Annotated in this window: 44 protein-coding genes and 1 tRNA gene (1 of these 45 running past the window's edge); 25 read left to right on the forward strand and 20 right to left on the reverse strand. The window is 44.8% G+C overall.

Features of this window, described 5'->3' with window-relative positions; genetic code table 11:
- Nucleotides 1–160: 160 nt before the first annotated feature.
- From CLV42_RS32660 to CLV42_RS32690, 7 genes are all read left to right on the forward strand, one after another.
- Entirely contained in the window at nt 161–619 is a 459-nt protein-coding gene (locus CLV42_RS32660) for a DUF4265 domain-containing protein (protein ID WP_106606153.1), read from the forward strand.
- 432 nt (nt 620–1051) lie between these two features.
- Complete coding sequence (locus CLV42_RS32665) at nt 1052–2062, forward strand: SMI1/KNR4 family protein (RefSeq protein WP_106606154.1); 1011 nt, start codon at nt 1052–1054, stop codon at nt 2060–2062.
- 243 nt (nt 2063–2305) lie between these two features.
- Entirely contained in the window at nt 2306–2875 is a 570-nt protein-coding gene (locus tag CLV42_RS32670; RefSeq protein WP_170117738.1) for an SMI1/KNR4 family protein, read from the forward strand.
- Between the two features lie 309 nt (nt 2876–3184).
- Nucleotides 3185–3634: an SMI1/KNR4 family protein gene (locus CLV42_RS32675; protein ID WP_106606156.1), complete on the forward strand. Its 450-nt coding sequence runs from the start codon at nt 3185–3187 to the stop codon at nt 3632–3634.
- A gap of 645 nt (nt 3635–4279) precedes the next feature.
- Complete coding sequence (locus tag CLV42_RS32680; RefSeq protein WP_106606157.1) at nt 4280–4753, forward strand: hypothetical protein; 474 nt, start codon at nt 4280–4282, stop codon at nt 4751–4753.
- Nucleotides 4754–5175: 422 nt separating this feature from the next.
- A complete protein-coding gene (locus CLV42_RS32685; protein WP_106606158.1) occupies nt 5176–5655 on the forward strand; it encodes a hypothetical protein in 480 nt (159 codons plus the stop codon).
- 244 nt (nt 5656–5899) lie between these two features.
- Entirely contained in the window at nt 5900–6610 is a 711-nt protein-coding gene (locus tag CLV42_RS32690) for a hypothetical protein (protein WP_106606159.1), read from the forward strand.
- Nucleotides 6611–6952: 342 nt separating this feature from the next.
- Here CLV42_RS32690 and CLV42_RS32695 read toward each other — a convergent pair whose 3' ends face one another.
- Together CLV42_RS32695 and CLV42_RS32710 are read right to left on the reverse strand one after the other, a co-directional pair.
- Nucleotides 6953–7636 (reverse strand): hypothetical protein, encoded by a 684-nt coding sequence (locus CLV42_RS32695; RefSeq protein WP_146154545.1) that lies wholly within the window; start codon nt 7634–7636, stop codon nt 6953–6955.
- 1169 nt (nt 7637–8805) lie between these two features.
- A complete protein-coding gene (locus CLV42_RS32710) occupies nt 8806–9531 on the reverse strand; it encodes an RHS repeat domain-containing protein (protein ID WP_317048026.1) in 726 nt (241 codons plus the stop codon).
- A 1335-nt stretch (nt 9532–10866) separates the two neighbouring features.
- Between CLV42_RS32710 and CLV42_RS32730 the strand changes: the two genes are divergently transcribed.
- Nucleotides 10867–11094 (forward strand): hypothetical protein, encoded by a 228-nt coding sequence (locus tag CLV42_RS32730; RefSeq protein ID WP_146154546.1) that lies wholly within the window; start codon nt 10867–10869, stop codon nt 11092–11094.
- A 10-nt stretch (nt 11095–11104) separates the two neighbouring features.
- The gene (locus tag CLV42_RS33780) at nt 11105–11491 is read left to right on the forward strand and encodes a hypothetical protein (RefSeq protein ID WP_146154547.1); all 387 of its coding nucleotides are present in this window, start codon (nt 11105–11107) and stop codon (nt 11489–11491) included.
- A gap of 309 nt (nt 11492–11800) precedes the next feature.
- On the opposite strand, the gene CLV42_RS32745 is transcribed toward CLV42_RS33780, so the two are convergent.
- The 3 genes from CLV42_RS32745 to CLV42_RS32755 all read right to left on the reverse strand — a co-directional run bounded on the left by CLV42_RS32745 (nt 11801) and on the right by CLV42_RS32755 (nt 14561).
- Nucleotides 11801–13072 (reverse strand): site-specific integrase, encoded by a 1272-nt coding sequence (locus tag CLV42_RS32745; protein ID WP_106606170.1) that lies wholly within the window; start codon nt 13070–13072, stop codon nt 11801–11803.
- A 297-nt stretch (nt 13073–13369) separates the two neighbouring features.
- A tRNA-Pro gene (locus CLV42_RS32750) sits at nt 13370–13443 on the reverse strand.
- Between the two features lie 119 nt (nt 13444–13562).
- On the reverse strand, nt 13563–14561 hold the full coding sequence (locus CLV42_RS32755) for a DUF3592 domain-containing protein (RefSeq protein WP_106606171.1): 999 nt from the start codon (nt 14559–14561) through the stop codon (nt 13563–13565).
- A 304-nt stretch (nt 14562–14865) separates the two neighbouring features.
- Between CLV42_RS32755 and CLV42_RS32760 the strand changes: the two genes are divergently transcribed.
- Nucleotides 14866–17295, forward strand: coding sequence for a CshA/CshB family fibrillar adhesin-related protein (locus CLV42_RS32760; protein ID WP_106606172.1), 2430 nt, complete (start codon nt 14866–14868; stop codon nt 17293–17295).
- 62 nt (nt 17296–17357) lie between these two features.
- Here CLV42_RS32760 and CLV42_RS32765 read toward each other — a convergent pair whose 3' ends face one another.
- Nucleotides 17358–18728: a glycoside hydrolase family 47 protein gene (locus tag CLV42_RS32765; RefSeq protein WP_106606173.1), complete on the reverse strand. Its 1371-nt coding sequence runs from the start codon at nt 18726–18728 to the stop codon at nt 17358–17360.
- Between the two features lie 82 nt (nt 18729–18810).
- On the reverse strand, nt 18811–19650 hold the full coding sequence (locus CLV42_RS32770; RefSeq protein ID WP_106606174.1) for an AraC family transcriptional regulator: 840 nt from the start codon (nt 19648–19650) through the stop codon (nt 18811–18813).
- A 310-nt stretch (nt 19651–19960) separates the two neighbouring features.
- Between CLV42_RS32770 and CLV42_RS32775 the strand changes: the two genes are divergently transcribed.
- Nucleotides 19961–21403, forward strand: a complete 1443-nt coding sequence (locus CLV42_RS32775; RefSeq protein ID WP_106606175.1) for a glycoside hydrolase family 130 protein — start codon at nt 19961–19963, stop codon at nt 21401–21403.
- Here CLV42_RS32775 and CLV42_RS32780 read toward each other — a convergent pair whose 3' ends face one another.
- From CLV42_RS32780 to CLV42_RS32790, 3 genes are read right to left on the reverse strand one after another with little or no spacing between them, the layout of a single operon-like run.
- Nucleotides 21404–22414 (reverse strand): glycosyltransferase family 4 protein, encoded by a 1011-nt coding sequence (locus tag CLV42_RS32780; protein WP_106606176.1) that lies wholly within the window; start codon nt 22412–22414, stop codon nt 21404–21406.
- On the reverse strand, nt 22415–23488 hold the full coding sequence (locus CLV42_RS32785) for a glycosyltransferase (RefSeq protein ID WP_245901798.1): 1074 nt from the start codon (nt 23486–23488) through the stop codon (nt 22415–22417).
- A gap of 55 nt (nt 23489–23543) precedes the next feature.
- A complete protein-coding gene (locus CLV42_RS32790) occupies nt 23544–24740 on the reverse strand; it encodes a glycosyltransferase (RefSeq protein WP_106606178.1) in 1197 nt (398 codons plus the stop codon).
- A 223-nt stretch (nt 24741–24963) separates the two neighbouring features.
- On the opposite strand from CLV42_RS32790, the gene CLV42_RS32795 reads away from it, so the two are divergent.
- Together CLV42_RS32795 and CLV42_RS32800 are read left to right on the forward strand one after the other, a co-directional pair.
- Nucleotides 24964–25383 (forward strand): Dabb family protein, encoded by a 420-nt coding sequence (locus CLV42_RS32795; protein WP_106606179.1) that lies wholly within the window; start codon nt 24964–24966, stop codon nt 25381–25383.
- Between the two features lie 127 nt (nt 25384–25510).
- Nucleotides 25511–25912 carry a hypothetical protein gene (locus tag CLV42_RS32800; RefSeq protein WP_146154548.1) on the forward strand — a complete coding sequence of 134 codons (402 nt, stop codon included), beginning with the start codon at nt 25511–25513 and terminating at the stop codon, nt 25910–25912.
- Between the two features lie 90 nt (nt 25913–26002).
- Here CLV42_RS32800 and CLV42_RS32805 read toward each other — a convergent pair whose 3' ends face one another.
- The 3 genes from CLV42_RS32805 to CLV42_RS32815 form a co-directional block, all read right to left on the reverse strand.
- Complete coding sequence (locus tag CLV42_RS32805; protein WP_106606181.1) at nt 26003–28591, reverse strand: TonB-dependent receptor; 2589 nt, start codon at nt 28589–28591, stop codon at nt 26003–26005.
- Nucleotides 28592–28727: 136 nt separating this feature from the next.
- Nucleotides 28728–29441: a LytR/AlgR family response regulator transcription factor gene (locus tag CLV42_RS32810; RefSeq protein WP_106606182.1), complete on the reverse strand. Its 714-nt coding sequence runs from the start codon at nt 29439–29441 to the stop codon at nt 28728–28730.
- Between the two features lie 8 nt (nt 29442–29449).
- Nucleotides 29450–30508 carry a sensor histidine kinase gene (locus tag CLV42_RS32815; protein WP_106606183.1) on the reverse strand — a complete coding sequence of 353 codons (1059 nt, stop codon included), beginning with the start codon at nt 30506–30508 and terminating at the stop codon, nt 29450–29452.
- Between the two features lie 517 nt (nt 30509–31025).
- On the opposite strand from CLV42_RS32815, the gene CLV42_RS32820 reads away from it, so the two are divergent.
- The 5 genes from CLV42_RS32820 to CLV42_RS32840 all read left to right on the forward strand — a co-directional run bounded on the left by CLV42_RS32820 (nt 31026) and on the right by CLV42_RS32840 (nt 34494).
- Complete coding sequence (locus CLV42_RS32820) at nt 31026–31370, forward strand: ATP-binding protein (RefSeq protein ID WP_170117740.1); 345 nt, start codon at nt 31026–31028, stop codon at nt 31368–31370.
- Entirely contained in the window at nt 31363–31770 is a 408-nt protein-coding gene (locus tag CLV42_RS32825; RefSeq protein WP_106606185.1) for a response regulator, read from the forward strand. Before CLV42_RS32820 ends, CLV42_RS32825 begins: the two co-directional genes overlap by 8 nt.
- A gap of 137 nt (nt 31771–31907) precedes the next feature.
- Entirely contained in the window at nt 31908–33323 is a 1416-nt protein-coding gene (locus tag CLV42_RS32830) for an MBL fold metallo-hydrolase (RefSeq protein WP_106606186.1), read from the forward strand.
- A 49-nt stretch (nt 33324–33372) separates the two neighbouring features.
- Nucleotides 33373–33582 (forward strand): hypothetical protein, encoded by a 210-nt coding sequence (locus tag CLV42_RS32835; RefSeq protein ID WP_106606187.1) that lies wholly within the window; start codon nt 33373–33375, stop codon nt 33580–33582.
- A 45-nt stretch (nt 33583–33627) separates the two neighbouring features.
- A complete protein-coding gene (locus tag CLV42_RS32840; protein ID WP_106606188.1) occupies nt 33628–34494 on the forward strand; it encodes an aldose 1-epimerase family protein in 867 nt (288 codons plus the stop codon).
- 251 nt (nt 34495–34745) lie between these two features.
- Here CLV42_RS32840 and CLV42_RS32845 read toward each other — a convergent pair whose 3' ends face one another.
- Nucleotides 34746–35375, reverse strand: a complete 630-nt coding sequence (locus CLV42_RS32845; RefSeq protein ID WP_106606189.1) for a CGNR zinc finger domain-containing protein — start codon at nt 35373–35375, stop codon at nt 34746–34748.
- 113 nt (nt 35376–35488) lie between these two features.
- Here CLV42_RS32845 and CLV42_RS32850 point away from each other — a divergent pair, with 113 nt between their 5' ends.
- Together CLV42_RS32850 and CLV42_RS32855 are read left to right on the forward strand one after the other, a co-directional pair.
- Nucleotides 35489–36430 carry an EamA family transporter gene (locus tag CLV42_RS32850; RefSeq protein WP_106606190.1) on the forward strand — a complete coding sequence of 314 codons (942 nt, stop codon included), beginning with the start codon at nt 35489–35491 and terminating at the stop codon, nt 36428–36430.
- Nucleotides 36431–36500: 70 nt separating this feature from the next.
- Nucleotides 36501–37274, forward strand: a complete 774-nt coding sequence (locus tag CLV42_RS32855; RefSeq protein WP_106606191.1) for a phosphosulfolactate synthase — start codon at nt 36501–36503, stop codon at nt 37272–37274.
- A gap of 393 nt (nt 37275–37667) precedes the next feature.
- On the opposite strand, the gene mgrA is transcribed toward CLV42_RS32855, so the two are convergent.
- Entirely contained in the window at nt 37668–38663 is a 996-nt protein-coding gene (mgrA, locus tag CLV42_RS32860; protein WP_106606192.1) for an L-glyceraldehyde 3-phosphate reductase, read from the reverse strand.
- Between the two features lie 129 nt (nt 38664–38792).
- On the reverse strand, nt 38793–39668 hold the full coding sequence (locus tag CLV42_RS32865; RefSeq protein ID WP_106606193.1) for an AraC family transcriptional regulator: 876 nt from the start codon (nt 39666–39668) through the stop codon (nt 38793–38795).
- A gap of 334 nt (nt 39669–40002) precedes the next feature.
- Between CLV42_RS32865 and CLV42_RS32870 the strand changes: the two genes are divergently transcribed.
- The 3 genes from CLV42_RS32870 to CLV42_RS32880 are packed head-to-tail and all read left to right on the forward strand — an operon-like array spanning nt 40003 to nt 43809.
- A complete protein-coding gene (locus tag CLV42_RS32870) occupies nt 40003–40917 on the forward strand; it encodes a dihydrodipicolinate synthase family protein (RefSeq protein ID WP_106606194.1) in 915 nt (304 codons plus the stop codon).
- A 2-nt stretch (nt 40918–40919) separates the two neighbouring features.
- Nucleotides 40920–42386 (forward strand): aldehyde dehydrogenase (NADP(+)), encoded by a 1467-nt coding sequence (locus CLV42_RS32875; RefSeq protein ID WP_394337228.1) that lies wholly within the window; start codon nt 40920–40922, stop codon nt 42384–42386.
- 16 nt (nt 42387–42402) lie between these two features.
- On the forward strand, nt 42403–43809 hold the full coding sequence (locus CLV42_RS32880; protein ID WP_106606196.1) for an APC family permease: 1407 nt from the start codon (nt 42403–42405) through the stop codon (nt 43807–43809).
- Here the strand turns inward: CLV42_RS32880 and CLV42_RS32885 are convergent, their stop codons facing one another.
- The 4 genes from CLV42_RS32885 to CLV42_RS32900 form a co-directional block, all read right to left on the reverse strand.
- A complete protein-coding gene (locus CLV42_RS32885; RefSeq protein ID WP_106606197.1) occupies nt 43810–44736 on the reverse strand; it encodes a transglutaminase family protein in 927 nt (308 codons plus the stop codon).
- A gap of 8 nt (nt 44737–44744) precedes the next feature.
- Complete coding sequence (locus CLV42_RS32890; RefSeq protein ID WP_106606198.1) at nt 44745–45686, reverse strand: alpha-E domain-containing protein; 942 nt, start codon at nt 45684–45686, stop codon at nt 44745–44747.
- A gap of 27 nt (nt 45687–45713) precedes the next feature.
- Complete coding sequence (locus CLV42_RS32895) at nt 45714–47159, reverse strand: circularly permuted type 2 ATP-grasp protein (RefSeq protein WP_106606199.1); 1446 nt, start codon at nt 47157–47159, stop codon at nt 45714–45716.
- A 207-nt stretch (nt 47160–47366) separates the two neighbouring features.
- The gene (locus tag CLV42_RS32900) at nt 47367–48041 is read right to left on the reverse strand and encodes a response regulator transcription factor (protein WP_106606200.1); all 675 of its coding nucleotides are present in this window, start codon (nt 48039–48041) and stop codon (nt 47367–47369) included.
- Nucleotides 48042–48310: 269 nt separating this feature from the next.
- On the opposite strand from CLV42_RS32900, the gene CLV42_RS32905 reads away from it, so the two are divergent.
- Together CLV42_RS32905 and CLV42_RS32910 are read left to right on the forward strand one after the other, a co-directional pair.
- Entirely contained in the window at nt 48311–50692 is a 2382-nt protein-coding gene (locus CLV42_RS32905) for a TonB-dependent receptor (protein WP_106606201.1), read from the forward strand.
- 702 nt (nt 50693–51394) lie between these two features.
- Nucleotides 51395–57671: the 5' portion of a DUF5977 domain-containing protein gene (locus CLV42_RS32910; protein ID WP_106606202.1), read on the forward strand. The gene runs 296 nt beyond the window's last position; only the first 6277 of its 6573 coding nucleotides appear in the window; the start codon lies at nt 51395–51397; its stop codon lies beyond the right edge, outside the window.

The raw sequence follows: 57671 nt of genomic DNA on the forward strand, positions 1-57671 counted from the left end.
TACTGATAATGTTTTACCTCTTGCCATGACTTAATTTACTAAGAATCATGGTTCCAAGATATTTTTTCGTCCTTTTTTTTACTAAAAATAAAGAGGGTGCCTCAATTACTTTTGAGACACCCTCATCAAGAGTAAATTGTAGAACCATTAATATCTGATTATGAATAAGGATCTCATTAAAGTCAATTTTCTTCAGTCAACTGGAGAAGACGAATATATAACAGAAACAATGTGGTGTAGGAAAAGTGGCGACAGCTATATTCTTGATAATATTCCATGTGTCGCTAAAAACATATCGCTTGGAGATGCTATTAGTGTAGAATACGACGAGGGCGAAGAGAAGTTTTATTTTGAAGATTTTATAGCGTATTCGGGAAACAGTACTTTAAGATTAATCATAGAAGATGACCAATTTCGGAAGGAAGTAAGAAAAGTATTTGAAGATTCCTTCAAATGCGCTTGCGAGGTGCTAGCTCAAATGAATACTTTGGCAATTAACATACCGAAGGATCAGAATTATAGACTTATTAAGGAATACGTCAATGTCGGATCCTCTGATGGTAAATGGCAATATGTGGAATCTTGCCTGTCAGATGAGCACCGTACCCAGCTTGCATAAGTATTAGATTGGTTTGAAACAAGGCGCGCAATGTGGCGCGCCTTGTTTCGTGAATAATTTCGAATATGTAGGCTCATAAGGAATCACAGGATACTTTTGGAATCACACAAATTCGTCCTAAAAGAGCGTATTGGACAAAGCTGGAGGTGAGTGACTGATGCCTCAATGGATGCAAATGGTGCCCAGAATGGGACGCGATTTACATTTTATAGTATAAAAGCCCGGCAATCCTCTTCGATTATTTCTGGAACTACATGTTACTTTCTTCTTATTAGTGCAACAGAAGGGATGACGATGGCCCTAACATTAAAACGTTTACTCATTACCGGTAGCATGCCTGGCAGCATGAGGCATTGCGGCTCACGCACAACTGGAAGATATACTGATAGATAGGCTAAATTCCATACCTCGCGATAATTCAATACGTAAAAAATGGACAAAGAAATCGTTAATCTTACCAATAAGCTGGAAAAAAAAGGCCCACCAGCAAACCCCGAAACGTTTGAAACTATTGTAGACGCGTTGGACTGCAATTTTCTGCCAGATTATCTCGACTTCATGCTTGCCCATAACGGTGCGGAGGGCGAAATGGAAGAAAGCTGGCTCAAGCTTTGGCCAGTGGAAGAGATTGAGGAAGCAAATAAAGGTTATCATGGTAGTCCAGACAATCTGCCAGATGTGCTGCTCATCGGTACCAACGGTGGCGGTGAAGGGTTTGGCATCCGTAAGGCAACAGGGGTATTCATTCAAGTGTCGCTGATCGACATGGATGAGGAGAATTTGTCGGAAATAGGCCGCACGTTTAAAGAATTTCTGATTGCCTTGAACACTGACTTTTTTACCCGGATTCAAGGATATTTGAGCGTAACAGGAATGTTAAGGAAATTGGATCATTATTTAACGGCTCAGGGATCCATTGCAGCCGCAAATCTTCAGGCAGGCATTCCCAGGCACGAAGTAGAGCAGAAGATTGCAAGTTTCAACATTACCCTGCCACCGGAAGTGTATGAGCTTTTTGAATGGAGAAACGGGCTAAAAGAATCCAGTGATGAAACCATAGGAAATTCTCTACTTTTCCCTTGGGGAATACAAGAACCATTCGATCGTTGTTTTAGTGTCTATAAATCGTCTTCGGATCAGAAGTATTTTCCCAAACAGTATTTTCCGATTTTTACCAGTGGCGGCGGAGACTATATCCTGATAAACTGCGACAAAAGTGATGAGTCTTATGGCTACCTCTATTGGCATTCTCTGGCATTATATGGGACGGAACGCGACGTTAGATATACCTCACTTGCAACATTGCTTCAGTGTGTGCTGGAATGTTTTGAGGCTGGAGCGTACTCATTTGTAGACGGAGCGCTGGAGATAAACCATGACCTGGCCGATGCCGTCTTAGCAAAGTACGAAATACCGGATGAAGGGGATGACGATGATTTTTAATTTCATTCCGCCAAAGCTATCAAGATAAGCGAGCAGTTATGTCAGATGGTGCGTCAGTGTTTCAATGTATTAACATGGCATTAAAGATCCTGCTTTTAAAAGATCCAGTATATTAGGATAGATACACTGATAGGCGAAAAAAATTTGGATTGAGTGATGCCTTTGGTCTAGATGAAACCAATGAATGGCCCGGGCCGAGTCTCTTTAAACCGGAAATCATTTAAAACACAAAATAATATCCCCATGAGCGTTACTCCAGTCTTAAAAAAACTCGAACACTTCTTTGTAACTCAGCAGTCGATCGCCTTTTCTCTGCTTCAAGATGGGATTTCCAGAGCTGAAATAGATGAGATAAAAAAGGCTTTAAACCTCAGTTTTCCACCAGAGGTTTATGAGCTTTTTGAATGGAAGAATGGAATGAGAGATTTAAGCAAAATAACGATAGGTGCTTCTCTCCTTTTTCGATGGGGAGCAATGGTACCATTTGACCAGTTTATTGAGGTTTATCATGCATCGCAAAAAGCTAAAAGCTATCCGAACCACTATTTTCCGATTTTTACAAATGGCGGCGGGGATTATATTCTGGTTAACTGCAATAAAGATGATGCTTTTTATGGTTACCTGTATTGGCACTCTCCGGCTCTATACGGGACTGAACTTGATGCCAGATACACCTCCCTCAGCACATTATTAGAATGTGTACTGGAATGTTTTGAGGCGGGAGGCTATTACTTTGAGAGCGGGATATTTGAAGAAGATTCAGACCTGTCAGATCCAATCTTAGATAAATATGAGCTGCAGGAAGAGGAGTAATTTGAAAATGTTATAATAAAAATGGTACTGAAATTGACTGTATACTTTTGTAGATAACCATACATGGCGATAAACTTGACGGTGTAAGTCCGTTATGGGGGTCTGTAATCACCAACCATTAGCCCATAGCAAGGGTGTCCACCGTTAGGTGGAATCTGACGGAAGTTGGCGGCAAAATTGCCGCCCGCCGGGAGCACGCTCAATCAAAGATAACGGTTCGGAAATTGACTGTATACTCCTGTAAGGTTATTGTGCTGGCCCACCGTATTGCGGGTCAGTTTTTTACATTACGGACAGAAAACTATACATATGGACGAGCATATCAGTAAATACATAAAAGACCTGGATATCAATTCACCGATCGACAGCGCGAAATTCTCAGAGATCATCAATAGCATCGATTGTAACTTTCCCGATGCTTATTTGGACTTTTTACGCGAAACCAACGGTGGCGCGGGCATGATCGGTGAAGGCAAATTTGTACGGTTCTGGCCTGCGGAGAAATTGATAGCGTATAATGAAGGCTATGGCGAATTTACGCCGGACTTCTTTCTGATCGCATCAGATGGCGGCGGCACAGGCTTCGCCATTCGAAGGAAAGAAGGCACCTTTGTTTCTTTCCCCTTTATTGGTCCTGATGAGGATGTCATAGAAGATGTGGGAAAAGTATTTAGGGAATTTCTAGCCTATCTGTCTTTGCCCTATACACAGCCTGACGGGTCTGAATATGAATATGATGATGATGACATGGAGTGTTAAAATGAGATTTGTTAATATAACTCCGATAATCCGCCTCTTATCACACCGCCGTCTCCTGGTTATATTCGAGGATTTCTCTAAAGACTACATAAAATGCAGATAAGTCGAATTTTGAAAAGATTAGAAACCTTCTTTATTTCCCAGCAATCAATTGCAGGCACCCGACTTCAAAAAGGACTTTCACGAGCAGAGATATTGCAACCTGTTTTAATCTCATATAGATACTGAGCTGCTTCACCGGCGGTTTGGTCGTGAGACATGATGTTGAAGATACACCTCCAATGGGAAATAGAATTTGTGAGGTATTCTTCCGAAACGGTCATACCATTTTTCTTCTGAAATATCAAGAAAGAGAAATACACCCGGTTTTAGGATGCGGTTAACTCATTTCGTGTTAAAGAGGTAGGGACGTAATCGAGAAGAGAGTGAGGGGATTCTGAAGTGGTTCAACACCACTTCAATGAACTACCAGAAATGGTGTATTAATAGTTAAAAAATCAATATTAATAGAAAATGGAAATTATAGTTCATACTTTCGAATGCCCAGGCGTTATTTGAGGACATTACGCATATCCGGTGGCAAAAAGATGAAATGGGGATGTTACTTTCTGCATGCGTCTGCTACAATATAGATAAACAAATGAAATGTTAACTGCGAGAACAATTTATGTGATGCTCTTTGTATCTGCAATGACTATCTTTTTGTACAAAAGAGGTGATGCTACCAGAAATGAGTTGGAATTAGTTTCTGGAAAGATTAAAGGCTTGGGTATCGCAGAGGTAAATGGGACCCCAGATCCGTTAATGAGATTGATCAGGCTGGAAAATTATAAGAAGCTTTTTGCAATGTCGGTTGCGCGGGATGCACGGCACGTTGAGCCAAAACTCACCAGAATAGATGAATTAAAAGCTGGTGATAGTATTAGCATTTATTTCGATACTAGCTATGGTGTTGATGATAAGTCGGTAATTTCTGTAATGTTTATCGATAAAGGGAGTATACCCTACTTTATTCTGGGACATGGCGACAATAAACTGATTGCATATTTCATCTGGGGTATGGCGTTTATTTCCATTGTGGGAGTGCTTATACTAAAAAAGGCGGGGAAGATTTCATGAAGGGAAGGTTAATGGGATTACATACACATTTGTTGCACTGCACTCGCGGGGCACTACAGGTTTCGCTTATTACTTTTAATAGCTATGAAGTCTGGTGAAATTATAACAGCTAGTACTTAATCTGTCAGATCAAGTATTAGCTATTAACCTTATACGGCAATGATGATAACACCTTGTTTCTATAACTGTATTTTCCATAAGTTTATTATAAAGACAATTGGGTATGGAAAAATGAGTACAGAATTGAACTATTTTTTCGTTAACAACGTGTTAACTTCTTTGTAAAGAATGTGCGTTACCTTCGTTCACGGCAAAACTCTTATTTCAATACTCCAAAAACCTTCTGCGATCTATGGAATAACACCCCGTACCATATTCATTTTACTTAATAACCCCGTTTATTAACCACTTCAATTGTACCTATGAAGAAGCTTTACCATCTTCTAGTAGGGATAGTTTTAATCTTACACATGAATGCAGATGCAGCGGATACGCTTACAACTAAACGTACAGACGTATATCTTAGGCGTATCAGCCGATCATCAGACCAAATAAGCAAAAAAATTGTTTGCCGTAACAGTGAGGCGCTCGATCGTTATATTCAGCGGTTAGAGACGCTGGAAAAGCGAGGAGCGATACTGGACAAGCCAAATGCTGACCATTTATTTCCTCCACTTATTAGCAAAGCACGTGCCTTCAGGAGTAACATAGCATGGCTAGAAAGCATGCCGACACAGTACTTTGGTTACCTTGACTCACTTCAGGGAAGCGTAAAATTTATTGAGCAGCGAGGCACTGATGGACTTAAAATGCTTGGAAAAGCCAAACAGACGATACCTGCCCTTCAAAATGAAGTCGCTATCACCGAGCAAACCTCTGCTATCATTGAAGAAGGAAAATGAGAGATAGGTGCTGTTTTGCACAGTTTAGCGCCGAATATTAAAGAGCTGGCTGCCCTTCAAGATCAGTTCTATTACTATCGCCAGCAGGTAGAAGAGTACAAGTCATTACTGTCGAATGGGCGAGTAAAAACGCCGGAGAGTTTAAAGACATTTTTATTGATCCATCTAAGATAGAAACTGGAATTTACATTTGGAATTCAAAAACCGGGAAATTTGTAAGACAATAAGGCTTTAAATAGACGATATGACCAAAAAAGAAACAATATCAGCCATTTTCGACCGGTTAACACCGCTGCTTGAAAGTGAAGGCTTTAAACTGGATAGTAAAAATCAATACTATCTCAAAAATACCAAAGAGGCATTATTTAATTATGACATCAGGTTTTACGACAGAACCGTGGCCAAAACCGGTGAGAGAGGCTTTTTAATAGAGCCCGTAGTTTATATAAATGTAAAGGCCATAGAGGATATATATAAACAAATAACAGTAAATAAATATCTAACAAAGCCCGTTGATTTTATTACACTTGGCGGAAATGTGGCCAATTTAGAAGCCAACCCGGATGGTCTTCGGCAAAAATGGGATCAATCGCTTGATCTGCTGGTATTCGAATCATCTGATGTAGATTATGTTGCCGGGCAGCTACTTCACCATTTTAGTAAAACAGCACTGCCATACTGCCTTGAGAGCGGGAATATTGCAGGAGTGGACCGGTTACTAAACAAAAATCCTGACCAGTACACTGTGCATATGGCAAATGAAACATACAGGATCATCAAGGGCCTCATTGCTGCCAAATTGGTTAATAATCCCCGATTAGGAGATCTTGTACTAACCTATGAAAGAATAATACAAGATTGGGAATTGCCTGTAGAAACGCAGCAAGAATTTGACAGGGTAATAGCCGTTCTGCCTGAACTTAATGAAGGAGTAAGATTAAAAAATAGGTTTTAAATAAAAAGGCAGTTGCAGCAATGCAATTGCCTTTTAGCGCATAACCCATTATTCATTTATACTATGAGATTCGAAATGTCTTTTACCATCGGCGCATTTAAATCTGCTGCCGATGCATATAACCTGGTAATGCCCCATTTGAAAGGCCGCGTTAATGTGATCAAGTCCCCGTAAGTTTTCAAGGAGAGATAAAGATTGACTCGTGCACCGACAATCCGAAAATGCTTGCGTCAGAACGTGAAGATTGGTTCTTACTTCATGCGGGAGAATTATCAGAAATGTCCTGATGATCTACGACAGGCGAAGTTCCGGTGTAACGAATTTCCTTATGGCAGGATCAGATTAGGAACAAGCAAAATAATGCAAGGGGTGGTAGTACTGGACGGTATTAGTTTGCCTTTTTTCCACAGTCTTGCCATCCCAGGAGATATCATAATCCGTTTTCTTAAGTTTATTATCCTTCCCTTTTTTTATATCTGTCTTTGACACAATTAAACCTCTTAAGCATTGGTAAGTTGTCGTATCAGATGATCCGGCTACAAAAACCTTGATATTTTTGTATTCTTCAGCCGATTCATATGTAAAACGCTGTAAGGACGATGGGCTGTAAAACGTATAATGCTCAAACTGAATGGTAGATTCTTTTCTAGGTACTTCTTCTACGACACCTAACATATTTAATACTATGGCTGCTCTGCTACTGGTATCGGTAGACTTTTTTTCTGAAAGGCTAAATCCATACGCATCCGTAACTGATACGGCAAGGGAATCTGGGGAAATATTAATTGCCCGCTTTAGGAAACCCAGATTTTTCTGACTTGTCGTGGCCGATGCTGTTGTAAGAAAGGGTATGGTGTCGCTTAGCCATTGTTTAAATCTAGCATCGCTTAACGCAGTAGCAAATTGATGGTTCGATGATTCAACAGAATGATAGATCGATTTTTTAATCTGTTTTGTATTGCATCCAATCAATGCAATATGTACCATCATATTAAATACTAGTGCTAATAGATGAATTGTCTTCATTGCGATTATTAGTGAAGGTCTCTAATTCACTTGCTCAGTGGCGTCGTCCTAACGAGCCTTTTGGTAAGCGTGTCGCCCGGCCAAAGAAACTCATAATAGTCAACACGAGGCGGCTTGGAATTGAGATAAGTTACTGTTTTGCGCGAATATCGGCCTCGTATATAGGAGTATTCCTTTTTTGTCCTTTTCTCTTTGTCCAGGACGAAAATGCTATCCATATCCTGAATAAAGTCACATCGACTTGAAGGATAGTAAGATCTCGTATAACGTATTTCGTCAACAAATTGGACTTCCGATCCTTCAGACGGCTCCTCCTTATATTGCTTGAGTGTTGATAGTATAAAAGCGTCGCCCGTGCTCTGGTCAAAAGTATCCTGTGGTATATAACGCAGCTTATATCTGTCTGTTAAAATCAATTCTGACGAATCGTCGCGAACAAATATGTCTCTCGTTCTGACCCCAGCTTGTGGACTCAGCTTTATGACGCCCGCTTTCAAATTCTTTAGGGTATCTATAATCCACGTGCGAAATCTTTTCTCATATTCAATGGAATCTTGTGTATCTGATGTCTGCGATTGAGTCAATGAACTGTCAGTTTGAGGAGATTTAGGTTTGTGGTTATTGCACGAAATCGCCAGTAGGCATACTACAAATGCCACACTTGTTAATGAGAGATGTTTATTTGGTTGCATGTTTTTATTTTTGATTAGGGAATGTCAATGGGATTTTTTTCTTATTGTCATCTAGAGTAAAGCGTTCACCACGGCCGGCCGACAGATTTGTAAAAAGAGTTTTGCCTATAATTGCGGTGGCTGAAACATCGTATCTGGCGCTTTAATATTTCCAGGCACTTACATCTACGCCACCGTTGAATTTCTCCTTATATTTTACTAACAAATCTAAAGATTCGTTACTCCATATACGATCGCGGTGGCTATTGACCCTGGTACTAGTAATTAAATCGATCCCATCCCATGAATCCGCTCCCTTGGTATGGTCGACGAATTCCGGCCCTAGTCCCTTCATATGTCCAATAGCATTAATTACAGCCACCACCGCAAATTTGGAATTTCTCTCCGCGTGATTACTTGCGATAAAGCTAGTCAAGGCCTCTTGCTTTGCTCCTCTGGCAAAAGAGTTTCGAAACAAGCTTATGTCCTCTAGTGTTTTTAGTGAACTTGATCCACCCTCCTTAATAAAGTTTGCGGTAACTGAGGCAATCCCAAAAGATTCATCCTTGTCTCTCCCGATTCTTCATTTATAACGGCGGCAAACGCGAGGAACGTCTTATATGACACGCCCAGATCTACTGTAGCACTTTTCTTTACTGTATTCAGCGTATGCCCTGGTTTGCTGGTTCGATCAGTCTTGATTACACCGCCCTCTTTTACGGCATAAACTTTGTCATCATTCTTGCCATCGCTGCCTAGATAGACACCTGCCATTGTATAATAATCACCTGTTGTTTTCATACCATCCGGATCAATAAAACGTATCGGATTATTAAAAGCATAATTGTAGGGAGACAGCCTACGCATTTCACCTGCAAGCGGGTCAATTACATGCCAACGTCCAATCTGGCAGTCATACATTCTGGCGCCGAAGTCGTACCATTGAATACTAGTCCCATCTTTAAACTCATCTTTCTGAATTTCCTTACCGGAATACTGAATAAGATTTGTCTTATAGAGTCCTCCTTTCAGTGCACCGGAGCTGATGGCTGCCATCGTGAGACCAAATGGATAATAATGGGTGCTGCTTACCAGAGGGCCGGTATTGTGTACTACAACTAAGTTATCGAAATAAACGTCTTCAACACTCTCATTTGATGTATAAATATAAAGAAAACCTGTTTTTTTAATTGTAAATCTGTTGGTTGCAAGCGTTTGTAGTATGTCGGGGCTTCCCTGAACCGACGTACTCCGGAGTTGGCACTTACCAGGTTAAATTGTTCGTCGAACAAAACGTAGCTTAGATAAGCCTTAGGCTTGTCTGATAAATTCTGTGATGGATCTTGTTGCTTTAATTGGTCATATGTGGAACTCTTAAACATTGTGATTGGGCTACCGGCTCCACTTCCGGTATGAACGCCTTCAACGACAGAGGACCCGCTAAAGGCTTGAAGTATTGAAGTGATCATTGCCGACGCTGTGGTACGGGAAGTACTAGCTGCAGTCGATTTGTAGAAGCCCTTTACACAAATCTGGATGGTATCTCCTGCCATAACCCTTAGTACAAGGGATGGTCCAATCTTTTGCCCGTTTGATGCATTGAGGCGTGACACGAAATCATTTGGATTGGTTGTGTTGTCGGTAGGATATCCCGAAGGCTTTACGGTTCTCGTGTTATCAATATTGGAAAATAAGGCATTTTCAACGGCACTAGCTGCCGTCTCCAATGTCGCGGCATATTGACTGGTGTCGGTTTTGGATTGAAGTACGCCTCTGACGTTTTTTTGATAGTCTTCCAGGAAATATTCATTAGAGAAGGAGAGAGGTCGCCCGGTCCGGAAAATGGGAATAGTGCGACCTTCAGGATGTGCGTAACTGAACAGGCCTACAGCATTAAGGACTATTACACTGTGACCAACGAGCTATCTGTTTTCTTCGGAGTGTCCCGTATTTCAATTGAATACCGCCTGAGAGGTTTAGACCTGGTGCAAAAGTCGGTACCCGGTGTCAAGACGGTGGAGGAAATACTCCGGGGAATTAGTTTTTAAACGGGCTAATTGGGCGAAAATATGAAGGACCATGGTTCAATTCTTGTATATTATAATTTCCGGTGCACTGGTATTATTGTGATCCAGTCATTGCCTGAAAATGAGCACGCGACCGGAAAGGAACTATTCGATGATATTATCAGTAGGTACAGTGAAATGGTTGATTTCGAATCGCACTACAGGGAAGTCTATGACCGCGAGGATTTCTTTCAGCAAATGGAACATTTAATTGACGCCATATAGATATAAGCAACAAATTATCGGACTTCCCAACAATGGATTTACCTTGGAGCAAGTAGTTTTTTTGGAGGGCTGAAGTTGAAGTGTAATTGTTACTGCTTATGATTGGGCTAATCGAATTGACAGTGCTTTCTGCTTCTTGTGTTAAGGGTTGCTTTTTCATTGAATGACATTAAAGATGATGATCATATATTCGAAGTAGTGGACGGAGATGCTGAAGTTCTTCAGAAAGCAATTAGATGAAACGAATCAAGATAATCAATCGAACCTTATGCACACCTTTGACTATCTAAAGGCACATAGGGTTGCCATACAAGCTGCGGTTGGATTAACATTTAAGCAGTTAATGCTTGCTCATGAAAATTATGTTAATGGCAGTCTAAACAGACAGAATAATTTTGAAAGAGTTAAGCATATAGGAATAACACGAACACAAAATGGTTTCCCATTACCATATATTTATACAACAAGAGGTAAATTGTTATATCCAAAGGAATAAAATAAAAATCATGAGAATAATATTATTAGTTTGGTTTGGTTGTTTTCTAGTAACTGCATTCAGCTGTAATCAATGTGACCATGCGGTTAATTTCGGCTGTTTGGCAGCAAATAAAGGAGATACCGCGTACATTTATGTTGATGATCAGCTGGTTTACAAGAAAGTTTTTGGAGCTGCCTATTTTGAGTCCCGTGAAACTATTAAACCAAGTGTTCGTGATTATTGTGCTTCGGCAGATTCAATTAAAGTACGAGCGGGATTTAATCGCCACGACACAATCTTTTATCTTAATCCAAGAGAAATAAAGGAATGTTATGTTGGTAATTCTATTTATGGTGATTTATTAGTTTTCTATAATCATGTAAAGAAAAAACGTATGAGCTCAGCAATGCATTAATCGTATACTGATAGCTATCAATGCGTTTTACGGTTTTGCCATAGGAGAGGGGGCTAAATTTTAGTACCCTCTTCTTTATTTTATGCCCCTGCAGATTCTCGACTATTGCTTCGCGCCGGCCATCATGTGTTTCTATAGTGAAGCTGGCGGTACTGAGTAAGCAGGGATCGCAATTTTCTATAGTAACCCATGGAGCAAGTAGCTCTGTAGTTCTATTGAGTTCCTTTGTTAGCTCTTCCATTAAAGTGAGTTTTCGGCGAAAATCGCTTTAATGGAAGAGCATATATCCGGTCCCTACTAGTAAATAATTTATTTCTTCAATACTTTCATAGGAAAGGGTAGTTGTTTTCTCTCCATGATCTTATCTTCCAGCCCTTTTGTTTCCTCTTCAATCCATTCCTCGTCTGCTTCAGTATATCCTTCAGTCGTTGTTATTTTCGCATGCCCCATCATCATTTGCACAACTTTAATAGCAACACCCATTTTCAATGCTATCGTCGAAGCGAAGGTATGCCGGGCAATGTGAAACGTAAGCGTAAACGGTATTGCGGCCAATTCCTGTAAAATTTTAAGACAACGATTGATTTCCTGGTTTGTAATAGGAGGGAACACGGTTCCATTGGCAACGGCCCTGGGATTGTCTTTGTACCTTTTGATAATGGTTACAGCCGTCGGCAGAATAGGGACGGCTGTGAACTCTTCGGACTTTTGACGATAAAGGTTACACCAGAATTTTCCTGAGGGAGTGATGTCAAAATTGTCTATTGTTAATGCCATGACATCTGAATAGGCAAAACCGGTGTAGCAACTGAAAATAAAAAGGTCTCGTACGTAGGCTAATTGCGGTGTAGCCAGCAATAGTTTCTCTAACGCTACAATTTGGTGCCATTTCAGTTTCTTCACCTTAGTCTTTATTCTGAAGGGCGTAAAATCTACAAAAGGATCCTCGTTTAACCATTTCATCTTTTTGCCCCAGCTTGCCATTTGCTTTAGTCTTTCCAGATGTTTGGCAGTACCATTGGTGGTGCATTTGTCATGCTTCTTGATAGGGTGAAGGGGAATGTACGTTTCCAGCTCCTTTATGAATGGAAAATCCAATACTGAAACATGCACATCCTCCCGGTTAAATTTGTACTTAATAAAGTTCTGTAGGTATGTGGCCGTAGCACCGTAGTTTTTAAGGGTACCAGGGGCCAGATTTTTTCCCTCATGAAGTTTATGCAGCTTCACCAGCGCCATTACCGTGTGATCTTTGTTTTTGACCACCTGCTTTCCATTATAGATCGTTTTGATATCCTCGGCTTCGAATGGCTCGCATTTGTCTACGAGATCTTTATAAATCCGTTTCAGATTGAACCTGACATTGGCGATATGGTTATTCAGGAGCTTTGCTGCCTCAGACTTCCCGTTTACTTTTTCCGATTCTGAGTTCCATTGATCTTTTTGGATTTTGTCTTTCAGGCTAATTTCGACAGGCTCGCCGCCGTTCACGGTGATTCGTGCATATACCACCGCCAGGTCCTTTGCGCCTTTCACATTGCGTACAATGAAGTCAATACCAAATGAGTTTTGTGCATTCATAACAATTCAATTTTTAGGTTTTTAATACCGTTTGTTATCACTCCCACTATCCACTCACCGCAAAGCGGTGAAATCATCACGCAAACGGCATCAAAAGGCACCAGATGAAATGGTGTTAGTTTTTGAATGCCAAAGAGTTACAACGGTTTTCGTGAGTAATATTCGGTAAAAAATTTACTCACGGATTTACTCACGAAAAGAATGATATGAATTGATATAATTTGCCAGGCTGAAAAAATAAAAAGCCCGCAAATACTGACTATTTGCGGGCTTTGAATCGTATTAAAGTGTATGCCGTCGGGATGACAAGATTCGAACTTGCGGCCTCTTCGTCCCGAACGAAGCGCGCTACCGGGCTGCGCTACATCCCGAGCTCCCTCATTGAGCGTAAACCAATTTAACGACCTTTCAAAAAATCACCAAATTTTTCCACCATAAAAAAGGCGTCCGGTATTCCCAGACGCCTTTTTTAAATACAGTAAAAATTATCTTAATTCCTGAACATTGTCACTACCAATGCGACTTCTTTATTAAGGCCCATAGCAGCTGCCATGACAGCGGAATTGTCACTCTGATCGACTTCGCGTTCTATCTCTTTTTTATGTACCACCAGTTTCAGATCGCCTTTAGTATATAAGGATAAACCACCTTCCTCTTTATCATGACTGGTAGTATCGCTGGCATCTTTTTGGAAACCGGAATTACGGATATCCTGCATCATGCTCCTGAGGTTTTCTCCCATAGCCACATAGGTAACACGAACACGTGGCTGCGCACTAAAAAAGAGCTTCTTGTTTTCATTCACGTAAGTAGTGCTGTCGTCATCAGCTGTTATCCAGCGATAGCTGATCTTATTCAATGCCGGCAGAATACTGTCTCCAGGCATTGCCAGTATTTGGGACATGTCTTTAACGGTTAGTTGTCTGCTCTTCATTCCAGTGAGTTCCTCCACCATTTCATCTCCCAGTAAGATCTTCACCAGATTCGGGTGTTTGGAGGAATAGACTACTTCAACATGCTGTCCTTTGCTCGCCAGATCGTATTGGTCGCTACCCACTTCTTTCTGGGTACGTACCTGTTTACCATCTTTAGTGTAATAGGAGATCGTCAGTTTGTAAGTGCTGCTCTTGGAGCTTTTCTTATAATAACCATCCACAATGGTAGCAGGAACTATTTGTCCAAACTGTCTCAGTTCCTCGTTTTCCAGTTTACCATAATGCATCGCGAATACGATGATCAATACGATGGCAGCAGGAATACATACAAATGTCATATTGTGATACCACTGTTTGGGATATCTGTCCCACTGCGTGATCTCATCCATATCTGTGAAATCTGCAAATGTCTGCGCCATAAAGATGAAGCATAAAATGCCCCCGATAATAGCCACAAATACAGGCATGTGGATGTACAGCCCCGCCGGCATCCAGATATACCAGATCAGGAATGTGAGGAGGAGCAGCGCGCCCCAGATAATTCTTCTTTTCATGTGTATAGGGTTGTAGTGTGTAATTAGGTAAGCCGTTTATGATGGTGGTAATAAACTATTCGCAGTCAATGCTTTGTCCCGGTCTAATGTAAACTGACTGCAAATATACATTTTTTAATATATGAATAGGAGGGTACGACTCATTTTAAATTATTAATTTATTTACTATCTTGACGTACTTTATGAAGGAAAACGCTTGAAAGCCTCTGTAGTAGCTTGTTTTGGTCGTTAGTGATGATAATGAAATAGTTAGCCGTAACGCATATCTATACCTGAAAACCGATCCCTATAATTATATACGCTGATGCCAAAATTTTTACTACTATCCTTATTCCTGTTATGGTTTCATACTCAGTCATTTGCACAACTGGCAGACACCGGTGCCGGATCTTTGAAAAACTTTATATGGTGGATGGACTGGGCAGATGTGAAGATTGAAGACGGAGCGACGAAAACATTCATTACTGGTGATGGTCTTACCGTTACCGCTACATTCTCTGGTGTAGCAGGAACGCCGCTGGCACCGAGTATCATGGATACCTGGAATGGCGCTCTCCTGAAGAACCTGTATAATTTCTCCGATCCCACTATCAAACCGGCGATCTCTGTTCCAAACAACTTCAATAACAGCAGGTTTACAATCACTTTAAGGGCTACCCGCAGGGGAAAACCGGTTCCTTTTGCATTGGTGGCCAGTGATGCAGAAGCCAGTAACTCACTGGAGACACTGACAATGAATACTACTGCAGGCAACTGGCGGACCCTGGAATTCTTCAGAAATTCAACGCAGGTAAATAGTCCCGCTTCCGGTTGCGGTACGCAAACAATCAGCATCTCTGAAACATATGCCGGAACGCCAAACGTCGGACAACTGCCCATCGTGGCTACCGATGTCCCGGCGACAACAGGAACTGTAACAGTTGATGTACGTCTGCTAAGGACCACACACGGCGGCAGTGCTGTAGCCTTTGGTATTATAGCTGCTGTCGATGAAGGTGACCTGCCTGCCAGTTATGGTTATGCCACACATCAGCTGGTATATGCTACGCAAAATCCCTGTAATGATAGAGCGCCATTGCCTCTTACTGCATTAGAGACGAACCTGAAACTAGGCAGTATTGCCGGTGATGCAGATACCGTGGGTATGACTGATGATAATCTGCAGGGACAGGATGAAGATGCTGTGACTACCTTCAACGACTACAATGGTAATGGAAGTTATAATGTTATTGTTCCGCTGAGTAACACCACAGGGAAAACAGCCTATCTCTCGGGTTGGTTTGATTATAACCGCAATGGTATGTTTGAGTCGAACGAATCAGCCACCGCCACGATAGCTCCCAATGCAACCACTACTACGTTGACCTGGACGGCACTACCCGCTGGATTCATCGCCGGGAGGGTGCCCTTGTATGGATTCAGGTTCCGTTTATCAACCGATCAGCAGGCGCTGAAAGCACCTGCCGGTTTTGCTCCGGATGGGGAAGTAGAAGACTATCTCGTCAGCATTAAAGCCCCCTGCTCAGCCAATATCAATACACTGTCCAACATGGTGCTTTGTGCCGGCAAACAGGCGCAGTTAAACGCTACCGGCGGTATTAAGTACCAATGGACACCAGCTGCAGGATTATCGTCAGATACAATTCCTGATCCTGTAGCGACACCGGCAATAACAACCACTTATAAGGTAAGCGGCGTAGATGCTTCCGGTTGCCCGGGTTCGGCCACTATCACTATCTACGTCAATCCTTCACCAATATTTACCAAAAGAAGCGATACCGCCATCTGTGCGGGTAACAGTCTGCAGCTTTCCGCTGTTGCTGATATCCCGGTTACTTACAGCTGGTGGCCCGATTCATCGTTGGATAAGAGCACTGTTCCCAATCCTGTTGCTACTCCGATAACGACCACCAGTTATACTGTTACGGCAACCACGATATATGGCTGTACAAGTAAATCTGCTATCAACATCACAGTAAATCCCGCCCCTGATATGAGAGTAATGCCGGATACGCCGGTAGTATGCCTCGGACAATCAGTAGAGATCATGGCAAAAGGGGCGGATGTGTATGAGTGGTATACAGACAAAGATTCCCTGCTCACTACCAATCCGCTGATTGCCGTAAAGCCTACCTGTGATTCCACATTCAAGATCTATATGGAACAGCATACCTGCCAGGTAGCAGATACTTTCCTGGTGCCTGTGAAAGTGTACGACCTGCCGGTTACTTCTGTTGTGAAATCAAGTGATATAGACTGTGCGCATCCGCAGGTGGTGCTGGAGGCGACTGGTGGTGTATATTACAACTGGCAGCCTGTGGTTGGTATGGCCAACAACCTGGTCGCAAATCCGGTGGTGTCTCCGCTGAAAACAGTTACCTATGAAGTGACCGTGATGGATGAACATGGCTGTACCCAGGTGGAAGCTGTTACCGTGAATGTAGACATTGCGCTGGCATTCACGCGGTATCCGATTCCCACAGCTTTTACGCCCAACGGCGATGGTATGAATGATTGCTTCGGATTAAAGTTCTGGGGTGAAACGAACACATTTGAATTCAGTGTATTTAACCGTGTAGGAAACCTGGTGTTTAGTACACACTATCCCGGCGACTGCTGGGACGGCACTTATAAAGGCATACTGCAGCCGGCAGGTTCCTATATTTACATGATAAAAGCGAAAACAATCTGTGGCGATGTACTAAGGAAAGGTACTGTAGTACTGGCCCGTTAAGGAGTAGGAGACTACCCGCGGCGGCGGATAGTCTCTTCCTGTATATAGCGCTGGTTAACTTACTAATTAATGCCTAGTCGTCTTCCTATCTCAGCTGTGTTAAAATCTGCTATTCTAAAGGGATGCGCTTCGGTATTAAATACATATTCCGCCGTATTTAAACCACTATCCGGTGTAAACAACAGATAGAGATACTTCATCGTTTCTGCAAAGAAATACGTCGGTAGTTCATTCTGTTGTTTTTTGGTCCGCACATCCGCTATTGATGAAAAGGCAGCAGGCGTTTTACAATATTTCAATATATCGCTGTAATACTGTTTTCCCATCTCTACATAGGTAGTATCCTTTGTATAATCATACAGATACCAGGCAGACTCTATAATCTCAGGATTCAGCTCGTACACCGGAGAGGAAGGCAGCTGTTTACGATAATCATAGATCATCGGTTCCAGTCCATATTTCTTCCAGAGCTTATCCCAGGTAAACTGAAGCTTGGCTGCCCTTGCAGCATCATCATCAATGCATAACAATGCAGGGAAGAATGCATCATAAAGGGTCACCGCGCTGTTCTTCATCGCTCCTGAGTACATATCCGTTTTCCTGTACCAGACAGTCGTATCACTCTCTTCTGCATCATAGGTGTGAACAGCTGTAATGGTCTGTTCCCACATTGTTTTAATCTCGGGATCCCTGAACAGCAGCCAGGTCTTCAGCAGGTATTCATAATAGACGTCTCCACCTGCGCCGATATAACTGACTGTTTCCAGCCAATCCCCGGTTTCATTGTTGATCACATTGCCTACAAGGTTGATCTCTGAGCGTCTTCCATAAACTGCCAGCGTCGCTTTCTTGGCTGCCTGGTAATATTTCGGATCCTTTGTATAGTAACTCAGGATACCCATTTCCAATGTATATGCGGCTGCTTCAGCCGTGTTGACTTTTTCCCCTCTTGCTTTCCCGGTCTTCAGATTTACCCAGTAGTAGGGAATGCCTGTAGGCGATTTAAAAGCCTGTAACAGGCGGTCGCCCAGATCTTTTGTCTGCTCCAGTACCTTCGGATTGTGTGTGTAGGAATACATGGCAAGCAATCCTCCCAGCACACGCTTATTCATGTCGAAGGTCTTCACATACACGTCTTTGTTAAAACTGCAGCTGTCTGCAACGTATTTCTCAATCTCCCTGGCCTGTTTCTGAAGGCCCATCACTTTCATGGTACTGTATGCGTCAACAGGCGAGATGCGTAACGGTTCCTCATACCAGTCTGTATACTGTTTCGTTAACGGCAATAGCACGTCATGGCCCCACGCGTATCGTTTGTAGGTATCCCAGGCCTTTACAAATTCCTGTTTTACACTGTTCGATAGCTCCGCTGTCTGGGCTTTCATAGGTAGGTGGCTGATCATGGCTACGACAGCCAGGATGCATTTTTTCATCAGATGCTAAATTATGATCTGCGAAAATAGTAAAGCGCTCATACTATTGCGCTAACAAATATATTTTTTACGTTATAACGATCTAAGACAGTCGCTGGTGCTGATCGCGGTATTGTGAAGGGGTTTGCTGATAAATGCCCTGGAACTGTTTGTAGAAATGTCCGAGGTTGTTAAAGCCGCAGTCATGGCAGATGCTCTTAATGGGGGCATTGGTGATCGCTAATTGCCTGGCGGCGAATTGCATACGTAATTCTGTGACCAGGGCAGAAAGGGTCTTATTATAGCATTTCCGGACCGTCCTGTTCACATGATCAAGATTGCGCCCGCAAATGGAGGCAAAGCCACGTGCGCCCAGGCGGAACAGGTCGGGCTGAATTGGGAATTGCTGCACAGCATTATTCAGCCAGGCCGGAACGTCCTGGTTATCAGGTTGATTTTCATTAGGAAGTAATAACCTGAAAACGGATAACAGGAAACTATCCAGGTGGATAGCAGAATTTTGATGTTTCCAGATCTTTTCGGCCAGGTGGGTCACATTACGCAGAATGTTGATATCAAGGGTAATATGATAGGGAAGGGGCCCTTTTTTCCAGAAAAAATCTTCTACTCCGGCGAAGTACCTTTTTCGGAAATACTGCACCGTTTTCAGCGGAAAGGCCAGGTTCATCATGGTAATGCCCTGCCGGCTGGAAGCAAATGTATGCTGATCTTCCGGCCGTATCATGACAAGGTCGCCCGTATTTAAGGAGATTTTCTTTCCGTTAATGAGGTGAGTGCCGCTACCATGTTCTATCCAGAATATTTCGGCATAGTCGTGGTTATGCAGGGATATATCATCGCGTGAAAAGATCTTCACCCTGGCAAGATGGAATATTTCACCTTTGGTAATAAAGTGGCGTAGTAGAAACTTAGTAACTTTCATAACGTGTCCCCCAACTACTTAAAGATAATAAATTTTGTGCAGCTGTGCCTGCTGGACAAATAGTGCTGAATTGGGCTGTGATTATCAGCTTTTATCAGAGGCTGCCGCCGTGGAGGGAATTGCTTACTTTTATCTATTGGCTCAAATATTGCGTTGCCGATAAGCTCAATGCCAACTGCAGTCAACTCATTCAGCTACACGAATCGAACGGTGACGCTGCTACGTGGCATTCCAAAACCTAACATTAAAAGAGTTAACTTTATAGGTATATATCTTTTCTTAACCCAGTAGATTGTTGCATATGTTAAGCATGACGAGAAAAAATATCAGGATTACACCAGATTTTAAGAGAGTGATTCCACGCTTTTTTAATTCGGGAAATGAACGTGCTCTCCAGATCATCAGCAATGTTGTGAATATGCCGGAAGATGCCGTATGTGAAGTATTGGGCAGCGTAAAGAATGAGTTTTCCTGCAGGTATAAAGATATCAATGTGGTCTTTGAGAACCATTATGGGAGGATCAGCAACCTGGTGCCCCCCGGAATGACAGTGACCAAAGAACGGCAACATTTACTGGGGGCTTATTTTACCATGGAATACTCCCTGGAAGCGGCCGCCCTTTTTAATCCTTCGGTCGTGGAAGCGCCAGACCAGTCCGGGCTGAAACCCGGTGAAAAACGGGTAATAGTCAGTTTCCGGGCTACAGGAGAAAGCCATATTTCCTCCATCGAATTCCGGGAAGGGTTGCTGGATAAGGATTGTAACATTCACCTCGAACCTCCCGCCAGGTTTCTGACAGAAGGCAAGCTGACTGGTGAAAAGCTGAACGATAAAGAGCATTTTGCCCAGCAGCTGTCACAGCTACGCCTGCCGGAAGATATTCATGTCGGTATACTACACCAGCTCACGGGAGAGTTCACCTACTCGGAAATAGACATTGTGCTGCGCACCCTGCTGAGGAGTGTTAAAGATCCATCCGACCAGCAGAACATGAAACAACATGTGCTTGAACTGGTAGATGCCAGCTATGAGCTGCATTTCCCGGACTATACAGGCCTGTCTGAACGTGTCATCTTTCCGGTCACCTACACAGAAAAGAATGGTATTGAAGACGCCCGTTTTGTGAGATTTGTAGAGGAAGAAGGCTCCTGCACTTATTACGCTACCTATACGGCTTATGACGGCTCATTCATCCTGCCTAAGCTGATCAAAACCTGCGACTTCCAGCATTTTGAGGTTTCCCCCTTATACGGGAAAGGTGCAGTGAATAAGAACCTGGCACTCTTTCCCAAAAAGATCAACGGAAAATATGCCATGCTGTCCAGAATAGATGGTGTGAACAACTATATCATGTTCTCAGATGATCTGTATGAATGGGAAGAACCCATCCTGCTGCAACAGCCTAAATATCCATGGGAATTTGTGCAGATAGGTAATGCCGGTTCACCATTGCTCACCGAAAAAGGATGGCTGATCATCTCCCATGGCGTGGGACCTATGCGGAAATATTGCCTGGGAGCTGCCCTTTTTGACCTGGAAGATCCTACGAAGGAACTGGGCCGGCTGCAATATCCTTTGCTGATGCCGAAAGAAGATGAGCGGGACGGTTATGTGCCGAATGTGGTCTATTCCTGTGGCGCAATGATCCATGAAGGGCTGGTCTTCATTCCCTACGCAGTGTCAGATTATGCGTCGTCATTTGCCAGTGTACCGCTGGATAAATTACTGAAAGCTTTGTTAAAAGGTGGGTAGTCAGGCTGTACTGACTATCCTTTTATATACCTCAATGTATCGATTGACCATCTGCTCCTGGCTGAAATTGGCCATTGCGTGCAGGTGGCAATTATGCCGGTGAATGTCGGGTATATTTCCTACGGCAGCTACTGCTTCTTCTACCGTATTGACGAGGAACCCGGTCGTTCCCTCCAGTATCAGTTCCTTCATGGCGCCCCTGTTAAATGCAATGACAGGCGTACCACACATCATCGCTTCCGCTATGCTTAACCCAAACGGTTCTTCGAATAGCACAGGATGCAATAATGCAGTTGCGTTGCCCAGTATCCGGCAGCGCTCCGCAGGGCCTACGTTCCCCTTATAAATAACAGTTTCGCCATTCACAAAGGGCTCCACTTTTTCTGTAAAATATCGCGCATCCTGTATCAGGCCGCAGATAACCAACTGCCTATTCAGCTTCCGGGCAATCTCTATCGCCAGATGAGTGCCCTTTTCAGGATGTATCCGGCCAAAACTCAGGAGGTAGTCTTCTGCTACTTCCCTGTATGGAAACAGCGACGTATCAATACCGTTATAGACAGTGGCGATATACCGTAGTTCACTGCTCCGGTCACTGTTGCTGATAGATACATAATGACCGGTATTATTGTACTTCTTGTATACCGGTATAATATCCGGTGAAGAGAAGCCGTGAATGGTCGTTAACATGGGGGTGGGAATCAGCCGTGAATAGGTGAGGGGCAGGAAATCATAATTATTGTGTATAAGGTCAAATTCCCCGGCTCTTTCCATTAGGGCTGAAATATGAAGGCATTCCCATACCTTGAAGTCAGCCGGTTCTTCTCCCAGCGGATGATCATACACGGATGACAGTTTTGCACGGGTGACAGAATCGCCCGTGGCAAAAAGTGTTACATCGATTCCTTTTTTTACGAGACCTTCAGTAAGTACAGAGGTTACCTGTTCCCATGGACCGTATTGACGGGGAGGGGTACGCCAGACGATAGGGGAGAGAACTGCTATTTTCATTTATCTGTCTAACATTTCAGAAACAGCAAAATAAGCTATCCAGAAGGCGATGGTGCTTTCAGCGCCCTGGTTTTCATTTACCCTGTCGGGCTGCAAACCATCAGAGCATCCACCGGTATCTTTATCATATAACGGCAACTGTAATGCATTCTCACCCATGAACCACTGCCAGGACCGTATTCCCCTGGCGAGGAATTTTTTATCTCCCGTGACATGGAATGCCTGCTGATAAAACAATACCATGGCCATGGCATCCAGCGGTTGCTGGTCAAATAAAGCGGTGCTGCCGCCTTTACTGCTCCAGCCATTATTACCGACAGGATATAATATACCATCACGAAATACTTTCGATTCCAGGAAACTAATGGCCTCCAGCGCCGTATGCAGGTATTCTTCCTGCCGGGTGAGCTCATAGGCGTGTAGCAGGGCCAGTGGTATCATGGCGTTATCGTACGCCAGCACTTCCTCAAACCAGCACCACTTCTTATCTGAATATCTGCGATATTCATGTATCAGTTTATCGGCCAGCAGTCCGACCCTGTTCAGATGTCCGTCCAGCGGATGATGCGATCCGACAAACATACATAACCCGATCAGGCTATTGGCAATGCCTCTGAGAGAGATCAGCTTGTCCATATGAGGAGCCGCTTTCAGGAAAATATCTTCCGCTGTTCTTATGGTAAGTGGCGATGGTCCATCGGCTATCAGATAGCCAAGGGCCATGATCGTTCTGCCATAAGCATCTTCCGAGCCGCCGTCCATCACGATCTGCTTATTATAATGCATGAAGTTGTGAAAATAGCCGTCCTCCATCTGCATATAATGGATGAAGCTCAGATAAACGGACATTAGCTTCAGCACATCAGGGTAACCGTCATGTTTCCATGCAAGCACAGTTAACAACAACGCCCGGGAATTATCGTCTGTACAATAGCCTTCTTTCCTGTTGGGCATATTACGCAGGGCATGTTGTATGATGCCCGTGCCGTCTGTCATATTCAGTACGTGATCAGGATTAAAGGCCGGCAAAGATATTTTGCGGGGTATGGTTTCCTGTTTTTGAATGGTTTTCATTGTCTTTAAATGCGGGTGCATATTAATTTTTTTAGTGAACAATAGGCGACGCCGGTTAGAGTGCTACAATATTGTTGTAGGTGGGTGACTGTCTTTTCATCAGTTCATAGAACAGCATCGCATGTTTACGCGCCACAGTACCCCAAAGAGTATTCCTGGTCCTCATAAATGCCTTTTTACCCATCTCCAGTCTTTCTGCTTCATTACGCAGCAGATAGATAGCATGGTCGGCCAGGGCGTTTTCATCGCCTGACTGAATGATAACACCTGTATCCTCATCCAGCATTTCATTAGCCAGTACAAAAGCATTGGAGATGATGGCACAACCAGCACTCATGGCGTACATGAATGTCCCGCTCATAGCCTGGTTAGGATCTTTGGAAGTGAAAAGGTAAATATCAGTAAGAGACAGATAGTTCAGCAGTTGATCTGTCGGAATAAATTCATTAACAAGTTTTACATTTCTGGTAAGATTATTTTCCTCTATCAATCGCAAAAGACTTTCGCGGTAAGTTTCTCCTTCAGTTTCCACTAAATTGGGGTGTGTATTCCCCAGAATGACGTAAACAGCTTCCGGAAATTCCGCAGCAATCTTCACCATCGCTTTAATACCCAGCTCAATTCCCTTGTTAGGACTAAGCAGTCCGAAAGTAGTCAGTATCTTTTTATCCTGCAGGTTGAACCTGTTTTTCAATTCCATTCTGTTGGTTGGAGGAATGGGGTGAGTACCATGGGGGATGATCAACAGTTTTTCCGGTTCAATATTATAGTCTTCCACCAGCAGTTTGTGTGAATGATGGGTCATTATGATCACCTTTTCGGCCAGCAGACAAATGCTTCTTACCAGCTTCAGCCTTTCATTATCAGGGTGAGGTAAGACAGTATGGAAACGAATAATAAAAGGTTTGCTCAGGAGGGAAAGAAAGGCCAGTATATATTCTCCCATGTTTCCGCCGAAAAGCCCGAATTCATGGTCCACACAAACCATTTTCACAGCAGGATTCTGATTGATGGCCTCTGCACCTGCTATACAGGAATTCAGCCGGCAACCGTCCATGACCATCGTGACAGGTGCTTCATACAGCTCTGTATTGACCCTTTTGTCCAGCGCACATATATTGATGTCAAACTCATGCTTCAACAGACGGGTCAGTTCTCTGGTAAGATCGGCAGTAAAGGTGGCAATGCCGCATTTACGAGGCGGATAAGTGCTCACAAAGAGAATCTCAGGCTTCATGTCATATGTATCCATATCAAAGTTTTTAACGAAGTAGTAGCAATTAGGTTCACCAAAAATCAGCCGGTGTGGAATAAACAGGGGCTGGGGTTCAAAGCTGTTATGTGTCTTAGTATGATCCTGCAGATAGAATTACAAAAAGCGAACCAGTTGAATTGGCACGCAGCAGGTAAAGATATGGAATGCAAATGCGGGAAGTCAGGATAATTTCCTATTTTCCTTCGCAAAAAATAACCCTATGTCAAAACAAACCAGAAGACAGTTCCTTTCCGCAGCAGGTAAAACGGCTGCAGTGGCAGGTGTAGCTACATTGACCGGCAGTGCGGCCATGGCAGAACCACCGGCTGAAAAAGTTTTTGTGCATCATGTATATTTCTGGCTCCATAATCCGGACAGCCAGGAAGACAAGGCCAAACTCATTGCCGGATTACAAAAGCTGGCAAAAGAGGCTAAAACCATCAAACAACACCATATCGGTACGCCGTCTACCACTAATCGCGACGTAATAGACCGCTCTTACCAGGTTTCCTGGTTGCTGTTCTTTAAAAACAAAGCTGACCAGGATGTTTATCAGACAGATCCTGCTCACCTGAAGTTTATAGAAGAATGCTCTTCTGTATGGAAAAAGGTGATCGTATACGATTCCGAAGATATTTAATGATACTTTGTATATTTGAAGCAACAGTCAGTCCGCCTTTGGCGGACTGATATCAATATCAGCCAGGATTTACCATTACAACGAAGAACCAATGCCAGCTTGATCGTCATCATTAAAGTGATTTATTATGCTGAAACAACTCATTGGACTACTCTTTCCCCCAACGCGGCAAGACCCCAACGCCGGTCTCAAAACGACCGGAAACCGAATTACAGTGAACGCAGACGCGTTTACCATCTTTACGTCTAATTATTATGAAGAAGCGGTGAATACAGAGAACCTGGAAGTCAGGATGCTGGATGGGTTGATCGATCGTCAGGCCGACCATGTGCGGGAAAGGGAGATATGTTATCTCTCCTGCGCTTATCAGGCGGACAATAACACCTATATTGAATTACTCAGTCCCTACATTTACAAAGACCGGGTGACGGTCAATTTCCTGATGGAAAAACACAAGCAGATCTCTATTTACCTTAATCCGGCCGATTGCGGGGAGTATTACTTCGATCTGGACTTCCTGAATGCTTAATAGCTGCGAAGGCTGGATATGCTCATAAAAACAAAAAACGAATGGCTGTATGACCATTCGTTTTTGTTTTTTTGTTGTTCCTATGTTGTGTTATTGTATGCCGTCCATCATACCCTGGTTACCGGAGCCCTGACTCTTACGTTTGAACAGGGAGGCGTCTATTTTACCGAAGCGGTAGGCAATGTTCAGCCTGATCATCTGCGGGTTCCTTAAACGGGTGTAATTCTGGGTAAAATAAGCACTGTATGAGTACTGATCCGTCTTCCGGGTACGGAAGATATCACTTACCCCGATAGTTGCACTCAGCGCCTTTGTTTTCAGGAAGCTCTTCTTCAGCGCCAGATCTATACCATAGAAAGAACGGATATAACCTTGTGAGGAGCTTTGTGCTTCCATACCGGGAGGTCCACCACCAAAGCCGTTGTTGGTATTGATCGGCAGATTGGTCTTGGACTGGTAGGTAGCTGTCAGTTGCAGATCAAAGGCTGCCGGCAATTTAAAGTTACTGTTCAGCTTACCGAACACACTCCATAATGCCTTCTGATTAGCTACATCTGTCTGGCCTGCGTCTACCTTAGAATTGTACATATTGATGTTGGTAGACATATCCCACCACTTCGTGAAATAGTTTTGCACTGTAAACTCCGCACCAGTAGTATAACTGCCTTTCGCGTTGATGAAAGTATTGATCAAAGCTGTGTTACCTGTGGTTGGGTCAGTCTGACGATCTATATAACTGGTGATGGTATTGTCAGTGTATTTGTAGTATACGGACCCCAGGAAGGTGTGGTTACCTTTAAATGTTTTCAGGTAAGATAACTCCAGGGACTGGGTAAACTCTGGTACCAGACCGGGATTACCTTTTGTGATGTTCAGCTTGTCGGTTGAATCCGCAAAAGGAATCAGCTGGAAGAAGTTCGGGCGGTTAATACGACGGGTAGCGCTTAACTGTACTTCCTGGTCATGCTTCAGCTTTTGGCTCAGGAAGATGGTAGGGAACAGACTGGTAGGATAGCTGTTGCTGAATTGCTGTCCGGTCTGGATCAGTTCCCCGGTGTATTTAGAGCTTTCCCCGCGTAGTCCCAGTTTATAACTGAAATTATGAATACTGTTGCTGAAGGTTAGATACGCCGCGTATACACTCTCATTGTTCTTGTAATTGCTGGTGTTACCAGAGGTGAGATCGTATTGATCGGTAGCCTCATTGAACAGGTAGTTATAGTTGGCATTTTCGATATGACGGAAATTTGCCCTCAGACCAGCCTCCAGTTTGCCTTTAGCACCGATCGGCTTTACATAGTCTGTTTGCGCGGTAATATTCCGCATCTTACCGTTGCCGGAGATCTTTTCCAATTGGTTACTGGTAACAGCACCACCTTTGATATTGTAAAAATCGGTGTTATAGTCGGAATTATTTTTAGCGTTACCACCAAAATAGTTTGCATCTACTGTCAGTTCTTCTCCTTCGTGAGGGAAAAGATGTTTCATACCCAGCACTAAACCGGTACCGTTGAATACGCGATGACCGGAGGTCACCCTGCGACTGAAAGCCGTCGTAGGCGCCCCACTGAACAGCGTATCTGTGTTGATGTCGAGGATACTGGAAGGTTTGAAACTACCATGTACCCTGATACCGGAAATAGATAAAGTGGTACGGTTGGTGGCGAAATAATCAGCGCCCAGTCGGCCGAACATGAATCCACCATTGCTTTTGGAAGTGTTTTCCTGCAGCGTATGGATATCCGGATCATGGGAAATGTCGTAACGGTCTGTTTTACCGGTAGTACGGTCACGCATCTGGTTGATCATACCGCTGGCAGTCAGGTTTAATTTACCCTGACGCAGGTTGAAATCAGCACCTCCATTGATGCCGCCGCGTTTGTCAACACCAGCACGGAGGTTACCGTTATAACCTGTTTTACGGTTCTTTTTCAGTACGATGTTCACGATACCTGCCCCACCGCCGGAAGCGTCGTATTTGGCGCTGGGAGCAGTCATTACCTCCACGCTTTCGATTGCATCAGCAGGGATCTGATCGAGGGTGAGGGTAGTAGGCCGTCCGTCAATGTACAACTGAGGAGCCGCATTACGCATGGTCATGTTACCGTCGATGTCGACATTCACAGAAGGCACGTTCTTCATCACATCCAGTGCAGTACCGCCGGCGCTGGAAATGTTCTTTTCTACATTGAACACCTTTTTATCCATATCCACTTTCATGAGTGGTTTGGAGGCGGTCACTGTTACACCCTGCAGCTGACTGATATCGCTGGTGAGTTTGATATTGCCCAGATCTTTGTCAAAAGACGGCATAGTACCGGGAGCCGGTTTCTTTGTTATGAAAGATACTACCTGGGAATAAGGCTTGAAACCAGTAGCGGACACCTTCAGGACCAGCGGCCCGATGATAGGCAGTTCTTCCAGGTTGAATTCACCATTATTCTGTGTAATAACGCCTTTTATCAGTACGTCTTTTTTCGTCCTCGTTGCGGAATCGAAACGGTTCTGAAATACGATCACCGAGGTATAGGGCATGGGTTTCCCTTCGTTATCCAGTATTTTTCCGTAAAGGCGGCCTATGCTGGGTGGTTTACCTCCGGCAAAACCTCCGGGCCTTTGCTGCGCGGATAATTGAAGGGAGATAGTTAGCATGGCAATAAGCCAGAGAAATTTTTGCATAAGTAACATTCTTATAAGGACAAAACTAATAGCGTATTTCCATTATACATAGCAAATGAGACAACGTCTAAAAATAATGCGACGAAATAGCCGGAATTGAGCGTTGGCAGGCTACACATGATAAGCTGGTATAGACTTATTTGATGCCTGTGAGAGCAGCTACTGCTTCCCGGTAATTGTCGCCCACGGGCAATTCCATGGCGCCGATAAATACACTGTTTTTCCTGATGGCGGTGATGTGCGCCACAGCGATAATGTAAGATTTGTGAATACGGATGAATTTAGCGGGGGCCAACTGTTCTTCCACCTGTTTTAATGGCATACGGGTCACAACGGGTTTGGCGGTACCGGTAAGGTGGATCCTGATATAATCTTTTAATGCCTCTATCCAGATGATGTCGGCTACATTGATTTTCAACAGGCTGTAATCGGAATTGACAAAAAAGAATTCCGGCGTGCTGGCAGCAGAAGCAGTAACAGGCTGATGTTTCAACTGGAAAAGTTCCCGGGCCTTGTTACAGGCTTTGATAAAACGAGGCAATGCCACAGGTTTTACCAGGTAATCTGTCACATCCAGTTCAAATCCTTCCAGCGCAAATTTTTCATAAGCAGTAATGAGAATGATCATGGGTTTATGCGCCAGGCTCTGTATAAACTGCAGCCCTGTCAATCCCGGCATTTGTATATCAAGAAAGATCAGGTCCACTTCTTTTTCCTGCAATACCTTAATGGCCTCAAATGCATCTGCACATTTGGCCACTAGTTCGAGGTAGGGCACCTGGCGGATATTATCTTCCAGCAAATCCAAAGCTAATGGTTCATCATCGACGGCTATACAACGTAAAGTCATAGATCAATTTAATGTAAATGTAATTGCAAAGAAACGACAAACCAGCCTTCTTTTTTATTGATCAGCAGCTGATAGTCATCCTTGTACAAGAGATTGAGCCTTCGCTTCACATTTGTGAGCCCGATACCGGAGGTTTTGTCTTTGATTTCGGTGTACTCAGCATTGTACTTATTCATCACGGTAAACTGCAGTAAACCCTGCCGGGCACGCAGTTCTATGTCGATACGTGCATCGGGTATCAGCCCCGTCCCATGTTTAAAAGCATTTTCCACAAACGGGATCAGCAGCATGGGTTCAATTTCATATCCATGTTCCGGCAACTCCATCGTAACATTCACCTGTACTTTGGCGCCAAAGCGTTGCTGCTGCAGGTCAATATAACTCTGGAGATAGTCTGTTTCTTTGTCTAGTGGTACCTTATCTTCATCCGCTTCATACAACATATAGCGCATGAGAGAAGATAGTTTGATTAAGGAGGGTTCCAGCTGATCTGATTGTTTCCTGGCTAGCGCCACCATGTTGTTCAGTACGTTGAACATAAAGTGCGGACTGACCTGTGAGCGTAAGAGGGACAGCTCGGTTTTAAGGTTTTCGTTCTCCTTGTCACTGGCCAGCTTGTCTGCATTCATCTTGTCACGGATCATTTTCCAGGCGGTACTACAGGCCAGGATGAACAGCAAAGTGAAGAAGGTAAAAAGGATGGTAGGCCTTAGTTCAAACTGTTTATGGGTGATAAATCCCAGTATAAATAGCCGGCGGGAATACACCAGTGCAGCAAAGAGGAACAATAGTACACCGCTGAACTGGAGGTATTTTTTCCGGTAGATAAGTTTAGGGATAAGAATATTGGCATTCAGATAGAAAAAAAGCGTTAGTATACCAGCGTTAATGATATAATGGATCTGCCATAAATGCTCATCCGGATCTGGCGCGTGCCGCTGATCTGGAGAAGGACGTAAGAGGTAGGGGAGAGAAAATAGCGTCACCCAGGCAATCACATGCAGGGATACCTGCGCCCATTTGTTCGAATACCAGGCCTGCTTCGTATCAGTAGTAATTGTAGTCATTACCGTGTGTAACAGTTAAATAACCCAAAACAACCCAAAAAATCTATATTATATAAAAAAAATGAGATGAATACCGCTTTTTTGGCGGCAAACTTGTAGTTTTCTTTTATATTGCTGTTTATTAGCAGATTATCTGTCTATAATCATATCCTACGCCCCGGAAAGAGCTTTGATTTAATCAGTATTTATTTAGCTCGGTGTGTCAAAATAACTATGAATTGATGAAGGTCGATTATGCGAACAGTTGGTTACCGGCAATAGCAACTGCTACAAGTCTTTGCCTGCCGGTATCGGCTTATCAACCCCGACATCATATGGCTGGATGTGAATGAATCGCCGGCCGCCACGTTAGGATATTCATCTGCAGAACTAAGAGATACAGAACCTGTTCACTCGTTGCGAGCTGGAGCCAATGATCAGGCGGGTGTGGAAATTATTGAGTCCGCAGATTGAGGAAAAAGATGCACATTTGTCGCTCAATTTGACCGTAACCGTTATAAACTACGTAAAAGTATATTTGGAAAATAGTTTATTTAACCTGATTAGTAACGCAATAACCTATACCCGGCCCGGTGTAATACTGGAGATCCGGGTAGAAACATGGAGAGAGGAAGAGAACATCGTGTTAATGGTGCCAGACAATGGCATAGGGATTGACCTTGAAAAACACCGGGAACAATTATTCCGGTATAAAAGGATGTTTCACCGCGGTTACGGAAGCAATGGCGTCGGCCTTTTTAAGATAAGAAACCAGATCAGGACATTTGGTGGCAATATTGAGGTCAAAAGTGAATCAGGCAGGGGTAGCAGTTTCTTTGTTTATTTTAATAACCGCGTATACACCTTACAGCAAGATGAATAAAGTAAAGCATGTTTGCATTGTTGATGATGATGAGCTATTCCAGTTTGTAATGCGGCAGCACTTTGAGCGGCTGGAACTTGTAGAGCACATTCATAAATTCACGGATGGAGAGCAGGCACTGAATTATATTAAATCCCATCTCCACACGCCGGATGATTTACCGGATCTTATTCTCCTGGATGTTAACATGCCGTATATGGACGGCTGGCAGTTTATGCGCGAATTCGTAAAGCTGTCCCTGCCAGACGATAAACATATCCGCATCTATATTCTTACCAGCTCCACACATGAAAGCGATCTCCAGCGGGCAAGAGAATTTCCCGGCTTGTCCGGATACCTCGTTAAACCAATCAGCAAGAACATTATCCGCGAACTCCTGACAGGAGCCGAACAGCATTGATATTTACATACCTGATTAATAACACTCTTCGCAGCCTGGCATTACCATGACTGCATCAATATCATCCCGCCCCGTGATGATCGTCATCTTCCCGTTTTCCCGTTTACCGGACATTTGCGATATAAGTACGGTTAAACATGAAAATCGAACAGCTTTACACAGGTTGCCTGGCCCATGGCGCCTACTACATTGAAAGTAATGGAGCCGCGGCTATTATTGATCCGCTGCGTGATGTTGCATCTTATATCAGAAAAGCACAACAGGATAATGCCGTTATAAAATATGTGCTGGAAACCCATTTCCATGCTGACTTCGTATCGGGACACCTGGAGCTGGCAGCCGCTACCGGCGCTACCATCGTATACGGTCCGGAAGCACAACCCGGTTTCCCCGCTCATATTGCTACTGATGGTGAAATTCTGACTTTGGGCGCTATAAAGCTTAAAGTATTACATACGCCGGGACATACAATGGAAAGTAGCTGCTTTCTGCTGATCAATGAAGCGGGAGAAGAAACCGCCCTCTTCTCCGGCGATACACTTTTTATCGGTGATGTAGGTCGCCCGGATCTCGCGCAACAGGCCTCCGGAAAAACAAAAGAAGAACTGGCCGGTATCCTGTTTGACTCCCTGCGTGGCAAAGTCATGCCATTACCCGGTCATATTACTATATACCCTGCTCATGGCGCCGGCAGCGCCTGTGGTAAAAATATGAGCGACCAGACCACAGATACACTCGCTCATCAGTTGGCCATCAACTATGCCCTCCGGAAGAATATGACAAGAGAGGATTTTATCAAAGAAGTTACCGAAGGACTAACACCACCTCCTGCTTATTTTCCGATGAATGTAAGCCTGAACAAACAAGGTTATGGGCATGTGGAGGAAGTCATGAACAGAGGTCTGCGTCCTCTGTCGCCGGCGGCCTTTGAAGCTGCGGCTAACGAAACGGAGGCGGTGATACTGGATACCCGTGGCCCGGAAATATTTGTGGTAGGATTTATTCCCGGCTCTTTCAACATTGGGCTGGATGGTAATTTCGCTCCCTGGGCAGGTACCCTCATTCCCGTTGTGAAACACCCCATTCTTTTTATTGCAGATCCGGGCCGTGAAGAAGAGGTGGTCACCCGCCTGGCCCGCATAGGATACGACAATACGATCGGTTACCTGGAAGGCGGTTTTAATGCCTGGAAAACAGATGACAGACCTACAGACACTATCACGGTGATTACGCCCGATGAACTGGCAGACCGCATGTTGTGGACGGCTGTAAACATCCTGGATATACGCAGAAGAAGTGAATATGGAAACGAGCATATCGAAAATGCCATCAACATTCCCCTGGAATCTATCAATGACAATACACAGCTGCCCGATAAGAAGCAGCTGTACTATGTACACTGTGCAGGAGGATACCGCTCCGCGATCTTTATCTCCATTATGCGCATGCGGGGATATCACAACCTGGTGGATATCAGAGGTGGGTTGAAAGCGATGAAAGAATGCGGGCGTTTCCAGCTGACGGATTACCTGAGTACTTCTCAATTTCTGTGATGAGCTGGCATGTGTCTTGCGTTGATAGAACGTAATAAACCTACAACACATGAAAGCATTTGGTCTTATTCTTATCATTGCCGGTATTGCCATGATCGTGATCCGTGGCTTCTCTGTAAAGACAGAAAAGAAAGTAGTGGACCTCGGACCGGTGGAGGTCAATAAAAAGGAAAACCACTGGGTAGGCTGGCCTACTTATGCGGGCGGTATCGTGGCTGTAGTGGGGTTGGTGCTGGTATTAAGCGGCAGGAAAAAATAAGGCATATCAGGCCCGAATGGTTATTTTTGAGGCAAAAAGTGTCGTATGCCTGAATTAAAGAATGATAAACTACGGGTAGTTGTTGCCGAAAAAGGAGCCGAGTTACAAAATATTGTCCGCACGGACTTAGATCAGGAATATCTGTGGCATGCGGGACCGGAATGGGCAAAGAAAAGTCCCGTTTTGTTCCCGATAGTGGGTACCCTTAAAAACAACAGTTACACATATAAAGGTAAAAGCTATACACTTGGCAGGCACGGTTTTGCCCGCGACAAGGTATTTACGCTGACAGCACAAACAGACCATCAGCTTACTTTTACTTTAAAGGATACAAAAGATACCCTCCAGGTATATCCCTTCCATTTTACTTTCCAGGTAATATATACCCTGCACGATACAACACTGAAAGTGACTTATCTCGTGGAGAACACTGGAAAAGATACCATGTACTTTTCTGTAGGCGCTCATCCGGCCTTTAAGGTACCGCTGACCGAAGGAACAGGGTATGAAGACTATTACCTGACCTTTAACCAGGAAGAGAATGATGGCGTATGGCCATTATCTGCGGATGGATTAATTGAGTTGACACCGGAACCATTCCTGGTAAAGACACATAAATTATCATTGAAACATTCACTGTTCTATAAAGATGCATTGGTGTTTAAAACACTTGCCTCCAACATCATAGAGCTGAAGAGTGATAAATCACCCCGCGGATTGAAACTGCAATATGACGGTTTCCCTTACATGGGCATATGGGCGGCAAAAGATGCCGACTTTGTATGTATAGAACCCTGGAATGGTATTGCAGATAGTGTGAATGCTACAGGGGAGATTACCGGTAAAGAAGGGATCCATATCCTGGAGGCGGGTAAACATTTTGAGAGAAGCTGGACTGTGACGCTGTATTAGAATATAATTACATCGATTTTGGATTCGGTTACACCCGGGGCGCGGGTATGACCGGTCAGCGAATACGTTACCCGGGGTTACGAACCCTGCGCTACAAACACGTTTTCCCGGGGTTACGAACCCTGCGCTACAAACACGTTTTCCCGGGGTTACGAACCCCGCGCTACAAACACGTTTTCCCGGGGTTGAAACCCCGCGCTACAAACAATGGGACTCCTGACGGAGTCCTATTGTGTTTTATTTATTGTGTTTTACTCTTCAGTCTTTTCTTTCTTCTTCTGATAATAACGTTTAGACTTATCCGTCGTACCGCAGGTAAGCGGGCTGCACCAACGTTTTTTATTGTTCTTGGTTTGGTCCAGGAATATCCATCCGCAGGTTTCGCATTCTTTGATCCGCGCATGGTCCTCGTTGGTGAGTACATCGTAAGCCGACTTCATCACCGTCCATAGTGGCGCTATCAGGTCTGTATCATCCCTCTCCAGGGTGGCTTTAACACCTGCTTCCGTTGTTTCAAATTGAAGGTGTGCTAAGGCATGGGCCAGTGCTTTATTGAACTTTTCTAATACGGCTGGAGCGAGGGTAATACCGTCATTTTCTGCAATACCGGAAAAGAAATGATAGAGGGTTTCCCGAATGCGTTTTAACTTCTGTAATGCTGCGGTTGCTGCTGACTCATTCGCGGTAGCATATTGCAGTAAAGCCGTCCGCTGCGCTTCATCAAGAATATCTACTTTCCTGCACCAGTCAATCAGCTCCTCATAACTACCCAGGTATTCATGCAGATTGATACTCCTCCATGCATTTACCGTATTGATAAAATGAAAACAGAGTGCTCCACCATCCAGTGGTAGGGTTGCTATAGATCTCTCTTTGCTCATCTATATCAAAAGTACATTAAGGGTTATTACCATCAAAAAATATTTTGCTGGTAATAAAAGTTTCATACTTTTATACCAGTAAATGTACTTTAACAAGTAAAAAAGAGTAGGTGATGGCTAAGCAGAAAGCGCCCCAGTGGCTGATTGTACTGGCATTTATGGCTGTTTATATCGTATGGGGCACTACCTATCTGGCTGTCATCTATGGACTGCGGGGATTTCCCCCTTTTATGCTTTCCGCATTGCGTTACCTGATGGCAGGTCTGTTATTGCTGGGATGGTGTTTTATCAGGAAAGAAAAGTGGCCGGGCTGGCAGGCGGTCCGTAGCTGTTCTATCAGCGGAATATTTATGCTGGTAGGAGGTAGTGGTATGGTAGCCTGGGCAGAGCAATATGTTACTTCCGGGCAGGCGGCCATAGTGATCGCTGCTGAACCTTTTGTCTTCCTGCTGGCAGACCGGAAACGGTGGAAAGAGTATTTCTCCAGCTGGTTCATTATTGCTGGATTACTGATCGGTTTTATGGGTATCCTGTTATTTTTTGGCGGCAGTGATGCTGCATCGGCGCCCGCAGGAGATTTTGCCACACAATGGATTGGATATGGGGCAATATTGATGGGCACCGTTTTCTGGGTGGGTGGTGCATTACATGCCGAAGGACGTATGGAGAAAGGTATTTCCAACACTGTCAGTTCCTGTATCCAGTTGTTTGCAGGAGGAATATGCAGCAGTCTTTTAAGCGGTATTTCCGGTGAATGGGGGAAGATCCGTTTTAATGAAGTTCCTGCCGAGGCCTGGGCAGGCTTATTTTACCTGGTTATTTTCGGCTCTCTGATAGCCTATATGGCATTTACCTGGCTCATAACAGTGCGTCCGCCGGCATTGGTCAGCACCCACACCTACGTTAATCCCGTAGTGGCGGTGCTGGTGGGCTGGGTTTTCGTAAATGAGCAGTTAAGCTGGATGCAGCTGCTTGCTATGGTAGTGATCCTGCTGGGCGTATTGTTAACAAATTTCCCTTCCTATAAACTATCTTTTAATCAGCAACGCGCCTGATTATTTTTTGAATACCTTTGTCCGAAGTTTAATTCAAGGAAGTAAATCGCAGTACAAAACTTTAGGTAAAATGAATTTTAATCTGGACAAAATTCCTAATCGTACACAGCAGCCACGTTCATTCGGTATTACCATGGTAACCGATAAAGGTCTGAGCCTGCAGGATACAAAGGACTTCCTCTCTGTAGCCGCTCCGCATGTCGATATGGTGAAACTGGCTTTTGGTACCGCCTATGTAACACCTAACCTGGACGAGAAGATCAAGGTATACCAGTCATTCAATATCCCCGTTTATTTCGGCGGACTGTTACTGGAAGCTTTCATCATCCGTAACCAGTTTGATGACTATATAGAAGTCAGTAAGAAGTACGGGATCAACTACTTTGAGGTATCCGACGGTTCTCTTTCTATCCCGCATGCTGAAAAGTGCGGTTACATCGAGAAACTGGCTAAAATGGGTACTGTATTAAGCGAAATTGGTTCCAAGGATAAAGACCGTGAGCATATCACTCCTCCCTATAAATGGATTGAACTGATGAAGACAGAATTCTCTGCTGGTTCCCAATACATTATCGCAGAAGCAAGGGAAAACGGTACTGTAGGTTTGTACCGCGATTCCGGGGAAGTACGTGAGGGCCTGGTACAGGAGATCCTGACCCAGGTTCCGGGTGAAAAGATCATCTGGGAAGCACCCCGGAAAGACCAGCAATTGTATTTCCTGGATCTCATCGGTTGCAACGCTAACCTGGGTAATATCGCCGCCCATGAAGTGATCTCTCTGGAAGCCATGCGTGTCGGCTTACGCGGCGACAGCTTCCATTTCTTCCTTGACGGAGGCAAATAGGTTTTTACAATATAAATAAAAGCGGGGCTGGCCTTTTTTATAGGTCAGCCCCGCTTTTATTTAGTATCTGATCAGGTACAATCTTCGTTCAAACTTCGTCTAAACAATGTTTCACCTATGTTCATCTTACGTTCATCCTGCGTTCCAGAACGTAGGATGAACCTAAGATGAACATAGGTGAAACATCGTTAAAGCGAAGCTTGTACGGTATCTGTACCTGATTATATGCTTATTACATGCCCTTTAAGGTATGATAAGTATTGGCAATAACGGGCATCATTCGCGACAATAGCACACTCGGAGGAGCCATAACGAATCCATTCTCTTCAGATATTATTGTAAAAAAAGAAACCGTCCGCCATAGGCGAACGGCTTTCTTTTCTTGAACTCTTATTATTTCAGAATACTTTCTATTTCCTGTAATTCCGTTGCATCAAACTGTACCTTATCCAATGCTCCCAGGTTATTATCCAGCTGTCCTACTGAGCTGGCACCTATCAGAACAGAGGTAATACGCTTGTCTTTCAGTAACCACGCAAGCGCCATCTGTGCGAGCGACTGACCTCTTTTCTGTGCAATCGCATTTAGACGCTGGATCTTATCCAGTTTGTCGGCGGTGATCTGTTCCGCTTTCAGGAAGCCACTTGGTTTGCTGGCCCTGGAGCCTTCCGGAATACCCTTTAAGTAACGGTCTGTCAGCAAGCCTTGTGCCAGCGGAGAGAACGGGATACATCCTACGCCATTGGCGCCCAGTACATCCAGTAGTCCGCCTTCCACCCATCTTTCGAACATGGAGTATTTAGGCTGATGGATCAGACAGGGCGTACCTAACGATTTTAACACCGCCAGTGCAGCTTTGGTTTCCTCTGCGGAATAATTGGATAATCCTACATATAATGCCTTACCCTGACGAACGGCAGTATCCAGTGCGCCCATTGTTTCTTCAATAGGTGTTTCAGGATCAGGGCGGTGGGAGTAGAAGATGTCAACATAATCCAGCTTCATACGGCGCAGGCTCTGGTCGAGACTGGACAGCACGTATTTACGGGAACCCCATTCTCCGTATGGACCAGGCCACATCAGGTAGCCGGCTTTGGTAGAGATCACCAGCTCGTCGCGCAGGTAACCTGTAAAATCTTTCTGAAGGATAGCGCCAAAATTCTCTTCGGCAGAACCGGGCAGCGGACCGTAGTTATTGGCAAGGTCGAAATGTGTGATCCCCTTGTCAAAGGCACGGCGTACTATCTGGCGGCCATTCTCAAAATTATCTATGGAACCGAAGTTATGCCACAGGCCAAGTGAAACAGCAGGAAGACGGATCCCGCTTTTACCACAGCGGTTATAGAGCATAGCATCATACCGGTCACCGGCGGGTACATAAGCACTCATATGGAATTTATTTTTTGGATACCCAAGATAGCAGTTATTAGTAAGAAATTACTAAACCAGCCGGTTTTCAGGTCAATACTATTTAATTAGAGAGCAACACAAAGACGATCAGCAGGAGAGTGCCCCCTGCTAAACGCTCTGGAAATAACTGTTCATATATTCACTGGGCGACTTATTAGTCACCGTCTTAAATACCCTGTTAAAGTTGGTGATACTGTTGAACCCACAGGTATATGCCACGGTGGCAATATTATCGTAAGTGCCGTCTGTCAGCTTTTTACAGGCCTCATTGATACGCACTTCATTCAGAAAAGAGACAAAGGTATGCAGGGTATGCTTCTTGAAGAACCGGCAGAACGCCTGGGGCGTCATATGCGCCTGTTTGGCAGCATCTTCCAGGGTGATCGGCTGGTCATAGTTATGCATGATGTAGTTGTAGATATGACCAATACGGATGCCTTCATGCTCACTGACCTGCTGTGTCTTCTGACCGGAAGCCAGCGGTGTGATGTCCTGGTAGCCGGACAACTGCTTTAAGAGTTCTACAAACTGCAGCAATTGTTCCGTGCCTGAACTGTTTGTCACTTTTAGCATGCGACTGGATATTTCCGTAGCATGTTCCTGTGGTACCTTAAATCCTGACTGGTGCTGCTGAATGAAGTTCTTCAACATCTTGATCTCCGGCAGATTAAAGAATCCAGCCAGTTCACCATCCGGATTAAAGAAAATAACCAGGGCGATGATCTTCTTACGGCTCTTGGGCTGAAAGTAGGATGCTTCACTCTTGAAGATATGAGGCTGATTGGCACCTAGCCAGTAGATCTCGTTCGGACGGAAAGCATGCATGTTGTTGTCGGCAACGAGAGTGCCTTCTCCCTGCTGTATCCAGGTTAACTGAATTTCCTGGTGCCTGTGCAGATGAGGATAGAAATAGGGCAGCACGTCTCTTTGCACAATGATTGATTTGTCCAGCGGAACAGGTATGGTGAACTGTAGCACTTTCATCTGTTAGCATTTTTAAAGTAAAGCAAGTTGTTGGCGCTTGCGGGAATATGATTACAGGCGTTTATTCTTCTACGCAGCAATTACAATTTATATTGGTTGATTGTCCTGACACTAATGAGTGTGAATCGTACAATTATTTTACTGATGACTCAATATTACAAATTTTAACCCGGATTTAGTAAAAAAATAAAATTAGCGGTGAAAAAAAGGTTAACTCCATCTGTATGATGCTGCTAAGAATATAAAACAGGTTAATATCGGCTAATAATTGATTACTATCAGGTAGGGACTCTTTACCTGTTTCTGATACTTTTGAAAAAAAAATTGTTCTTCTATGGCTATTGAATGGAAAGGAATATTTCCTGCGTTTACAACCAAATTTACAGCCGCTGATGAACTGGACCTGCCGTTGTTCGGGAAGAACCTGCAAGCCCAGATTGAGGCTGGTATTGATGGGGTTATTTTAGGCGGCTCTCTTGGAGAAGCCAGTGTTATCACCACCGCTGAAAAAGAAACCCTGACAAAATATGCAGTTGAACAGGTCGCGGGAAAGATCCCGGTTGTCATGAACATCGCAGAAGGCTCTACTGCTGAAGCTATCAGACAGGCGAAGCTGGCCGCATCATGGGGTGCGAAAGGCCTGATGTTATTACCTCCTATGCGTTACAAAAGTGATGAACGTGAGACTGCGGAGTATTTTAAAGCAGTAGCAGCATCCACAGAATTACCCATCATGATCTATAACAATCCGGTGGACTACAAAGTGGAAGTGACGCTGGAGATCTTCGATCAGCTGCAACAATACAGCAACATACAGGCTGTAAAAGAATCTACCAGAGATGTATCTAACGTAACCCGTATGATCAGCCGTTTTGGAGATCGCTTTAGCCTGCTGTGTGGTGTGGATACACTGGCAATGGAAGAGATGATCCTGGGTGCAAAAGGCTGGGTAGGTGGACTGGTATGTGCTTTCCCGGCAGAAACAGTGGCTATTTATAAACTGACAAAAGCAGGCCGCATTGCAGAAGCCCTGGCTATTTACCGTTGGTTCCTGCCATTGCTGGAACTGGACCTGCATGCGAAACTGGTACAGTATATCAAACTGGCAGAACAACAGGCAGGACTGGGTAGTGAAACAGTAAGAGCACCCCGTTTGCAACTGGTAGGTGCAGAAAGAGAAAGGATCCTGAAAGTGATCGACACCGCTATTGCCAACAGACCTGTATTACCTGATTATCGTTCACTATAACAATAAGATTTAACAGCACCATGCAGATAGATGATGTTATGCAGCGGTCAGCAGAAGCGTTTGCGCAGTACCGGGAGCTCAGTCCTTCCGTGCGCGCCGCGTTTCTCGAAACGATCGCTTCAGAAATTGCACAGGTAAGGGATATGCTGGTAGAAACAGCGCAGGCAGAGTCCAATCTGCCTGCTGCAAGGCTCAATGGTGAGATCACCCGTACTACCAGCCAGTTGCAAATGTTTGCTAACCTGATAAAAGAAGGCAGCTGGGTGGAAGCTGTCATTGATACGGCAAAGCCGGATAGTACACCTGCTAAACCAGACCTCCGCAGAATGCTGGTGCCTGCAGGACCCGTAGTGGTATTTGGCGCCAGTAATTTCCCGTTTGCCTTCTCTACTGCCGGTGGCGATACCGCCAGTGCACTGGCGGCCGGAGCTACTGTGGTTATTAAAGGGCATCCTGCACATCCACGCACTTCTCTGGCGGTATTTGAAGCCATGCAGAAGGCCATCAGTAAAAGCGGTATGCCGGCATTTACCGTGCAGCATGTGACCGGTGAAGGCAATGCTGTGGGGAAAGCGTTGGTAACACATCCGCTGACTACCGGCGTTGGTTTTACAGGCTCTTTACAGGGAGGAAAAGCCTTGCTGGGCTATGCTGCGGAGAGGGAAGTACCTATCCCTGTATTCGCAGAAATGAGTAGTATCAATCCTGTTGTTTTTTATCCTGATGCATTGGCTACACAGGCAGAACAACTGGCGCAGACTTTTGCAGGTTCTGTTACATTGGGCATGGGACAATTTTGTACCAATCCCGGTCTGCTGATCGGCCTGAAGAGCGCTGCCCTGGACAATTTCGTCAGCTTACTGGGCAATGCGATTGCCGCTGTTGCTCCGCAGAAGATGTTACACAAAGGCATCTGTGAGGCATATGGTAAAGGTCGGAAGCACATGCTTGCGCAGCAGGATGTGGTACTGGTGAATGAATCTGCCGCTCCTGCCGATATGGAAGCCTGGCCGTCGCTGGCGCGTACTACGGGTAAAACATTCCTGGGCAATCCACACCTGAAAGAAGAGCTCTTCGGTCCCTTCTCTTTGCTGGTAGAATGTGAAGATAAAGCCGAACTGCTGGCCGTGTTGAAAAGCCTGCACGGACAGCTGACCACCACCATCGTGGGTACTGCTGCCGATACCGCACAGTGGAAAGACGTGATCGCGGTGCAATCTACGCTGGCAGGCCGTGTTATTTTAAACAACCCGCCGACCGGTGTGGAAGTATGTGCTGCCATGGTACATGGCGGACCTTTCCCGGCTACTAGCGACCAGCGTTTTACTTCTGTAGGTACAGGTGCTATCCGTCGATGGGTACGGCCCGTATGCTACCAGAATTTCCCGGAGGAAATGTTACCCGATGCATTGAAGGCCGCAAATCCGTTAGGCATCTGGCGGCAGATAGACAATCAGTTTACGCGATAAACCACTATACCCTATTATGTCAGATCAACCAAAATCTTTCCAGCGGTCCTTCGGACTGCTGGATGCTACAATGATTGTAGCCGGTTCCATGATCGGTTCCGGCATCTTCCTGGTAAGCGCCGACATCACCCGTAATGTCGGCTCTGCCGGCTGGCTGGTACTGATATGGATCATCACCGGTGTCCTTACACTGACTGCCGCATTGAGTTATGGAGAACTGAGTGCCATGTTCCCGCAAGCCGGCGGACAGTACGTTTATCTCAGGGAAGCTTTTAACCGGCTCACCGGTTTCCTGTTCGGATGGAGTTTCTTTACCGTGATACAGGCGGGTTCCATTGCAGCGGTAGGCGTCGCTTTTGCTAAGTTCTCCGCCTACCTGTTTCCGGTGCTGAGTGAAAAAAATATCGTGGCTGATCTGTCATTCATCAAAATATCCGCAGCACAGATTACTTCCATTCTCCTCATTGTACTGTTGACGTTCATCAATACCCTGGGCGTAAAGGAAGGCAAGCTGATACAGACAGGTTTTACCTTAGCCAAGATAGCTGCACTGCTGGCACTGATCCTCTTCGGATGTTTTGCAGCCGATAAAGGTGTATGGGATGCTAACTGGCAGACAGGCTTTGACCTGCATAAAATGACAGAGCATACCGATACACTGGCGCCGTATGTTGGGCTGGCGGCATTGGGTGCTATCGCGGGAAGTATGGTGGGAAGTTTGTTCAGTAGTGATTCCTGGAACAACGTCACATTCATCGCAGGAGAGATCAAAAATCCTGAACGTAACATCGGCAGAAGCCTGTTCCTCGGTACACTCATCGTTACTGTTATCTATGTAGCCACCAACCTGGTGTACCTGGGCGTATTACCACTGAAGGAGATTGCGTTTGCGGAAAATGAAAGGGTAGGAGTAGCGGCGGCCGTGAAGATATTCGGTACCAGAGGTACTTACATTATCGCCGGACTGCTGATGGTCTCTACTTTCGGTTGCAATAATGGCCTTATCCTGTCTGGCGCCCGTGTATGTTATACTATGGCAAAGGATGGTGTATTCTTTAAACAACTGGCTACGCTGAACAAAAACGCGGTTCCGGGAAAAGCATTGTGGATACAATGTGCTTGGGCTTCTGTATTGTGCCTCAGTGGCCAATATGGTCAGTTGCTGGAGTATGTAATTTTTGTAGTGTTGATCTTTTATATCCTGACCATTGCAGGCATCTTCAGGTTACGCCGTACAAGACCTGAGCTGCCAAGGCCATATAAGGCGTTTGGATACCCTGTATTGCCTTTGTTATATATAGTATCCGCCGCTACTATTTGCTTCGCGCTATTGGTCTATAAACCGATGTATACGTGGCCTGGATTAGGCATTGTATTACTGGGAATACCTGTCTATTATTTCGCCTGGCGGAATAAGTCCTGATTATTGTTGTCCTTCGGAATGATCTTCCATTGGTAGGATCTCCCCATGGAGGTGTACGTCATTGGTTTCTTCAGATACATTGCCATCTTCATAGCCTACCGCTACGAATACGGACAGCTTTTGTCTCGCTGGTCCTTTGAAGGTGCCTTTCACAGGACTACAATCATTGAAATGTCTTCCTACAGATAGTTTTACGTGTTTGTTGGTAACCCAGATATTGTTGGTCGGGTCAATGCCTGCCCAGCCATATCCGGGTATCCAGGCATCCACCCAGGCATGAGTGGCGCCTTCACCCCGCATACCGTCCTTATTGGGACAGATATACCCGCTTACATAACGGCAGGGAATGCCGCAGGAGCGGAGGATATGTAACATGATATGCGCAAAATCCTGGCAAACGCCCGACCTGAGTTGCAGGATCTCATCTACTGTTGTTTCTACATTGGTGATCCCCTTCAGATACTTGAAATTCTTGAAGATATATTCGCTGCAATGTTCGGTTACAGCAGCTACGCTTTTGCCTGGCTGTTTTATAACTGTGATGATATTGTTGATCGCGCTCTGCGTCTTTATGATGTCGGGCTGCGCCAGTTCAAGTAATAACAGCTGGCCTTCCATTTCCTGCTGCAACTGTTCGAAACTTGAATGGAAGTTGATCTGTAATTGGGAAGAAGCTGTAGTACGCACCAACAGCTTACTTTCAATGGTGAGTATTTTATGTGGAGGCAGCAGGTTGAAATTGCCGGATTTATTCCCCCAATAGTCAGTAAAGGTTTGTAACTCCGGCTGTCCCGTGATCAGCAGGTCGTGCTGGAGTATCTCCTGCTCCGGGCATTTATATGGGAAGATCTTGATCTCATTTACGCTTTCTTTAACCGGTCTGTCGTACTCGTACCTGGTAACATGATGTATTCTGAAAATGGCCATATGCGAAATTATGCGTAGGAGAAAAATTTTTGACTGAACAGGTTGGTAAAATGCAGGAGATCATGACGAAGGTCTTCCAGAAAAGGTTTTAAGGTCTGGTTGTTGAGATCATCAATTTCCAGGTGTTTCACTTTACTGTGCAGTCTTCCAAAGTTTCTGATCAGGGCCGCATTCTCCTCAGAGATATAACCTTTGGTCACATCCTGCAGGTGCCTGTCAATTCTGCCCAGCGAATATATAACGGAATGAGGAAAATCTTCATTGAATAATACCTGGTGTAGTACATCGTGGGTATATTGATATGACCGGTATGTTTTGAGATGCAGTTCATAACCCGAAAGCGACATCAGCAAATGCCGCCACTGCATGATGTCTTTGATCTCATCCACCTTGTACTGGTTGACGGCATACTGTTTGTCTGTGAGCACGATGGTTTCCAGGCAGCGCTCGATATATTTCCCCAGGTTCATAAATCCCCAGCCGATACCCCGGGCCATGGTAATGTCAGTAATGCCTGTATAAAGCACAGAATGCCTGGTAAAAAGGTCCAGGATATCAGCAGCTTCATAATTGGACAGACGGCTGTCCAGTGCCGGCTGATTGATCAGGTGATAGAAGGAATTGACTTCCTCCCATACTTCTTTTGTGATATAGTCCTGGATACCGCGGGCATTTTCCCTGGCTTTGCCAATGATGGATTTAAGAGAGTTATTGTTTGTGGCATCTGTCAGTAGTTTCTTCAGGGCCGCGCCGGTATTGCCTTCAATGGCATTGAGTTCTTCTCCAGTTACGCTGGTAAAGGTTTCGAGAACAGACCGCCAGGTAAGGGGACCGTTCACATCTTTGTCGAGTGATAAAAGGTTGTGAGTAGTCGTAACACGTAATAGTCCTTCTGCGCGCTCCATATAACGGGCCAGCCAGAATAGTGAATCTGCGATCCTGCTTAGCATGAATAAAACTTCGTTTGGTGTGGTGAATCAATCTATAACCCAGGTATCTTTACTACCTCCTCCCTGTGAGGAGTTGACGATCAGGGAATCTTTACGGAGCGCAACTCTTGTAAGTCCGCCCGGTACGATCTGCACACCCTGCGGACCGCAAAGGGCATAAGGACGGAGGTCCACATGTCTTGCCTGGAAAGTACCATCTATGAAACAGGGAACGGTAGACAGTTTAATGATAGGCTGCGCGATAAAGCTGCGGGGCTCTGCCTCAATAGCAGCTTTTGCCTTTGCCCATTCTTCCGGGCTTACCTTATTGCCCATCACCATACCATAGCCGCCTGACTGGTTAGTCCTTTTGATGACCATCTGTGTATAGTTGTCAAACACATATTGCCGGGCATCCCGGTCACTCATTTCATAGGTGGGCACGTTGGGAAGGATCGGCTCTTCATTGAGGTAATACCGGATCATTGCCGGTACATAGGCATATACGGCTTTATCATCAGCAACACCGTTTCCCACCGCGTTCACAATGGCTACATTGCCCATGCGGTAAGCACTCATTAGTCCGGGGATGCCCAGTGCACTATCAGGACGGAACATCAGCGGATCCAGGAATTCATCATCAATACGCCGATAGATCACATGCACCTGTTCCAGGCCATTGGTTGTTTTCATATACACCTTATGGTTGTTCACCACCAAATCTCTTCCCTCCACGAGTGGAATGCCCATCTGCCGGGCGAGGAAGGTATGTTCGTAATAAGCTGAATTATAGATGCCAGGTGTCAGTAAAACCACCAGCGGATTAGACAGTTGCCCGGGCCCCATTTGCAGGAGTATTTCATGCAGCAGGAGAGGGTAATTGCTGACACGTCTCACATGACTGGCCGCCAGCAGTTCAGGAAAGATCCTTTTGGTCACTTCCCTGTTCTCCAGCATATAGCTGACGCCGGATGGCGTACGCAGGTTGTCTTCCAGTACATAAAAGAGGCCATCTTCGCCACGGATCAGGTCTATCCCGGAAATATGTACATAAACATCATGAGGCACTTTAATCCCGAATACCTCCCTGGTATAATGAGGGCAGGAGGCAATCAGCGAGGCAGGCACGATGTTATCTTTCAGGATCTGCTGCTCGTTATAGATATCTTTGAGGAACAAATTAAGCGCTTTCAGGCGCTGTTTGATGCCGGCCTCAATGTGATCCCATTCCTGGCCGATAATAATACGGGGAATAATGTCAAAGGGGAAAATGCGTTCAATACCGGCATCCTCACTATATACAGTGAAGGTGATACCCTGGTTCATAAAAAGCTCTCCGGCCAGTCTGTCTTTCTGTTGCAGATCATCAATATTAAACTGTTTAAGGGTGGCAATGACCTTGCTGTATTGCTCCCTGATCTGCTGCCGGTCGCACATCTCGTCCCAGATGCCGGTGGCATAGTCGTATTGCTCCAATAATGTTGGCAGGCTCATACCAGTGGTTTAATGGGTTAGTAAGTTTTCGGGCGTCAGATACAATTTAGTGTTTTACGGGGAAAAATAACAGCAGTCTCTTCAAAAAGAATTAAAATTTCAGTGGTAGATACCGAAAAAAAGGAGGTTTGAGTCTGGAATTATATTATATAATATTATTTATAATGTATTACTGGTGCTTAAATCCGCACCTTGGAAATGTAATCTTCAGGCTTCCCATTTATATCCTGTTGCATAGATCGTTTTCAGATAATTGCCTGCGCCGGCTTCGTGGAGTTTCTTTTTGAGGTTTTTGATGTGCGCGTAAATAACGTTGTTATCTTCACGAAGACCGGCGATATCGCCCGAAAGCTGCTCTGCAAGTTCGTGTTTTGAAATGACCTTGTTTTTATTGCCCAGGAAGTACAAAAGCAGGTCAAACTCTTTCCTGGTAAGGGAGACCGGGTTATTATTGATCTGTACAGTTTTACCCAGCAGATCGATGGTCAGTTCTTCCTGCCGGATAACATTGCAGTTATCATATTTCATTCTTCTGATCACGGAAAAGATCCTGGCGGATAGTTCCGGCAAATGAAATGGCTTCGTAACATAGTCATCCGCCCCATTCTCCAGGGCAGAGATCTTATCCTCGTATGCAGTTTTAGCGGAAATGACGATGATGCCTGCCATTTTATTATTCGCCTTTATTGCCTCCAGCAGCCGGTTGCCATCCCCATCCGGCAGGACCAGGTCCAGCAGGATGCAATCATACTGATACATCTCTATTTTTGACAGTGCCCGCTGATAGTTGTTTGCATACTCACATATATAATTTCCGTCAGATAAATAGGAGATCATAACCTGCGATAGTGCCAGATCGCCATCGATGATCAATAGTTTCATGTCACAATATTATTTCCCAAATCTGAATTAATTCTGAATGCAGGTGTCCGGTCAGGCCCGGGCCAGGCATATAATATTTTATTTTATTCCATTGAGTGTCTTCTGAGTGTATGAAAACCAATACGGTAGCGCGTTTAGGGCGCCTGTGCTATCGCCTGGAGTACCCTTTCGGCGAACTTTACTATTCCTTTTCATAGTGCAGTATTTTTTCCCGATCCGAGCCGGTTACTACTGCGGAGTAGTCTTTCTTTGCATAAAATTTACTGTAGTTGAAACATCTATACTTTATACTCGGTCTGATTCTGATAAATATTGCCGCTTTCGCACAAACTGGTACTATCAAAGGAACGATCAATTCTGCCGATGGTAAACCCGCCGCATTTGTGACTGTGGGCTTGAAGGATACAAAGAAGGGAGCATTGACGAATGAAGAAGGGCAGTTTATACTCAAAAATGTTAAACAAGGTGACTATGTACTGGTTATTTCCTACACCGGTACCAAAACAATACATAAATCGGTGACTGTTTCTGCCGAGCAGACCACGGACGTTACGCTGGCACTGGAAGCCACTGCTGCGCAGCTGAACGAAATTGTAGTGGAAGGCACCAAAACAAGCACGATCAATAAAAGCCCTGTTAATATAGGCAAGATCCCTGTTGCAGCCATCGACCTGCCACAGGGCGTTGCTATAATCGGACATGAAACACTGGAAGAGCAGCAGGTACAGCGCATGAGCGATGTAGTGAAAAATGTGAATGGCGTATACATGGCGTCTTCCCGCGCCAGCACCCAGGAAGCATTCAACGCAAGAGGATACGCCTTTTCCAGCACCAACATGTTCAAGAATGGCGCACGTGTCAATTCTGGCGTAATGCCGGAAATGAGCGGCCTGGAGAAAGTAGAGATCCTGAAAGGAAGCGCCGCTATCCTCTATGGTAACGTTGCACCAGGCGCCGTGATGAATATGGTGACCAAGCAACCTAAATTTAACTTCGGTGGTGAAGTGAATGTACGCACAGGTAGTTATGGCCTGTTAAAGCCTTCATTTGATGTATATGGCCCTATCTCGTCCAAAGTAGCATACAGGATTGACGGTACCTTTGAAACAACAGACAGCTACCGCGATAAAGTACATTCAAAACGTTATTATGTAAATCCTTCGCTGCTGTTCAAATTAAGCGACCGTACAGAGATAGTGGTACAGGGTGATTATCTGAAACATGACTTTACACCTGATTTCGGTATCGGTTCCCTGGACAATACCAAAATACCTGATGTACCACGTAACAGCTTTTATGGTACACCATGGCAGTATGCACATACACAACAGTCATCTGCCGGTGCATCCATCAGGCACAAACTGAATGATGTATGGACTTTGAATGGTATGGTTTCTTACCAGCATTATAGCCGCGATTATTATGCCGTAGAAAGGATCCAGGCAGATGCTACCGGTAAATGGGCCCGCCCGCTGAACAGAACATTCAACAGTGAAGAGTATTACCTGGCACAGGTAGACCTGAACGGTAAGTTTAAAACAGGTAGTTTAGAACATAACGTGCTGGCCGGTGTAGATGGAGACCGTTACAATACCAAGGCTTATACCTACAATCAGCCTGCTACATACGATACCATCAACATCCTGAATCCTGATCTGTACAAACCGCGCACTGATATTCCGGATGCAGTAAGGATCAAGAGCGTAACCACCCCGATCAATCGCATCGGTGTATATGTACAGGACCTGATCAAAATCACGCCTAAGTTAAATGTACTGGCAGGTGTAAGATTCTCTTATCTGCAGAATGAAGCACCGGCTACTTACGACTACAAATCGGGCCAGACGACAAAGACCGCCGCTAAATATGATGATGCCTTCTCTCCAAGAATAGGTATCGTGTACAAGCCGATAGAAACCGTGGCAGTATTCGCAAGTTATTCCAACTCTTTCACGCCTAACACTGGTCTGAACGTTGACAGTACTTCCCTGGATCCATCTGTGATTGATCAGTATGAAGTAGGTGTGAAGAATGATTTCCTGAAAGGAAAACTGTCAGTGAATGTTACCGCATATCGTATCAAGAACAGTAATTACGCGCAGACCGCTCCATTCCAGAAAGATGGTGTGACGCCTAACAACAATACCAACCTGAAAGCGCTGATCGGCGAAACATTAAGCCGTGGTGTGGAAGTGGACATCGCAGGCCATCCGTTGCCAGGTCTGGATGTAATTGGCGGATACAGCTACAATAACATCACTATTGCAAGTAGCACTGGTTTAAACGGTAGCTCTATAAAAGGTGAACGCCTGGTGGGTAACCCAAATCATACCGCCAACGCGAATGTGTTCTATACCTTACAGCAATCAGCACTGAAAGGCGTGAAATTTGGCGTAGGTTATTATTATATCGGTCAGCGTTTCGGCGGCTGGAACAATACCGTCAACCAGAGCCAGAAATACAACCGCCTGATCTCTGCACCAGGTTTCTCTACACTTGATCTGAGTGCAGGTTATACCTTCAAACGTATCTCTGTACTGGCTAAAGTATCTAACGTGACCAACACTTACAACTATTACGTTCACGAAAACTATAGCATCAACCCGATACCACCTACTCAGTTCGTAGGTACTGTATCTTATAGATTCTAAGAAGTAAGTCATTATAACAATGAAAGCGGGCGTCTCATTTATTGGGGCGCCCGCTTTTGCTTTAATCAATATAGCCGTATCCTTTAAACCCAACCTGGAAATCTTTTACAAGGCCTACCCGTTGTGGATGGCGATGATTGCTCTTCATCGTATAAACTATCAGGATAGATAAAACATTGTGAAAAAGTTTGAAATATTATTTTAAGAATGTAAGTTTGCTGTTACTGAGCTTGCTGGAGAGCCTATACCGTTCAGCAAGACCATAGTTATAAATACATTTGTTGCCCTTCTGAATGTCCAGGATCAAGAGGACCTTGTATACGTTAAGACGCGCAAATGTTCGTAGTGCAATTTTTAAGTCAGTTTTAAAGTCAGCTAACAGAATCGTAATCCTTAATTATCTATGAATTGGTATTCCTAAAGGACTTATTGTACCAGTTGTTGTTTGCCCGGTGCTGTTGCTTTGCAGCATGATATTGTGTTTTGTGCAGCCTTGAGATAAGGGAGCTACAGATGGTATGCATTGAACTATTATTTATTTCCGGCCCTGGAGGCGGGGTGAAAGTGCTATGTCCACAGAATGTCTTTGTCAGAAATCTAAATAAACCGTTTTGTCCCGGCTTCTCTGCCGATAGTAATGCTATTGCCGCTATTCGGGGAAGACTATACGACCAATAAAATAACATTTCAAATATATCCCTGATGATACTGGAAATTAGTGAAAAGAGAAAGAGAGTAGTGGCATACCTTTTTCTGACGCTGCTTTACTTTGAAACGATAATCCCATCCTATGCCTTAGGTAATGCACGAACGCCCGTTTATACAACGAGTGTAAGAAAAGCTCCCGCCGGGAATATGGCGGTACCATCTTCCCTGATCAAAGCACCGGTTGTTTCATTAAAAGGAAACAAAAGCGTTGCGAAGGCATTTATAGGTGGTCCTACCCAGCCGGAGATGCAGTCATTTGCTTCAGTCAACAGCGCTAACATGGTTGATCTTTTTACGGGTGATTTCTCCTATTCTATTCCTTTACTGGATGTAGGAGGATACCCGGTCGCTATTGGCTATAACAGTGGTGTTTCTATGGACCAGGAAGCCAGTTGGGTGGGCTTAGGCTGGAATATTAACCCAGGGACGATCACACGTAATATGCGCGGTTTACCGGATGATTTTGAAGGTACGCAGGATACGGTGCAGAAGGTTACCAGTATAAAACCCAATAAGACATTTGGAGGATCTATAGGAGCCACCGTGGAGCTGGTAGGTTTTCCCCTGAGCGAAAGTGCCAAGGATTCCGGAGGTATTAGCGCGCAGGGTTCCATCGGTTTGTTCTACAACAATTATAAAGGGATTGGTGTTGAAAGCAGTGCCAGCGCAGGTATCAACGCCGGATCGGCAAGTATGGGAACCTTGTCAGGCAGCCTGTCCATGACCAACAACTCGCAGGAGGGTGTCTCCGTGGGGACGTCAATGGATTATAACACGAGGTACCGGTATGAGCAGGATAAAGGTGGGTTTGGAGGTAGTATAGCCGTTGGTTCTACCTATAGCTCGCGCTCTGGTTTGAAGGCATTACAGCTTTCTGCAGGCTTGCAACAGTACGCGTACTCCCGGAAAAATGAAAAATATACCCCAAGGGACGTAGTGGACGGATCGGCTAATCTCTCTTTTGCATATCCTACTTATACGCCTGGCATCTCTCTGCCTTATACCAGTTACTCATTCAGCTTTACCGCAAAGCTAGGTTCCGCAACCAAAGTATTGCATCCTAACTGGTTCCTGAGTGCGTATTACTCTACACAGGAAATCAAAAGTGCTGACCGCAGCCTGGCATTACCTGCCTATGGTTATCTGAATTATCAGCAGGCTGGTTCCAATGCAGCTGTGTTACTGGACTTTAACCGGGAAAAGGAAATGCCTTACCGGGAGAAGCCAGAAGTACCGAATATAGCGATACCAGCTTATACCTATGACGTTTTCGGCATGACCGGCGAAGGCACAGGTGGAAGTTTCAGGGCTTATCGGGGTGATATAGGATATGTGTTTGATCACCAGATGCGGACAAAAGATCTCTCTGGTGGAGCAAGTATTGATTTGGGCGGAGGAGATCTGACCCATATGGGGATAGACGCACACCGCAACAGGGCATACACAGTTTCCGGCCCATGGATAGAAGAGAACCCGCTTGCTGCTAACGTCGCATTCAGGAAATCAGATAAGTCCTTCGAAGCGGCATACTTCCGGAATCCCGGAGAAATGACGATTAACGACACAGCCTTTTACCGGAATATCGGTGGTGATGATGTAGTGGCAGTTAACCTTTATCAGCCGGGCATCAGCAGCAGTGAATTGCGTACCACCAATATCCTCAATCGTTATAAGAACCAGCGGTTTGTGGGTAAACAGATTGTAAATGCGAGGAATACGACGAGAGATAAACGCGACAAAAGAACACAGGTAATATCTTATCTCACAGCGGAAGAAGCTGGCCGCGGTGGCTTGTCAAAATATATAGACAATTACAGAGAGAATACTTATGGAATTGATATGTGTGGAGTAGCACCTCCTGATGATACTGCACATGGCCTGAAGGGCGATTACTACGCAGGAAAAGGATTCGAGCAATTCCTGTTCAGCAGAATAGATCCTCAGATCAATTTCCAGAATAAGAATGCTTTCAATACAAACCTGCCGGCTGGTGTATCTCCTTTGAACGAATCATTCACCGTTCGCTGGAGGGGAAGATTGAAAGCGCCTGTTACCGGTACTTACACCTTTTATGTTGGTTCCGATGACGGCGACCGGTTTTATCTGAATGACACCATGGTAATTGATGTCTGGAGAGATGACCATCCCTATAGCCTGGAAAAGACAACGGTCAACCTGGTAGCAGGTGAAACCTATGATTTGAAGCTTGAACTCCTTCAGGGAAAAAGAGAAGCAGTGATGAAGCTTTTCTGGCAATATGGAGGTTTACCTGCGATGATCATTCCGCGGGAGAACCTTTATCAGCCGGCGCAGGATACTTTCGCGGTGGCTGGTTTGCCCTTGTCAAAAGAAACCAGGATCAATGATTTCCGTAAGAAGAACCATATTTCTGAGATCGATGTGTTAAACAAAGATGGCCGCAGGTACGTTTACGGTATCCCGGTATATAATCTCCAACAGAAGGAGGTGTCTTTCGCGGTAGATAAGTCCCGTGCCACAGTAGCAGGAGGGGTAGTAGGATATACGAGGGGCAGGGATAATTCTGTAGATAATCCAAATGGGATCGATCATTATTTCAGTAGCGAACGGGTACCTGCTTATGCACATTCCTTTTTGCTGACAGGGGTATTGTCGCCCGACTACCAGGATCTCAAAGGTGATGGTATTACACCCGATGATCCGGGAGATGCTATCAAATTTAACTATACTAAAACAGCGGGTATTAAGAACCCTTCTCTATGGCGTATACCCGCAGGCAGTGATAGTGCCAGCTATAACGAGGGCCTTAAAACAGACAACAGGGACGACAAAGGAAACTATGTGTATGGTGAAAAAGAACTGTGGTACCTGAACTCGATCGAGTCGAAGAATATGATCGCCACTTTCAAAGTGAGCAAACGTGATGACCTGGCGGCGATAGATGAAAATGGCGTCAGACTGCCAGACCAGCGCGCACGTAAACTGGATGAGATCAACCTGTATACCAAAGCTGATTTTAAAGCACACGGTACAGCAGCCAGGCCGATCAAGACAGTCCACTTTGACTATAGTTATGAGCTTTGCCCGGGTGCCAACAAGCCGTTAAATAATAATGGTAAGCTGACATTGAAAAAGATATGGTTCACATATAATGGCAATGACACAACAGGACGAAGCAATCGTAACCCTTATGTCTTTTATTATAACAGTAATAATCCTGGTTACAGTCCAAAAGCGAATGACCGCTGGGGGAATTATAAAGACCCATTACAGAACCCTGGATCTTCCGCAGGGAACGTCATCACAAACGCAGACTACCCATATTCCCTGCAGGATAGTACACTTGCCGCAACGAATGCTGCTGCCTGGACATTAGATTCTATAAGACTGCCATCGGGCGGTAGTATGAAGATCACTTATGAAAGTGATGACTATGCATATGTGCAGAATAAACGTGCAGCGCAGATGTACCAGATAGCAGGTTTCTCTGCTGGACAACCTTCTTCGCTGAGTGATCTGAGCGCTGATCTGTACGGGGTAATAGATTATATGTATGTGGCAGTGAATGTACCCTATGCAGTCAGCAGCAATGAAGAAGTATACAACAGGTATCTGCAGAACATGGATAAACTGTATTTCCGCCTGTTTGTGGAGATGCCGGGAGATAAGTTTGGTAAGGGACGGGAGTATGTACCTTGTTATGCGACGCTCGACCCCGGACAGTTTGGTTTTATCAATGGTGGAAAGACCATCTGGGTAAGAATGAAAGCCATCGACCCTGCTGCAAAGATGAATACACCGAGAAGTGTGTATAGTCCGCTGGCACAGTCAGCCATTCAGTTCCTGAAGTTAAACCTTCCCTCCAAGGCATATCCCGGTTCAGATGTAGGAGATGATTTAAGTGCAGTAGATGCCATCAAAGTGCTGATGTCACAGGTAGATAACATCAACAATATGCTGCTGACATTCGAAGTGTCAACAAGGGTGAAGAAGTGGGCAAGGAATGTTGATCTGACCCGGAGTTACGCCCGTTTGAATAACCCTTATTATAAAAAGTATGGTGGAGGTTTACGTGTGAAGAAGGTGGTCATCCATGACTACTGGAATAAGATGACGAAACAGAAAGAATCTGTCTACGGTCAGGAATACCAATATACTAACACCCGCGATGTCGATGGAAAGAAAGAAGTGATCAGTAGTGGGGTAGCGTCTTATGAACCTGTTATAGGTGGAGAGGAAAACCCATGGAAACTGCCGGTAGAGTATAATCTGCAGGTATCGACATTAACACCGGTCGACAGAGGATATACGGAATTACCATTTGGAGAAGGTTTTTTCCCTGCTCCTTCAGTAGGATATAGCAAGGTACGTGTAAGAACGATCCATGCTGATAAGACCCGCTCTGCAAATGGATATGAGGAGACTTGCTTTTATACGGGGTATGACTTCCCGACATTAACAGATATGAGCAATCTCGGAGATAACAAGAAGCGGTTCAAGCCACTGTTGTCAAACTTTCTGCATATCAATGCCCGTCACTTCCTGGCGTTAAGCCAGGGCTTTAAAGTAGAGCTGAATGATATGACAGGTAAGATAAAGTCACAGGCATCTTACGCAGAAACAGACCCTGATAAAGCGCTTACCTACGCGGAGTATTTCTATAAGGTGGATGATCCACAGGCTTTATATAAACACCTGAATAATACAGTCAGTGTTATTTCCCCACAAGGAGATATTGACACCGCTACTACTATTGGTAAGGACGTAGAGCTGATGATGGACATGAGAGAGCAGCGCTCTGTGACTAACAGCAACAACCTGAATGTTAATGCTGACTTGTTTACTTTCTCCTTCCCGCCATTATTCCTGATTCCAATGGCATTGAATCTGATCCAGCGTGAAGAGACAAAGTTCCGTTCAGTAGCAGCAACGAAAATTATAAACAGGCATGGTATACTGGATAGTATCATCGCGATCGACAAAGGCAGCAGGGTGGCTACCCGCAATCTTTTATATGATGCTGAAACAGGCGATGTGTTATTGACAAGCACACAGAACGAGTTCAATGATCCCATCTACAATTTCAGCTTCCCTGTTGGTTGGGCATATGATGGAATGAGTGGTGCGTATAAGAACATCGGTTTGGTGATGAACAATATTAAGATGAGTAACGGGCGGATTGTAGAAGGACTGAACAATGATGCCACCAGTTATTTTGCTGCCGGCGATGAATTGTTGATTCATTCTCATCAAAGAGTAGTGGGGACAGATTGTGATCCGAAGTTAGCTACTTTCCCTGCATCTGCCTTTATCTATGCAGTAGATGCAAATGCAGTAAGCGGGGGAAAACCGGATATCTATTTCGTTGACAGGGACGGCCTGCCGTTTTCCGGAGATAGTATCTCATTAAAGATCGTACGTTCCGGACGACGTAACATAGCTGCTGCGGTGGGCAGCGTTACCAGTCTGACTAATCCGCTCAGAACTATAGCTGGAAAAAAAGTGCTTGTACTGGATAGTACCAGCAACGTAGTGGCTGCTTCGGCAGTAGCCTATAACCAATTCTGGAAAGTTGTTGATAAGAAAAAGCAACAAACGTCTAATGTTTGTGTGACCGTACCATATAGTCAATATGTGGGGGCAAATGGTGATTGTGGTATACGGTACTACGGTAACCAGGTACAGAGCAGGGTAATCAGAAAGAATGATTGTGGCAGCGGTGTAACGGGTACGAATGTAACCTATACGGTGCCTGCAAACAGGTATTCTTCGACTATCAGTGTAGCAGATGCGAATGCAATGGCATCGGCCGAGATAGACAGTGTGGGGCAGATATACGCCAATATCAATGGTAGCTGTGGTTATACTTATAAAAGCAGGGCTGATAGTGTGACGATTCAACATAATAGTTGTGATTCGGCCGCTATTCCGTTACCATATACTTATAAGGTCGCTGCAGGGACTTTCACCTCTACGATCAGCCAGGAAGATGCGGACGAACAAGTGAAACGACGTCTCAGAGATAGCGCAGTGATAAGTGCCGGTAACAATGGAAGCTGTTATTATAGTAATGATACAACAGGATTGTTGGTGTATCCGGTGTGTGATTCCGGCAAAGTGGCTACCGGTGTATATTATTCAATACCGGCCAATGTTGACACTTCAATGATCAGCAAGGCGGCGGCTAATGATAAGGCTCGTGCAAGGTTTGCACTGGCCGCGCAGATGTATGCAAATGCTTATGGCTGTGGAACACCAGTTGTTTATGTTAAAATGTTATTCGCGGACGCGC

This window comes from Chitinophaga ginsengisoli, from assembly GCF_003014595.1.
Classification (GTDB): Bacteria; Bacteroidota; Bacteroidia; order Chitinophagales; family Chitinophagaceae; genus Chitinophaga; species Chitinophaga ginsengisoli.

Bases quoted from the DNA above. Each gene is read 5' to 3' on its own strand.
- CLV42_RS32675 (WP_106606156.1), top strand. From the start codon at position 3,185: ATGGACGAGCATATCAGTAAATACATAAAAGACCTGGATATCAATTCA.
- CLV42_RS32690 (WP_106606159.1), top strand. From the start codon at position 5,900: ATGACCAAAAAAGAAACAATATCAGCCATTTTCGACCGGTTAACACCG.
- CLV42_RS32825 (WP_106606185.1), top strand. From the start codon at position 31,363: ATGAATAAAGTAAAGCATGTTTGCATTGTTGATGATGATGAGCTATTC.
- CLV42_RS32830 (WP_106606186.1), top strand. From the start codon at position 31,908: ATGAAAATCGAACAGCTTTACACAGGTTGCCTGGCCCATGGCGCCTAC.
- CLV42_RS32800 (WP_146154548.1), top strand. From the start codon at position 25,511: ATGCTGAAACAACTCATTGGACTACTCTTTCCCCCAACGCGGCAAGAC.
- CLV42_RS32815 (WP_106606183.1), bottom strand. From the start codon at position 30,508: ATGACTACAATTACTACTGATACGAAGCAGGCCTGGTATTCGAACAAA.
- CLV42_RS32795 (WP_106606179.1), top strand. From the start codon at position 24,964: ATGTCAAAACAAACCAGAAGACAGTTCCTTTCCGCAGCAGGTAAAACG.
- CLV42_RS32805 (WP_106606181.1), bottom strand. From the start codon at position 28,591: ATGCAAAAATTTCTCTGGCTTATTGCCATGCTAACTATCTCCCTTCAA.
- CLV42_RS32845 (WP_106606189.1), bottom strand. From the start codon at position 35,375: ATGAGCAAAGAGAGATCTATAGCAACCCTACCACTGGATGGTGGAGCA.
- CLV42_RS32900 (WP_106606200.1), bottom strand. From the start codon at position 48,041: ATGAAACTATTGATCATCGATGGCGATCTGGCACTATCGCAGGTTATG.
- CLV42_RS32730 (WP_146154546.1), top strand. From the start codon at position 10,867: ATGCACACCTTTGACTATCTAAAGGCACATAGGGTTGCCATACAAGCT.
- CLV42_RS33780 (WP_146154547.1), top strand. From the start codon at position 11,105: ATGAGAATAATATTATTAGTTTGGTTTGGTTGTTTTCTAGTAACTGCA.
- CLV42_RS32870 (WP_106606194.1), top strand. From the start codon at position 40,003: ATGGCTATTGAATGGAAAGGAATATTTCCTGCGTTTACAACCAAATTT.
- CLV42_RS32760 (WP_106606172.1), top strand. From the start codon at position 14,866: ATGCCAAAATTTTTACTACTATCCTTATTCCTGTTATGGTTTCATACT.
- CLV42_RS32660 (WP_106606153.1), top strand. From the start codon at position 161: ATGAATAAGGATCTCATTAAAGTCAATTTTCTTCAGTCAACTGGAGAA.
- CLV42_RS32865 (WP_106606193.1), bottom strand. From the start codon at position 39,668: ATGAAAGTGCTACAGTTCACCATACCTGTTCCGCTGGACAAATCAATC.
- CLV42_RS32810 (WP_106606182.1), bottom strand. From the start codon at position 29,441: ATGACTTTACGTTGTATAGCCGTCGATGATGAACCATTAGCTTTGGAT.
- CLV42_RS32850 (WP_106606190.1), top strand. From the start codon at position 35,489: ATGGCTAAGCAGAAAGCGCCCCAGTGGCTGATTGTACTGGCATTTATG.
- CLV42_RS32695 (WP_146154545.1), bottom strand. From the start codon at position 7,636: ATGAAGACAATTCATCTATTAGCACTAGTATTTAATATGATGGTACAT.
- CLV42_RS32665 (WP_106606154.1), top strand. From the start codon at position 1,052: ATGGACAAAGAAATCGTTAATCTTACCAATAAGCTGGAAAAAAAAGGC.
- CLV42_RS32775 (WP_106606175.1), top strand. From the start codon at position 19,961: ATGACGAGAAAAAATATCAGGATTACACCAGATTTTAAGAGAGTGATT.
- CLV42_RS32670 (WP_170117738.1), top strand. From the start codon at position 2,306: ATGAGCGTTACTCCAGTCTTAAAAAAACTCGAACACTTCTTTGTAACT.
- CLV42_RS32855 (WP_106606191.1), top strand. From the start codon at position 36,501: ATGAATTTTAATCTGGACAAAATTCCTAATCGTACACAGCAGCCACGT.
- CLV42_RS32780 (WP_106606176.1), bottom strand. From the start codon at position 22,414: ATGAAAATAGCAGTTCTCTCCCCTATCGTCTGGCGTACCCCTCCCCGT.
- CLV42_RS32885 (WP_106606197.1), bottom strand. From the start codon at position 44,736: ATGGCCATTTTCAGAATACATCATGTTACCAGGTACGAGTACGACAGA.
- CLV42_RS32835 (WP_106606187.1), top strand. From the start codon at position 33,373: ATGAAAGCATTTGGTCTTATTCTTATCATTGCCGGTATTGCCATGATC.
- CLV42_RS32765 (WP_106606173.1), bottom strand. From the start codon at position 18,728: ATGAAAAAATGCATCCTGGCTGTCGTAGCCATGATCAGCCACCTACCT.
- CLV42_RS32880 (WP_106606196.1), top strand. From the start codon at position 42,403: ATGTCAGATCAACCAAAATCTTTCCAGCGGTCCTTCGGACTGCTGGAT.
- CLV42_RS32890 (WP_106606198.1), bottom strand. From the start codon at position 45,686: ATGCTAAGCAGGATCGCAGATTCACTATTCTGGCTGGCCCGTTATATG.
- CLV42_RS32685 (WP_106606158.1), top strand. From the start codon at position 5,176: ATGAAGAAGCTTTACCATCTTCTAGTAGGGATAGTTTTAATCTTACAC.
- CLV42_RS32785 (WP_245901798.1), bottom strand. From the start codon at position 23,488: ATGAAAACCATTCAAAAACAGGAAACCATACCCCGCAAAATATCTTTG.
- CLV42_RS32840 (WP_106606188.1), top strand. From the start codon at position 33,628: ATGCCTGAATTAAAGAATGATAAACTACGGGTAGTTGTTGCCGAAAAA.
- mgrA (WP_106606192.1), bottom strand. From the start codon at position 38,663: ATGAGTGCTTATGTACCCGCCGGTGACCGGTATGATGCTATGCTCTAT.
- CLV42_RS32755 (WP_106606171.1), bottom strand. From the start codon at position 14,561: ATGAAAAGAAGAATTATCTGGGGCGCGCTGCTCCTCCTCACATTCCTG.
- CLV42_RS32745 (WP_106606170.1), bottom strand. From the start codon at position 13,072: ATGAATGCACAAAACTCATTTGGTATTGACTTCATTGTACGCAATGTG.
- CLV42_RS32680 (WP_106606157.1), top strand. From the start codon at position 4,280: ATGTTAACTGCGAGAACAATTTATGTGATGCTCTTTGTATCTGCAATG.
- CLV42_RS32895 (WP_106606199.1), bottom strand. From the start codon at position 47,159: ATGAGCCTGCCAACATTATTGGAGCAATACGACTATGCCACCGGCATC.
- CLV42_RS32790 (WP_106606178.1), bottom strand. From the start codon at position 24,740: ATGGATACATATGACATGAAGCCTGAGATTCTCTTTGTGAGCACTTAT.
- CLV42_RS32770 (WP_106606174.1), bottom strand. From the start codon at position 19,650: ATGAAAGTTACTAAGTTTCTACTACGCCACTTTATTACCAAAGGTGAA.